This window comes from Streptomyces albiaxialis (assembly GCF_039530985.1).
Lineage (GTDB): Bacteria > Actinomycetota > Actinomycetes > Streptomycetales > Streptomycetaceae > Streptomyces > Streptomyces albiaxialis.
This window is the reverse complement of sequence record NZ_BAAAPE010000015.1, coordinates 218,832-274,439: the sequence shown is the minus strand read 5'-3', so window position 1 is coordinate 274,439 and position 55,608 is coordinate 218,832. Positions and strand designations below refer to the sequence as shown.

The 55,608-nt window shown below is 73.7% G+C and carries 53 protein-coding genes (1 of these 53 cut by a window edge); 24 read left to right on the top strand and 29 right to left on the bottom strand.

The features are described from left to right. Positions 1-1,460, top strand: partial view of an amino acid permease gene (locus ABD343_RS30420; protein ID WP_425578322.1) — the 3' portion only. It extends 1 nt beyond the left edge of the window; 1,460 of the gene's 1,461 nt are visible here — the last part of the coding sequence; its start codon straddles the left edge of the window (only 2 of its three bases are visible, at positions 1-2); it ends in the stop codon at positions 1,458-1,460. Here ABD343_RS30420 and ABD343_RS30415 read toward each other — a convergent pair. After that, a complete protein-coding gene (locus tag ABD343_RS30415; protein WP_344532744.1) occupies positions 1,450-2,100 on the bottom strand; it encodes a nucleoside/nucleotide kinase family protein in 651 nt (216 codons plus the stop codon). The two genes, ABD343_RS30420 and ABD343_RS30415, sit on opposite strands and share 11 nt — an antisense overlap. A gap of 117 nt (positions 2,101-2,217) precedes the next feature. On the opposite strand from ABD343_RS30415, the gene ABD343_RS30410 reads away from it, so the two are divergent. Further along, entirely contained in the window at positions 2,218-3,471 is a 1,254-nt protein-coding gene (locus ABD343_RS30410) for an alpha/beta hydrolase family protein (protein WP_344532743.1), read from the top strand. Here ABD343_RS30410 and ABD343_RS30405 read toward each other — a convergent pair. Together ABD343_RS30405 and ABD343_RS30400 are read right to left on the bottom strand one after the other, a co-directional pair. Beyond that, positions 3,468-4,355 (bottom strand): aminoglycoside phosphotransferase family protein, encoded by an 888-nt coding sequence (locus ABD343_RS30405; protein WP_344532741.1) that lies wholly within the window; start codon positions 4,353-4,355, stop codon positions 3,468-3,470. The genes ABD343_RS30410 and ABD343_RS30405 overlap by 4 nt on opposite strands. A gap of 27 nt (positions 4,356-4,382) precedes the next feature. After that, positions 4,383-6,446 carry a glycoside hydrolase family 84 protein gene (locus tag ABD343_RS30400; RefSeq protein ID WP_344532739.1) on the bottom strand — a complete coding sequence of 688 codons (2,064 nt, stop codon included), beginning with the start codon at positions 6,444-6,446 and terminating at the stop codon, positions 4,383-4,385. Positions 6,447-6,622: 176 nt separating this feature from the next. Here ABD343_RS30400 and ABD343_RS30395 point away from each other — a divergent pair, with 176 nt between their 5' ends. Further along, complete coding sequence (locus tag ABD343_RS30395) at positions 6,623-7,279, top strand: HAD family hydrolase (protein ID WP_344532737.1); 657 nt, start codon at positions 6,623-6,625, stop codon at positions 7,277-7,279. Positions 7,280-7,399: 120 nt separating this feature from the next. Further along, positions 7,400-7,942, top strand: coding sequence for a GNAT family N-acetyltransferase (locus ABD343_RS30390; RefSeq protein WP_344532735.1), 543 nt, complete (start codon positions 7,400-7,402; stop codon positions 7,940-7,942). Between the two features lie 41 nt (positions 7,943-7,983). Here the strand turns inward: ABD343_RS30390 and ABD343_RS30385 are convergent, their stop codons facing one another. Continuing rightward, positions 7,984-8,778, bottom strand: coding sequence for a class I SAM-dependent methyltransferase (locus ABD343_RS30385; RefSeq protein WP_344532733.1), 795 nt, complete (start codon positions 8,776-8,778; stop codon positions 7,984-7,986). 455 nt (positions 8,779-9,233) lie between these two features. On the opposite strand from ABD343_RS30385, the gene ABD343_RS30380 reads away from it, so the two are divergent. Together ABD343_RS30380 and ABD343_RS30375 are read left to right on the top strand one after the other, a co-directional pair. Next, positions 9,234-10,409, top strand: a complete 1,176-nt coding sequence (locus tag ABD343_RS30380) for a sensor histidine kinase (protein WP_344533106.1) — start codon at positions 9,234-9,236, stop codon at positions 10,407-10,409. Continuing rightward, positions 10,406-11,074, top strand: coding sequence for a response regulator (locus ABD343_RS30375; protein WP_344532731.1), 669 nt, complete (start codon positions 10,406-10,408; stop codon positions 11,072-11,074). Before ABD343_RS30380 ends, ABD343_RS30375 begins: the two co-directional genes overlap by 4 nt. Positions 11,075-11,083: 9 nt before the next feature. Here ABD343_RS30375 and ABD343_RS30370 read toward each other — a convergent pair whose 3' ends face one another. Next, positions 11,084-11,665: a TetR/AcrR family transcriptional regulator gene (locus ABD343_RS30370; RefSeq protein ID WP_344532730.1), complete on the bottom strand. Its 582-nt coding sequence runs from the start codon at positions 11,663-11,665 to the stop codon at positions 11,084-11,086. Positions 11,666-11,768: 103 nt separating this feature from the next. On the opposite strand from ABD343_RS30370, the gene ABD343_RS30365 reads away from it, so the two are divergent. Further along, complete coding sequence (locus tag ABD343_RS30365) at positions 11,769-12,986, top strand: MFS transporter (protein ID WP_344532728.1); 1,218 nt, start codon at positions 11,769-11,771, stop codon at positions 12,984-12,986. Between the two features lie 20 nt (positions 12,987-13,006). Continuing rightward, positions 13,007-13,801 (top strand): alpha/beta fold hydrolase, encoded by a 795-nt coding sequence (locus ABD343_RS30360; RefSeq protein WP_344532726.1) that lies wholly within the window; start codon positions 13,007-13,009, stop codon positions 13,799-13,801. 9 nt (positions 13,802-13,810) lie between these two features. On the opposite strand, the gene ABD343_RS30355 is transcribed toward ABD343_RS30360, so the two are convergent. Next, the gene (locus tag ABD343_RS30355) at positions 13,811-14,608 is read right to left on the bottom strand and encodes a FadR/GntR family transcriptional regulator (protein WP_344532725.1); all 798 of its coding nucleotides are present in this window, start codon (positions 14,606-14,608) and stop codon (positions 13,811-13,813) included. Positions 14,609-14,772: 164 nt separating this feature from the next. On the opposite strand from ABD343_RS30355, the gene ABD343_RS30350 reads away from it, so the two are divergent. The 6 genes from ABD343_RS30350 (at position 14,773) to ABD343_RS30325 (ending at position 22,823) form a co-directional block, all read left to right on the top strand. Beyond that, positions 14,773-15,999, top strand: coding sequence for a M20 family metallopeptidase (locus tag ABD343_RS30350; RefSeq protein WP_344532724.1), 1,227 nt, complete (start codon positions 14,773-14,775; stop codon positions 15,997-15,999). After that, the gene (locus tag ABD343_RS30345) at positions 15,996-17,438 is read left to right on the top strand and encodes an aldehyde dehydrogenase family protein (protein ID WP_344532723.1); all 1,443 of its coding nucleotides are present in this window, start codon (positions 15,996-15,998) and stop codon (positions 17,436-17,438) included. Before ABD343_RS30350 ends, ABD343_RS30345 begins: the two co-directional genes overlap by 4 nt. 385 nt (positions 17,439-17,823) lie before the next feature. Continuing rightward, positions 17,824-18,624 (top strand): SDR family NAD(P)-dependent oxidoreductase, encoded by an 801-nt coding sequence (locus ABD343_RS30340; RefSeq protein ID WP_344532721.1) that lies wholly within the window; start codon positions 17,824-17,826, stop codon positions 18,622-18,624. Positions 18,625-18,664: 40 nt separating this feature from the next. Then, positions 18,665-18,952, top strand: a complete 288-nt coding sequence (locus ABD343_RS30335; RefSeq protein ID WP_344532719.1) for a DUF3311 domain-containing protein — start codon at positions 18,665-18,667, stop codon at positions 18,950-18,952. Then, complete coding sequence (locus ABD343_RS30330) at positions 18,949-20,460, top strand: sodium:solute symporter family protein (protein ID WP_344532717.1); 1,512 nt, start codon at positions 18,949-18,951, stop codon at positions 20,458-20,460. The genes ABD343_RS30335 and ABD343_RS30330 overlap by 4 nt, the downstream gene beginning before the upstream one ends. Continuing rightward, a complete protein-coding gene (locus ABD343_RS30325) occupies positions 20,457-22,823 on the top strand; it encodes a penicillin acylase family protein (protein WP_344532715.1) in 2,367 nt (788 codons plus the stop codon). The genes ABD343_RS30330 and ABD343_RS30325 overlap by 4 nt, the downstream gene beginning before the upstream one ends. A gap of 180 nt (positions 22,824-23,003) precedes the next feature. On the opposite strand, the gene ABD343_RS30320 is transcribed toward ABD343_RS30325, so the two are convergent. From ABD343_RS30320 to ABD343_RS30305, 4 genes are read right to left on the bottom strand one after another with little or no spacing between them, the layout of a single operon-like run. After that, positions 23,004-23,465, bottom strand: a complete 462-nt coding sequence (locus tag ABD343_RS30320) for a DoxX family protein (RefSeq protein WP_344532713.1) — start codon at positions 23,463-23,465, stop codon at positions 23,004-23,006. 45 nt (positions 23,466-23,510) lie between these two features. Beyond that, a complete protein-coding gene (locus ABD343_RS30315; protein ID WP_344532712.1) occupies positions 23,511-24,692 on the bottom strand; it encodes a damage-control phosphatase ARMT1 family protein in 1,182 nt (393 codons plus the stop codon). 44 nt (positions 24,693-24,736) lie between these two features. After that, entirely contained in the window at positions 24,737-25,771 is a 1,035-nt protein-coding gene (locus ABD343_RS30310) for a hypothetical protein (RefSeq protein WP_344532710.1), read from the bottom strand. 49 nt (positions 25,772-25,820) lie between these two features. Then, on the bottom strand, positions 25,821-27,260 hold the full coding sequence (locus tag ABD343_RS30305; RefSeq protein WP_344532708.1) for a M20/M25/M40 family metallo-hydrolase: 1,440 nt from the start codon (positions 27,258-27,260) through the stop codon (positions 25,821-25,823). Between the two features lie 179 nt (positions 27,261-27,439). On the opposite strand from ABD343_RS30305, the gene ABD343_RS30300 reads away from it, so the two are divergent. Beyond that, positions 27,440-28,195, top strand: a complete 756-nt coding sequence (locus tag ABD343_RS30300; protein WP_344532706.1) for an SDR family NAD(P)-dependent oxidoreductase — start codon at positions 27,440-27,442, stop codon at positions 28,193-28,195. A gap of 65 nt (positions 28,196-28,260) precedes the next feature. Next, positions 28,261-28,530, top strand: a complete 270-nt coding sequence (locus ABD343_RS30295) for a DUF1905 domain-containing protein (RefSeq protein WP_344532704.1) — start codon at positions 28,261-28,263, stop codon at positions 28,528-28,530. Between the two features lie 39 nt (positions 28,531-28,569). Here the strand turns inward: ABD343_RS30295 and ABD343_RS30290 are convergent, their stop codons facing one another. Further along, entirely contained in the window at positions 28,570-28,977 is a 408-nt protein-coding gene (locus ABD343_RS30290) for a VOC family protein (protein ID WP_344532703.1), read from the bottom strand. Positions 28,978-29,070: 93 nt separating this feature from the next. Here ABD343_RS30290 and ABD343_RS30285 point away from each other — a divergent pair, with 93 nt between their 5' ends. Beyond that, a complete protein-coding gene (locus ABD343_RS30285) occupies positions 29,071-30,045 on the top strand; it encodes a helix-turn-helix transcriptional regulator (RefSeq protein WP_344532701.1) in 975 nt (324 codons plus the stop codon). A 107-nt stretch (positions 30,046-30,152) separates the two neighbouring features. Here ABD343_RS30285 and ABD343_RS30280 read toward each other — a convergent pair whose 3' ends face one another. From ABD343_RS30280 to ABD343_RS30235, 10 genes are all read right to left on the bottom strand, one after another. After that, a complete protein-coding gene (locus tag ABD343_RS30280) occupies positions 30,153-31,166 on the bottom strand; it encodes a hydroxyacid dehydrogenase (RefSeq protein ID WP_344532699.1) in 1,014 nt (337 codons plus the stop codon). After that, positions 31,150-32,181 carry a dihydrodipicolinate synthase family protein gene (locus tag ABD343_RS30275; protein ID WP_344532697.1) on the bottom strand — a complete coding sequence of 344 codons (1,032 nt, stop codon included), beginning with the start codon at positions 32,179-32,181 and terminating at the stop codon, positions 31,150-31,152. Before ABD343_RS30275 ends, ABD343_RS30280 begins: the two co-directional genes overlap by 17 nt. Positions 32,182-32,189: 8 nt before the next feature. Continuing rightward, the gene (locus ABD343_RS30270) at positions 32,190-33,230 is read right to left on the bottom strand and encodes an NAD-dependent epimerase/dehydratase family protein (protein WP_344532696.1); all 1,041 of its coding nucleotides are present in this window, start codon (positions 33,228-33,230) and stop codon (positions 32,190-32,192) included. Then, on the bottom strand, positions 33,227-34,159 hold the full coding sequence (locus tag ABD343_RS30265) for a carbohydrate ABC transporter permease (protein ID WP_425578321.1): 933 nt from the start codon (positions 34,157-34,159) through the stop codon (positions 33,227-33,229). Before ABD343_RS30265 ends, ABD343_RS30270 begins: the two co-directional genes overlap by 4 nt. Before the next feature lie 25 nt (positions 34,160-34,184). Continuing rightward, positions 34,185-35,093, bottom strand: a complete 909-nt coding sequence (locus tag ABD343_RS30260; protein ID WP_344532694.1) for a carbohydrate ABC transporter permease — start codon at positions 35,091-35,093, stop codon at positions 34,185-34,187. A 21-nt stretch (positions 35,094-35,114) separates the two neighbouring features. Next, positions 35,115-36,362 carry an ABC transporter substrate-binding protein gene (locus tag ABD343_RS30255; protein ID WP_344532692.1) on the bottom strand — a complete coding sequence of 416 codons (1,248 nt, stop codon included), beginning with the start codon at positions 36,360-36,362 and terminating at the stop codon, positions 35,115-35,117. Between the two features lie 38 nt (positions 36,363-36,400). After that, a complete protein-coding gene (locus ABD343_RS30250) occupies positions 36,401-37,660 on the bottom strand; it encodes a Gfo/Idh/MocA family protein (RefSeq protein ID WP_344532690.1) in 1,260 nt (419 codons plus the stop codon). An 85-nt stretch (positions 37,661-37,745) separates the two neighbouring features. After that, on the bottom strand, positions 37,746-39,893 hold the full coding sequence (locus tag ABD343_RS30245) for a peptidase C14 (protein WP_344532688.1): 2,148 nt from the start codon (positions 39,891-39,893) through the stop codon (positions 37,746-37,748). Positions 39,894-40,404: 511 nt separating this feature from the next. Then, positions 40,405-40,899: a GNAT family N-acetyltransferase gene (locus tag ABD343_RS30240; RefSeq protein WP_344532686.1), complete on the bottom strand. Its 495-nt coding sequence runs from the start codon at positions 40,897-40,899 to the stop codon at positions 40,405-40,407. After that, positions 40,896-41,708 (bottom strand): IclR family transcriptional regulator, encoded by an 813-nt coding sequence (locus ABD343_RS30235; protein WP_344532684.1) that lies wholly within the window; start codon positions 41,706-41,708, stop codon positions 40,896-40,898. The genes ABD343_RS30240 and ABD343_RS30235 overlap by 4 nt, the downstream gene beginning before the upstream one ends. Positions 41,709-41,950: 242 nt before the next feature. On the opposite strand from ABD343_RS30235, the gene ABD343_RS30230 reads away from it, so the two are divergent. From ABD343_RS30230 to ABD343_RS30210, 5 genes are read left to right on the top strand one after another with little or no spacing between them, the layout of a single operon-like run. Then, positions 41,951-43,318 carry an aspartate aminotransferase family protein gene (locus tag ABD343_RS30230; RefSeq protein ID WP_344532682.1) on the top strand — a complete coding sequence of 456 codons (1,368 nt, stop codon included), beginning with the start codon at positions 41,951-41,953 and terminating at the stop codon, positions 43,316-43,318. After that, positions 43,318-44,508, top strand: coding sequence for a mandelate racemase/muconate lactonizing enzyme family protein (locus ABD343_RS30225; RefSeq protein ID WP_344532680.1), 1,191 nt, complete (start codon positions 43,318-43,320; stop codon positions 44,506-44,508). Before ABD343_RS30230 ends, ABD343_RS30225 begins: the two co-directional genes overlap by 1 nt. Next, positions 44,505-45,347, top strand: a complete 843-nt coding sequence (locus tag ABD343_RS30220) for an amidohydrolase family protein (protein WP_344532678.1) — start codon at positions 44,505-44,507, stop codon at positions 45,345-45,347. Before ABD343_RS30225 ends, ABD343_RS30220 begins: the two co-directional genes overlap by 4 nt. Next, positions 45,344-46,195, top strand: a complete 852-nt coding sequence (locus tag ABD343_RS30215; RefSeq protein WP_344532676.1) for an SDR family NAD(P)-dependent oxidoreductase — start codon at positions 45,344-45,346, stop codon at positions 46,193-46,195. Before ABD343_RS30220 ends, ABD343_RS30215 begins: the two co-directional genes overlap by 4 nt. After that, positions 46,192-47,106 carry a GNAT family N-acetyltransferase gene (locus ABD343_RS30210; RefSeq protein WP_344532674.1) on the top strand — a complete coding sequence of 305 codons (915 nt, stop codon included), beginning with the start codon at positions 46,192-46,194 and terminating at the stop codon, positions 47,104-47,106. Before ABD343_RS30215 ends, ABD343_RS30210 begins: the two co-directional genes overlap by 4 nt. Before the next feature lie 18 nt (positions 47,107-47,124). Here the strand turns inward: ABD343_RS30210 and ABD343_RS30205 are convergent, their stop codons facing one another. From ABD343_RS30205 to ABD343_RS30175, 7 genes are all read right to left on the bottom strand, one after another. After that, a complete protein-coding gene (locus ABD343_RS30205) occupies positions 47,125-47,631 on the bottom strand; it encodes a nitroreductase/quinone reductase family protein (RefSeq protein ID WP_344532672.1) in 507 nt (168 codons plus the stop codon). Further along, positions 47,628-48,605, bottom strand: coding sequence for an SDR family NAD(P)-dependent oxidoreductase (locus ABD343_RS30200; protein WP_344532671.1), 978 nt, complete (start codon positions 48,603-48,605; stop codon positions 47,628-47,630). The genes ABD343_RS30205 and ABD343_RS30200 overlap by 4 nt, the downstream gene beginning before the upstream one ends. 42 nt (positions 48,606-48,647) lie before the next feature. Beyond that, positions 48,648-49,421, bottom strand: coding sequence for a hypothetical protein (locus tag ABD343_RS30195; protein WP_344532669.1), 774 nt, complete (start codon positions 49,419-49,421; stop codon positions 48,648-48,650). Then, positions 49,418-50,071 (bottom strand): ATP-binding cassette domain-containing protein, encoded by a 654-nt coding sequence (locus ABD343_RS30190; protein WP_344532667.1) that lies wholly within the window; start codon positions 50,069-50,071, stop codon positions 49,418-49,420. The genes ABD343_RS30195 and ABD343_RS30190 overlap by 4 nt, the downstream gene beginning before the upstream one ends. Before the next feature lie 95 nt (positions 50,072-50,166). Next, complete coding sequence (locus tag ABD343_RS30185; protein WP_344532665.1) at positions 50,167-51,705, bottom strand: DUF4874 domain-containing protein; 1,539 nt, start codon at positions 51,703-51,705, stop codon at positions 50,167-50,169. Between the two features lie 78 nt (positions 51,706-51,783). Then, positions 51,784-52,239 (bottom strand): DUF5709 domain-containing protein, encoded by a 456-nt coding sequence (locus ABD343_RS30180; protein WP_344532663.1) that lies wholly within the window; start codon positions 52,237-52,239, stop codon positions 51,784-51,786. Between the two features lie 13 nt (positions 52,240-52,252). Further along, positions 52,253-53,395 (bottom strand): baeRF3 domain-containing protein, encoded by a 1,143-nt coding sequence (locus ABD343_RS30175; RefSeq protein WP_344532661.1) that lies wholly within the window; start codon positions 53,393-53,395, stop codon positions 52,253-52,255. 140 nt (positions 53,396-53,535) lie between these two features. Between ABD343_RS30175 and ABD343_RS30170 the strand changes: the two genes are divergently transcribed. After that, positions 53,536-53,733: a hypothetical protein gene (locus ABD343_RS30170; protein ID WP_344532660.1), complete on the top strand. Its 198-nt coding sequence runs from the start codon at positions 53,536-53,538 to the stop codon at positions 53,731-53,733. Between the two features lie 24 nt (positions 53,734-53,757). On the opposite strand, the gene ABD343_RS30165 is transcribed toward ABD343_RS30170, so the two are convergent. Continuing rightward, positions 53,758-54,417 (bottom strand): NAD(P)-dependent oxidoreductase, encoded by a 660-nt coding sequence (locus tag ABD343_RS30165; protein ID WP_344532658.1) that lies wholly within the window; start codon positions 54,415-54,417, stop codon positions 53,758-53,760. Positions 54,418-54,555: 138 nt separating this feature from the next. Between ABD343_RS30165 and ABD343_RS30160 the strand changes: the two genes are divergently transcribed. Then, the gene (locus ABD343_RS30160) at positions 54,556-55,464 is read left to right on the top strand and encodes an AraC family transcriptional regulator (protein WP_344532656.1); all 909 of its coding nucleotides are present in this window, start codon (positions 54,556-54,558) and stop codon (positions 55,462-55,464) included. Positions 55,465-55,608: the final 144 nt, after the last annotated feature.

Genomic DNA, 55,608 nt, shown 5'->3' with positions numbered 1-55,608 from the left:
TGGCCGAGACCGCGCCCGCTCCTCCGTCCGCCCCCGGGGGCCCGGGCCCCGACGGGGCGGTTCCCGACGGGCCGGGTCCCGGAGAACCGGGCGCGTCCGGTGACCCCGGCGGCAACGCGGGGCTGCGGGTCGGCCTCAAGCAGCGCCACATGACGCTCATCGCGCTGGGCGGGGTGATCGGGGCCGGGCTGTTCGTCGGCAGTGGCGTCGTCATCAGCGAGACGGGGCCCGCGTCCATCGTCTCGTTCCTGCTGGCGGGCGGCCTCGCCATCCTCGTGATGCGGATGCTCGGCGAGATGGCGGTGGCCCGCCCGGCGGTGGGCTCCTTCTACTCCTACGCGCGCCTCGCCCTCGGCTCCTGGGGCGGCTTCACCATCGGCTGGCTCTACTGGTACTTCTGGGTCAACGTGGTCGCGCTGGAGGCCGTGACCGGGGCGACGATCATCCACGCCTGGCTGCCGGGCATCGACCTGTGGGTCATCAGCCTGTGCCTGATGGTGCTGCTGACGGCGGTCAACCTCTTCTCGGTGAAGTCCTTCGGCGAGTTCGAGTACTGGTTCGCCTCGCTGAAGATCGCGGCGATCACCGTCTTCCTCGTCCTCGGGCTCGTCTTCGTCGTCGGCCTGTGGCCGGGCGCCCACGCCGACGTGGGGAACCTGACGGGGCACGGCGGCTTCGCGCCCATGGGCATCGGACCGGTCCTGACCTCCGTCATCCCCGCCGTCGGCTTCTTCACCGGCGCGGAGATCGCCGCGCTCGCGGCGGCCGAGTCGACCGAGCCGCGCCGCGCGGTCGCCCGCGCCACCCACTCCGTGGTGCTGCGGGTGCTGCTCTTCTACGTCGGCTCGATCTTCCTCATCGTGGCGATCGTGCCGTGGAACTCCCAGAGCATGGCCGAGGGCCCGTACGTCGCGGCGCTCCAGCACATCGGGATCCCGGCCGCCGACGACGTGATGCGGGTGATCATCCTCGTCGCCGTGCTCTCCGCGCTCAACGCCGGGCTCTACAGCGCCTCCCGGATCGTCTTCGCGCTCACCCGCAACGGGGACGCGCCGCGCGGCCTCACCAAGCTCAGCGCCAACGGGGTGCCGCGCCGCGCGATCCTGCTGGCGACCGTCCTCGGCTACGTCTCGGTCGTCTTCGCCTACGTCTCCCCCGACACCGTCTTCTCCTTCATCGTCCACTCGTACGGCGCCGTGGCGCTCTTCGTCTATCTGCTGGTCGCCCTCTCCCAGGTGCGGCTGCGCCGCCGCCTCGAACGGGAGGACCCGGGCGCCCTGACGCTGAAGATGTGGGGCTATCCGTATCTGAGCTGGTTCACGGTCGGCGCGATGGGCGTCGTCATCCTCGCGATGGCGTTCCTGCCGGACACCCGCATGGACTTCGCGGCCAGCGCCCTCACCCTCGTGGTGATCCTGGGGGCGTACGCGGTACGGCGACGACGGAGCCCTATGAGCTAGGGGCCAGCCGTACCCGCAGGTCGGCGGCCTCGCGGGTGCGGGCGACGATCTCGGCGTTGGCCTGGTCGGAGCCATGGGACCAGGCGTGGGCCTCCTCCGGCGTCTTGCCGTACGCGTGATGGCGTGCGGTGAGGCGCCGGAGGCGCTCGTCCTCGTCCAGGTCGACGTACCAGGACTCGTCCAGCAGCGGGAGCACGGCGGCCCAGGGGCCGTCGGAGAGCAGCAGATAGTTCCCCTCCGTGACGACGAGGCCGACCCCGGGGCCGAACGACAGCTCCGCGGCGACCGATTCCTCGAACTCCCGGTGGAAGCGCGGCGCGTACACGGTCTCGTCGGTGCCGTCGGCGGCGCGCAGCCGGGCGAGGAGCGCCGCGTACCCGGCGGCGTCGAAGGTGTCGGGGGCGCCCTTGCGGTCGCGGCGGCCGAGCGCGGTGAGGACCGCGTTCGACAGGTGGTAGCCGTCCATCGGCAGCAGGCCCGCGCGCGGACCGAGCCCGTCGGCGAGCGCGGCGGCCAGCGTGCTCTTGCCCGCCCCCGGCGGCCCGGCGATCCCGAGGACGGCACGGCCGGGACGGTCGAGGAGGGCACGGGCGCGGTCGAGAAGCGCGTTCAGGGGCAGGGCGGTCGTCGTGTGAAGCACTGACCAAGGTTCCGCCGAGTCCGGCCCGGGGGCAAGCCGTCCTGGGGGATATCCCGTACGCGACTTCTGGTGCTGGCCCACATGGACCCCGGCCGGGGCGCTGAGCAGCATGGACGCATGACTTCGCACCGCTCTCAACGGCCCGTCTCCCGCCGCGCCTTCGCCCTCTCCGGGCTCGCCGCGGCGGCGGCCGTCACGTTCTCCGCCGCCGCGTGGCCCTCCGGCGCGGCCACGACCGCCGGACGCGGCACGGGGGTCCGCGTCCGGCTGCCCGCGCCCACGGGCCCGCACCCGGTCGGCACCGCCGAGGTCCGGCTCGTGGACCGCGCGCGCCGCGACCCGTGGGTGCCCTCGCGCCCGTACCGCGAGCTGATGGTGAGCGTCTGGTACCCGGCGCGGCGCACCGCCGGGCATCCGCGCGCCCCGCACATGCGCCCGAAGGCCGCGGCGCGCTTCTCCGCCGACCGGGCCCCGGGCTTCGGCATCCCGGACGGCACCGTGGACTGGGCGGCCACGCGCACCCACGCGTACGAGGACGCGCGGCCGGACGCCCGCGACGGGCGGCTCCCGGTGCTGGTCTACGCGGCGGGCGCGGGCGACCCGCGCACCTGGGGCACGGTCCTGGTCGAGGAGATGGCGAGCCGCGGCTATCTGGTGATCACGGTGGACCACACCTACGAGTCGCCCGCCGTCGAGTTCCCCGACGGCCGCGTGCTGGACAACGCGCCCCTGATGAAGGCCATGGAGGAGGCGCAGAAGGACGGCACGTTCGTGGAGCTGCTGGGCCGCATGCTGCGCGCCCGGGTCGCCGACACCCGCTTCGTGCTGGACTCGCTCGGCGCGCTGCCGCACGGCCTGTCGCGGCGGGCCGACCCGCGCCGCGTCGGGGCGTTCGGCCAGTCGGCGGGCGGCGTGGCCGCCGCGCAGAGCATGTACGAGGACAAGCGGATCGCCGCCGGTGTCGACCTGGACGGCACGCTGGAGCTGAACCAGAAGCCCCAGGGCACGAACCTGCTGCCCGTCGCGGAGCACGGCCTGGACCGTCCGCTGCTGCTGATGGGCAGGGAGGGCAGCGACCGGCGGACCGAGCCCTCGTGGCGCGCGTTCTGGTCGCACACCGAGGGCTGGCACCGCAACCTGACGCTCCGGGGGTCCAAGCACCAGTCGTACACCGACCTCCAGTCGCTGATGCCACAGGCCGGGCTGCCGGAGAAGACGGTGCGCAAGGCGCTGGGGACCGTGGACCCGGACCGGGCGAGGGCCGCCGAGCGGGCGTACGTCGCCTCCTTCTTCGACCGCTGGCTGCGCGACCACGACGACCGCCTCCTCGACGGCCCGTCACCGCGCTTCCCGGAGATCGACTTCGTCTAGACCCCGGTCAGGGCGGAGGTGATCTGACGTGAGGTCTGCGCCGCGACGCGGGGGCTGACGGCGGCGTACGTGGTGTACGCGTTGAGCCCGGTGGCCAGCGCCCAGCCGCGGCCCCGCAGCCAGGTCGCGTCGTCGACGCCCAGCGCCGCACGGAAGACGTCCCTGGTGCCGGCCGAGAGCAGGGTGAAGGCGATCATCAGGTCGATCGCCGGGTCGCCGACGCCGAGTTCGCCGAAGTCGATGACCGCGCTGAGGCGGCCGTCACGGGTCAGCAGGTTGCCGGTGTGGAAGTCGCCGTGGAACCAGACCGCCGGTCGGTCCCAGCCCGGGGCGGCCAGCGCCGCGTCCCACAGCGCGGTCATCGCCTCCGCGTCGAACACGGCAGCCGTCGCGGCGATGGCCTCCCGGACCCCGGCGTCCCGCGCGGCCAGCGCCTCCCCGGCCAGGCCGGGTCCCTCCCCCGGGGTGCGGCTCTGGAGCGCGGCGAGGAACTCGGCGAGCCGGACCGCGGCCTCCGGCGAGCCGGCGAGCTTCCCGGCGCTCGCGGCCTCGCCGTCCAGCCAGCGCGTCACCGCCCACGGCCACGGGCAGCCGAAGCCGGGCTCCCCGACCTCGACCGGCACGGGCACGGCGAGCGGCAGGTGCGGAGCGAGCCGGGGCAGCCACTCGGCCTCCTTCCTCGCCTGCCCGGCCGCCCCGGCGTGCCGGGGCAGCCGCACGGACAGTTCCTCGCCGAGGCGGTGGATCACATGGTCCGAGCCCGCCGGCTCCAGCAACGTCAACGGCAGCCCGGCCCAGCGCGGGAACTGCGCGTCGACCAGGCGCCTGACGAGCGCGGTGTCGATGGCGACGCCGTCGACGGCGTCAATGGCGGTGTCGGACAAGTGTGCTCCCGTGGTCGGCCGACCCGATCAGCCCTGGTCCCGCTGCGTGCCCTCGCCGTCCGTCTCCTGGCGGACCTTCTCGACGAAGTCCTCCAGGAACGGGTCGCCGAGCTTCACCGGGCCCACCTGGTGGTGCTCCTCCGGGTCGACGGTGATCTCCGAGGCGGCCTTGGCGGCCTCGTCCATCGCCGCGCGTTCCTTCGCCGCGCCCGCCTCGTCGCCGTCACGCTGGGCGGCCAGCGCCCGCAGGCCGTGGCGCAGCGCGCCGCCCCACAGCTCCGTCGCGTCGAGCCAGCGGTCGGCGTCGGCGAGGAAGAAGCGGTCGGCGACGCCCTCGCGGAGCGTCGCGGGGGCGCGTACGAGGGCGTCCACGACGGGGCGCAGCTCGCGCAGCGCGCCCTCGGGATCGGTCGCGTACCGCTTCCAGAAGGACTCCAACCGGCCGCTCAGCACCGGCGACTGCGGCTGCCAGGGCGTGTCGCCGAAGGTGGGTGCGGCGTGGTTGAGGTCGACGAAGAGGCGCAGCGCCTCGGTGGTACGCGCGTCGCCGCCCGCGAGATAGCTCGCGGCCTGCTCGCCGGAGCGCTCGCGGTCGTAACCCTCGTCGTTCCAGGCGAAGTCGGCGATGGTGAAGACGCCGAGCTTGCTGGCGGCGGCCTGGTTCATGGGGTTGGAGACGAGCCCGCTGACGTGCCCGGACAGGCCCCGCTCCCGCTTGTCGTAGGGGGCGAGGAGCAGCCGTCCGCGGGTGTTCGCGAAGTCGTTCACCGGATAGTTGTCCCAGACGAACACGTCCCGGCCGAACAGTTCGGAGGCGCGGGCCGCCTGCGCGTTGGTGATCTCGGGCGGGACGACGTCGGTGCCGGTCCACATGATCTCGATGCCCTCGTCGAGCTTCTCCCGCAGCACCTTCTTGTACGCGCTCTCGGCCAGGTCGCCGTACTCGGTGGGGACGGTCTGGAGCGGGTGGGTGCCGGGGTGGGTGGCGACGAACTCGCGCTGCACGGCGTTGAGGAGGCTCACCTGCGCCTCGGCGGCGGGGCCCTTGCCGGGCTCGCCGAACGCCTCGCGGTCCGCGTCGCAGTTCCACTTGGTGTAGCTGATGTCGTCCAGCGGGACGGAGAACGCGCGTACGCCCAGGTCGTAGACCGACTGGAGCTTGGCGACGAGCGCCTTCACATCGTCCGGGTCGGAGTAGCAGATCGAGGTGCCGGGCGAGAGCGCGAAGGTGAAGCGCACATGGTTGGCGCGGGCGCGGTCGACGAGCTGGCCCAGCTCGGCGAGCTTGTCCTCGGGGTAGGGCTCGCGCCACTTCTCGCGGTGGTACGGGTCGTCCTTGGGCGCGTACACATAGGTGTTGGACTTGACGTCGCCGAGGAAGTCCATGTGGTCGAGGCGCTCGGCGGCCGTCCACGGCGGGCCGTAGAAGCCCTCGATGGTGCCGCGCAGCGGCATGGCCGGGCGGTCGCTGACGGAGGCGCCCGCGATGACGCGCCGCGCCGCCCGCTCGCCGCTGTCGCGAGGGCCGGGGCGGCCGGCGTGGTGGCCGCCTCCCGCGATGAGCTGACGGAACGTCTGCACCGCGTAGAACTGCCCGGCCGCGTCCGTGCCGCCCAGCGCCACGGTGCCGCGCCGCGCGTCGTCGCGCCGCACCCGCAGCCCGTACGCCTCGGCGCCGTCCGGGACCTCGGTGCCGCGCAGGGCCCGTGCGATGTCCTCGCGCCCGGCCTCGCCCAGCAGGACGGTGAGCGCGGCGCGGCCGGAGGGGCGGGTGCGGATCTCGGGGTCGCGCACGCCGTGCGTGTGCAGCACGTCGGTCAGCAGCCGCCGCGCCGCCTCGTCCGTCTTCCGGCCGACGACGATCTCGGTGTCGACGGCGAGCGGCACGTCGGCGCCCGCGCGGCTCATCTTCCGCGGCGCGGGCGAGACGACGGGCAGCGGGTCCTCGGAGCGGGACTCCTCGGTGCGCGCGTCCTCGGACGAGCGGGACGACGAGGAGGACGCGGCGGAGGGGACGGCGACCGCGGGCGCCGCGGCGGCGAGAAGCGCGAGCGCTATGAGCGCCGCGTACGGTCTGGCGACTGCTGACATGCGGACTCTCCCGAGAGCGCCGGTGGGTGCAGCGAGCACCCTTCAGCGTCTGTGCCACCTCCGGGCTCGTCAAGGCCCATGCGGCCCCCTCGTCTCCCTGGTCACCGACGGCGTCCCGGGCCCGGGTAGGGTCACGGGCGGTTCCGCGACGTACGGGTGTGCGAGGGGTTGAGAGAGTGAGCAGGGGTCTGCTGGACGGTGTCGGACTGGTCGTCTTCGACTGCGACGGTGTCCTGGTGGACACGGAGACCATCGGTCCACGGGTCCTCTCCGCGATGACGACGGAGCTGGGCTGGCCGCTCGGTCCGGACGACATCCGCCGCCTCTTCCTGGGCACCTCGGAGCCGTACCTGCTGGCGGAGGTCCGCGCCCACGCGACGGAGCCGGTCCCGGAGGGCTGGCTCGCCGAGTACCGGGCACGGCTGCGCGCCGGGTTCGACGAGGCCCCGCACACGATGCCGTACGTACGGGAGATGCTGGACACGCTCGAAGCGCGGGGCCTCCCGTACTGCGTGGCCTCCAGCGGGGCGCACGAGAGGATCCGGCACTCGCTGACGGCGACGGGCCTGTGGGACCGGTTCGCGGGGCGGGTCTTCAGCGCGGAGGACGTCGCGCACGGCAAGCCGGAGCCGGACCTGTTCCTGTACGCGGCGGAGAAGTCGGCGGCCGAGCCGGGCGACTGCCTGGTCGTCGAGGACAGCCCGGCGGGCGTCACCGCGGCGCTGGCCGCCGGGATGCCGGTCGTGGGGTACGCCGGGGGCCCGACCCCGGCGGAGTGGCTCGGGGAGGCGACGCGCGGCGTGCTCACCGACCTCCGGGACCTGACGCGCTGACGCACTGATGCGCTGAAGCGTTGATGCGCTGACGCACCGCCCCGCCGTCCCGCCGTCCCGCCGCCTCCCGTACCGGGCGCCGTTGATCGCCCCCCGCGCGCGGCACTAGCGTGTGCGCGCATGACAACGGAAGACGAGGTGCGGCTGCGCCCCTTCGCCGAGGACGATCTCGACGTGCTGGACCGGTTCCGTACCGACCCGGAGGTGCCCGGCCCCTTCCAGTGGTTCGGCTGGGCCGACCCGGAGGCGTGGCGCCGGCAGTGGGCGGAGGACCGGCTGCTCGGCGGGGAACAGGGCAAGTTGCTGGTGGTCCGGGGCGAGGAGCGGCTCGGCTTCGTCTCCTGGCGGAGGATCGACGGCGGCCCCGTGACGCACTCGTTCTTCTGGAACATCGGGATAGTGCTGATGCCGGAGGCGCGCGGGCGGGGAGCGGGCGCCGTGGCCCAGCGGCTGCTGGCCCGGTATCTGTTCGCCCACTCCCCCGCCGCGCGGGTCGAGGCCGACACGGAGGTGGACAACACCGCGGAGCGGCGTTCCCTGGAGAGGGCGGGCTTCACCCAGGAGGGGGTGCTGCGCCGCTCGTTCTTCCGCGACGGACGCTGGCGGGACGCGGTCGTCTACAGCATCCTGCGCGAGGAGCTGGACGGCGACTCCGAGAGCTGACGGGCCCGCCCGGGGGTCCCGGGGCCCTGGCGGTCGACCGTTCAGGCCGGGTGCGGCTCCCGGACGCCGTGGGTGACGCGGATCTTGGACTGCCCGTGCGGCAGCTTCTCCCAGTCGTCCATGAACCGCGCCGTGAGGCCGTACTTCTCGGCCAGGGCGACGAGCGTCTCGGTGCGGTAGTAGAAGTCCTCCCGCAGCACATGGTGCTCCTCGCCCTCCGTACGGTCGAACGTGAAGTCGAACCAGCCGCCGGGGGCGAGGATCCGGCCGACGTGCGCGAAGCACTCCTCGATCACCGGGAGCGGCGAGTGCGAGAAGACGCTGTGCGCGTGCACCACGTCGAAGTGGGCCTCGGGCAGGAAGCGCAGGGTCAGGTCGCCGACCGGCGTCAGCGTGGGGAGCTTCCGCTGCAGCTCCATGTTCACGACCGTCTCCTGCGCGGCGACGAGGATGTCGGGCGAGATGTCCACGCCGTAGTAGTGCCCGGGCTCCAGGTGCCGGATGAAGCGCCAGCCCGCCCGCAGGTTGCCGCACCCGATCTCCAGCATCCGGTGTTCGGGGAGCAGCCCGTGGCCGAGCAGGTAGTCGAACTGCATCTCCCCCAGCGCCAGCCACCGCTCGCGGGTGGAGCTGCCGACCGCCGCGTTCGGGTCGGCCCGGGTGTCGGAGCGCATCACCGCGCGGTAGTACGCGACGTGGTCCGGCGAGCGGTACCGCAGCCAGGCGTCCCGCGCGGTGCGGACCACGTGGCGCGGCACCCGCTCGGGGTGCCGCAGGGCGTAGGCGAGGCGATGTCCGAGGGCTGCGCGGTTGACCGTCACGTTCTTGGCTGGCACGGGTGTTCCCTTCTCGACGGATGGTGCGGAACGCGATACCAGCGTGTACGCGAGAACGCCGCATACCCGGGACCGTCGGGCTCCGGCGGGGCGGCGGTTCGACGCACGGGATTCAACCGGTTGGGTGTTGCGCAAACGCGTCTGGGACGCTAGGCAGCCCGGACCGTCCGGAACGGAAGCGAGAGGCTGGTCGAGGCCGTATGAGGACGCCGTCGACGACGGCGGGAACGGATCCCGCGAGGACCGCCGACGGCGGCGGCACGGGCCCCGACGGTACGGCGGGCCCCGATGACGTGACGGGCCCCGACGCCAACAGCGCTGCCGATTCCGGCAGTTACGGCAGTTACGGCAGTTCCGGCGAGGGCGGCGGTCCCGGCGGCGCCGGAGGCTTCGCGCGTCTCGCCGGGTCCGGGGAGGGCGGGCGCGACCCCGACGGGCGGTGGCTCCGGGCCGTCATGGACGTCGCGTTCTTCCTGCTGCTGGGCTCGTCCCTCGTCCGGTACCTCTCGCACGACCGGGACGGCGCGCGCACGGCGTGGACCGTGGCGCTGTTCGCCGTCTTCGGGCTGCTCTACGTCCTCGGGCGGTTGCTGGCGCCCGCGCCGCGCGCCGGTGCCCGGCCGACGGCGCGTCATCTCGCCTGGCTGGGCTGCGTATCGGCGGTCTGGATCGTCCTGCTGGCCCTCGCGCCGAGCGCGACGTGGTGCGCGATGCCGCTGCTCTTCGCCGGGCTGCACGCGCTGCCCGCGCGCATCGCCGTACCGGTGGCCGCCGGGCTCACCGCGCTGGTCGTCGCCTCCCAGATGCGGGTGTCCTCCGGAGGGATCAATCCGAACATGGTGGTGGCGCCCCCGGCGATGGCCGCCGTCGCCACCGCCGTCCTCGTCCATCTGCAGCGGCAGACCGCCCGGCAGCGCGCACTGATCACCGATCTGGTCCGCACCCGTGCGGACCTCGCCGCCACCGGAAGGCGGGCCGGTGTCCTGGCGGAGCGGCAGCGGCTGTCCTCGGAGATCCACGACACCCTCGCCCAGAGCCTCTCCAGCCAGCAGATGCTGCTCCAGGCCGCGGAGCGCGTCTGGCGTTCGGATCCCGGCGCGGCCCTGGAGCACGTACGGAGCGCGGCCGGTGTCGCCTCCCGCGGCCTCGTCGAGGCCCGCCGGTTCGTGCAGGACCTTGGCCCGGCCGACCTCGCGGAGGGCTCTCTGACCGAGGCCCTGGGCGCGCTCGCCGAGCGCGAGAGCCGCGCGGGCGGCGGGCTGACGGTGGCCTTCCGGCCCGACGGCGTCCCGGACCCGGCGCTGCCCGAGCGGATCGAGGCGGCGCTGCTGCGCATCGCGCAGGGCGCGCTGGCCAACGTGCGCGAACACGCCCGCGCGACACGGGTCGTCATGACCCTGACCGTCCTGGACGACGAGATCTCGCTCGACATCGCCGACAACGGCCGCGGCTTCAGGGCGGAGGACCCGCAGGACATCGGCGCGGACCGGGCGCGCGGGCACGGGCTGCCCGCCATGCGCATCCGGGCGGGGCAGGTGGGCGGCGCCCTCACCGTGGAGTCCGCGCGGGGCGAGGGCACCGTGGTGTCCGTCGCCGTACCGCTCACCCACACGAAGGAGCACACCCCGTGACCCCGACCGCGCCGATACGGCTGCTGCTGTGCGACGACCACGCGGTCGTACGTGCCGGGCTGCGCGCCCTCCTCTCCAGCGCCGAGGGCATCGAGGTCGCCGGGGAGGCGGGCAGCGGCGAGGAGGCGCTGGCGATGGTGGCCCGCGTCCGGCCCGACGTGGTGCTGATGGACCTTCAGCTCGGCGACGGCATGGACGGGGTGACGGCCACCCGGCGCCTCGTGGCCGGGGGCGGGGAGGCCGAGGGCGGGGAGGGCACCGACGGGCCCGCTCCGCGCGTGCTCGTCCTCACGATGTTCGACACCGACGCCGACATCACCCGCGCCATCGAGGCGGGGGCCACCGGCTATCTCCTCAAGGCCGAACGGCCGGAGGAGCTGTTCGCCGCGATCCGGGACGCCGCCTCGGGCCGTACCGCGCTGTCGGCCCCGGTCGCCGACCGCGTGCTGGCCCGGATGCGCAGCCCGCGCCCCGACCTGTCCGAGCGGGAACGGGAGATCCTCGGGCAGTTGGCACGCGGCCTGGCCAACCGCGAGATCGCCCGCGCCCTCTTCCTCAGCGAAGCCACGGTCAAGAGCCGCCTGCGCCGCATCTACGACAAGCTCGGCGTGGACACCCGTACGGCGGCCGTCGCGGTCGCCAAGGAGCAGCGCCTGCTTCCCTGAGGCCCCCGCTCAGTCCCCGAGGAGGCGGGAGACCAGGGAGCGGGTCCACTCCGGGGTGAGGGGGAGGTCGGTGAAGACGGCGCGGTAGTAGAGGGGGGCGAGCACCGCGTCCGTGGTGCGTTCGAGGGTGGGGGGCTCGCCGTCGCGCGCCTGCTCCCGTTCGAGGATCGCTTCGAGCTGTCGCTGGCGCTCCCCGCGGCAGGCCGCCGCGCCCTGCTCGCCGCCCGTGCCGATGGTGGCGCGGACCAGGGCGAGGGTGTCCGGGTCGCCGAGGTCCTTGGCGAGGTCCGCCGCGTACCGCTCCAGGTCGCCGCGGAGGCTGCCGGTGTCCGGGACCACGATGTCGCCGGTGAAGCGGCTGGTGGTGACGTCGGCGAGCAGCTCGCCGACGGAGCCCCAGCGCCGGTAGACCGTCGTGGCGTGCACGCCCGCGCGGGCGGCCACGACCGGGATCGTCAGCGCGTCACCGCCCTCGTCGGCCACCAGCTCCTCGACGGCGCGGTGGACCGCCGCGCGGACCCGTGCCGACCGGCCGCCGGGCCGGCTGCCGGACGAGAGGGCTGGGGAAGGGGCGGGGCTCGGAGTGGGCATGGGACCAGTATCGCACTGATCGCTGCTTTTAAATCGCAGTGATCGCTGCGTTTGTGGTACGTTCGCGACGAGCCGTTAACGCAACGATCACTGCGAGGTCGCCATGCCCACCCCCCGTCGCGCACCGTGGAAGGGCGCCTTCCCCTCCGTGGCCGCGGTCCTCGTCCTCTTCCTGGCCGCGTCCAGCGCGCCGTCCCCGCTCTACGCGCTGTACCAGCAGCAGTGGGGCTTCGCGGCGTGGACGCTCACCGTCGTCTTCGCCCTGTACGTGGTCGGCCTGCTCGGCTCGCTGCTCGTCGTCGGCGCGCTCTCCGACCACCTCGGCCGCCGCCCGGTGCTCGCCGCCGCGATCGGCCTGGAGCTGGTCTCGCTCGGCCTCTTCCTCACCGCGGAGAACGTGGTCGTCCTGTCCGTGGCGCGGGTGCTCCAGGGCATCGCGACGGGGGCCGCGACGACGACCGTGAGCGCCACGCTCGTCGATCTCGAACCGTCGCACGCCCGCGGCCGCGCGGGCGTCCTCACCTCGGTGTCGCCCCTGTCCGGGCTCGCGCTCGGCGCCCTCGGCTCCGGCGTGCTGGTCGAATTCGCGCCCGCGCCGACCCGGCTGGTCTACGCGCTGCTGGCCGTCGGCATGGTGCTGGCGGCCGTGGTCGTCGCGCTCCTGCCGGAGACCTCGCGGCGGCGGCCGGGCGCCCTCGCCTCGCTGCGTCCCCGCGTCGCGATGCCCGCGCGGCTGCGCGCGGACATCGTGCCGGTGGTCCCCGCGATGATCGCGAGCTGGGCGCTGGCCGGGATGTACCTCTCGCTCGGGCCGTCCGTCGCGGCCGAGCTGCTGGGCCTGCACAGCAGGCTGGTCGGCGGCGTCGTCGTGACCCTCCTGGCGGGCACCGGAGCACTCACGGTCGCCCTGCTCCGCTCCCGTTCCGCCGCCTCGCTGCTGGCCCCCGCCTCCGCGCTGCTCGGGCTCGGCACCCTGGTCTCGCTCGCCGGTACGGCCGGGCACCTCGCCTGGCTCGCGGCGCTCGGCACCGTCGTCGCGGGGGTCGGCTTCGGGGCCTCGGTCCTCGCGACGTTCGGCACCTTCGCGCGGATCGCGGAGCCGCACGAGCGCAGTGCCGTCTTCGCCCTGGCGAACATCATCAGCTATCTCGGCAACAGCGTGCCCGCCGTCCTCGGCGGCATCGCCGTCACCGCCATGGGCCTGCGGACCGCCACCGAGGTCTACGCGTTGGTGATCGCACTGATCGCCTTCTCCGCCCTCGCCCTGCGCCTGAACCAGATGCGGGCGCGGCGCCACACCACCCCCGCCACGTGCGAGTGAAACCCCTCCGAGGAGACACCGTGACCAAGACCGGCACAGCAGCGCAGGACCGCGAGACGCGGCGCGCGGACCACACGACGATCCGGTACACGGCCAGCGGCCCCGCCGAAGGCCCGGCCCTGGTCCTCGTCCACGGCTGGGGGTGCGACCGTACGGACTTCGACGCGGTGACCGCACATCTGCCCGCGCACCGCCGCGTCCTCGCCGTCGATCTCGCCGAGCACGGGGCGTCCCGCTCGACGCGGGACGTGTGGACCATCGAGGAGTTCGCACACGACGTCGCGGCCGTCCTGGAGGCCGAATCCGTGGACAGCGCCGTCGTCGCCGGGCACTCGCTCGGCGGTGCCGTCGCCGTCGAGGTCGCCCGGCAGCTCCCCCGTACGGTCACGCGGGTCGTCGCCCTCGACGCGCTGATCTACCTGGCGCTGTTCCCGGCGCAGGACGAGGAGCGCGCGGCCACGGTCGTACGCGCGTTCCGCGAGGACTTCGCCGGAGCGGTGCGAGGCCTGGTCGAGGGCGGCTCACCGGCCGGGTTCGACCCCGCCCTCAAGGAGGCGTACACCGCGCGGATGTCCGCCGTACGGCAGCCCGCGGGCACCCGGGCCATCGAGGGCCTGGTGCGCTGGGACATGGACGCGGCGCTGCGCGCGACGGAGCAGCCGGTCACCGTGTTCGCCGTACGGGAGCTGCTGGCGCCCGAGGCGGTCGAACGGTACGGGGACCGCCTCGACATCGTCCCCGTCGACCTGGGCAGCCACCACTTCCCGGCGGAGGCGCCCCGGGCCACGGCGGACCTGCTCGCCGCGCTCCTCTGACGCTCCGTCTCAGTCGTCCAGCGCCGCCCTCAGCAGCTCCCGTTCCTCGGGGGCGACGAACTCCGCGTAGTGCTCGTACAGCGCCCGGCGGCCCAGGTGTGCCGCGCGGTGGGCGTCGCCCGTCCGCAGGGCCGCGAGGACCTGGCGGTGGTGGGCGACCGAGCGGCGCATCCACTCCCCCGCGTCGCCCCCGGAACCGGTCAGCTTGCCCTCGATGACGCCGACCACCGCGTCGTGCACGGCGCGGGCGCACAGCGCCAGCAGCGCGTTGCCGCTCGCCTCGGCGACGGCGCGGTGGAAGTCGGCGTCGGCCTCGCTGAAGGCGCGCGGCCGGGCGGGAGCCGCCTCCTCCATGAGGTCCACGAGGGCCGTCATCCGGGCCAGGTCGTCCTCGGAGCGCAGCCGGGCCGCGAGACGGTAGCTCTCGGCCTCCAGGACCATCCGGAACTGCACGAGTTCGCCGAGCCCCGACAGCGACGAGCGGGCGAGCCGGGCCAGGGCCTGGCTGAGATTGTCGGGCGAGACCCCCAGCACCTCGGCGCCCTGCGGATCGCCCGGGCGGGAGCGGATGAGGCCGGAGGACTGGAGGACGCGCAGCGCCTCCCGGATCGTGGAGCGGCCGACGGCGAACTGCTTGACCAGCTCCCGCTCGGCGGGCAGCCGGGAGCCCGGCGGGAGTTCGCCGCCGAGGATGCGCTCCTCGATCTGCTCGGCCACGCGCTGGTAGGCGCGCACCGGCTGGATCGGCTCGAACGGCACGCGGTCCGCGCCGCCGCTATCCGTGCCCGTGTCCGTGTCCGTGGACATACGGCCAGTCCCCCTTCTCGTCTCCCGAGACTTCCTCGCGGGCTTCCTCGTGGGCTTCCTCGCGCTGCCCCCTTGACCGACGCCGCAGCGTACGCGCAGAGTACGGAAGATCTTCTGGTCTGACCAGTTGCCTGGCCTTCCGGGGCAGGGGACTTGGAGGTTCTATGCAATCCGCTGTCGACACCGAGGCGGCCGTCTCCCTCACCCAGGCCCTGGTGCGGCTGCGCACCGTGAACGCCGAGGGTGCCGAGGCCGTCGAACTCCCGGCGGCGACGCTGGTGTCCGAGCTGTTCACCCGCTTCGGCTGGGAGCACACGGTCACCGAGGTCGCCCCCGGCCGCCCCAACGTCGTCGCCGTCGTCGAGGGCGGCGGCGGCCCCGGGCCCACGCTGATGTTCGAGGGCCACACCGACGTCGTCACCGAGGGCGATCCGGCCGACTGGACCGTGGACCCGTACGGGGCCGAGATCCGCGACGGGAAGATGTGGGGCCGCGGCACCGCCGACATGAAGTCCGGCGTCGCCGCGATGATCTACGGCGTACGGGCGCTGGAGCAGTCGGGCCCGTTCCCGGGGCGGGTCGTGGTCGGCGTGATGGCGGACGAGGAGGGGATGATGCTCGGCGCCAAGGCGTTCGCCGCCTCCCCGCTGGCCGCCGAGGTGGACGGCGTGATCGTGTGCGAGCCGGAGGGGTACGAGGTGTGCGCCTCGGCGCGCGGCGGCATCCGGCTCCGCCTCGACCTCGCGGGCGTGATGGCGCACGGCGCGATGCCGCAGGAGGGCCGGAACCCGATCACGGCGGGCGCGCGGATCGTCACCGCGCTGGAGTCCGTCCAGGCCTGGGCCGTCGAGCGGTTCGGCACGCATCCGCACGCGGGCTCGGTCACCGTCGCCCCGACCGTGCTGCTGGGCGGCGACCCCGACCAGCTCAACGTGATCCCCGCGCACGGCGTCGTCGGCGTCGACGTCCGTACGATCCCCGGCACCGACCACCCCGAACTCGTCGCGCGCGTCCGGAAGGCCGCGGAGGAGGCCGCGTCCGCGCTCGGCGTCGGCGTGACGCTGACGGTCGTGGACGACCGGCCGTCGATCGAGATCCCCGAGGACCATCCGGTCGTCGCCGGGCTCGTCGCGGCGCACACGGCGGTGCACGGTACGCCGCCCGCGTTCGGCGCGGTGCCGGGCACGACGGACGGCACGATCCTCACGCGCGACGCCGGGCTGCCGACGGTGGTCTACGGGCCGGGCGGCAAATGGATCGCGCACCAGAAGGACGAGTTCGTGGAGGTCCGCGAGATCGGCGAGTACGCGCGGGTGTACGCGGAGGCGGCGCGCCGCTTCCTCACCGGCGGAGGCGGATCGGCGAACCGCCCGGCGGGAGGCGCCCGGTGAGCGGCTTCGACTTCCCCGCCGGGCTGCCCGTCGGCGAGGGCTGGGTGCCCGCGCCGGGCACGGCCACGGTGACGTTCCCGTACGACGGGAGCGCCGTCGCCGAGGCGCCGGTCGGCGACGAGGCCCTCGCCCGGCGCGCGGTCGAGCACGCGGCGTCGCTGCGCCGCACGGTCGCCAAGCTGCCGACGCGCACCCGCCGGGCGGTGCTGACCGGCGTCGCCGACGCGCTCGCCGGAGTGGCCGAGGGCATGGAGGACCTGCTCGTCCTGGAGACGGGCAAGCCGCGCGCCGACTGCCGTACGGAGGTGACGCGCGCCGTCGCCACCTGGCGCGCCGCGGCCGACGAGGTCGTGCACGTCCACGGCGAGACGGTGCCGCTGGACGGGCTGCCGTCCGGGGACGGCATGACGGGCTTCTGGACCCGGCGGCCCGTCGGGGTCGTCGTCGGCATCGCCGGGTTCAACTACCCGATGATGCTGGCCTCCCACAAGATCGCCCCGGCGCTGGCCGCCGGGTGCCCGATCATCGTCAAGCCCGCGCCCGCGACCCCGCTGGCCACGCTGTGGCTCGTCCATCTGGTGCGTGGCGCGCTGGAGGCGGCGGGTGCCCCGGCGGGCACGGCGCAGCTCGTCACGGGGGACGTGGAGGTGGGCCGTACGCTGACGACGCACGAGGCCGTGGCGGCCGTCTCGTTCACCGGCTCCGCCGCCGTCGGCCACCGGATCGCGCGGGACGCCGCGCCCCGCAAGGTCGTCCTCGAACTCGGCTCGAACGCCGCGCTGGTCGTCGCCGCCGACGCCGACCTCGACGCGGCGGCCGACGCCGTCGTGCGCGGCGGCTACTACGCCTCCGGCCAGGCCTGCATCGCCGTGCAGCGCGTCATCGCCGTCGCGGAGGTCGCCGCCGACCTGGAGCGGAGGATCGCCGAACGGCTCCCCGACGTCACGGTCGGCGACCCGCGCGACGAGTCCACGCGGGTCTCCGCGCTCATCGACGAGACCGCCACCGGGCGGGTCCTCACCTGGATCGAGGACGCGAAGGCGGCGGGCGCCCGGGTCGTCGCGGGCGGCACCCGCGAGGGCCGTTGCCTCGCCCCGACACTGCTCGCGGACGTCCCGGACGGGCAGCCCGCCTGGGACGAGGAGATCTTCGGCCCGGTCGTCTGCCTGCGCACGGTCCCGGACCTGGACGCCGCGTTCGACACGGTCAACGCCAGCCGCTACGGCCTCCACGCCGCCGTCTTCACCCGCGCGCTGGGCCCCGCCTTCCGCGCCCTGGACGAACTCGACGTCGGCGGCGTCGTCGTCAACGAGGTCCCGGGCTACCGCTGCGACGTCGCCCCGTACGGCGGCGTCAAGGACTCCGGCATCGGCCGCGAGGGCCCCCGCTTCGCCATCGAGGAACTGACGGTGACGAGGATGGCGGTGATCCGGCCATGACGAGCGCGACCCGCGCGGCGGACACGCCGCACAACGCGGACCCGGCGCCCCCGCCGGACCGGGCGGCCGCGCCGGACCGCACGGGCCCGGCGCGCCACCCGGACCGCACGAACGGGCCGACCACCACGGGCGATCCGGCTCCGGCGCGCCTGCCGGTCCGGACGAGCACAAGCCCGACGGACGCGCCGAACGCCCCTGCCCCGACGGGGCCTACGGGCGCCACGAGGCACACGGACACCGGGGCCCGGACCTCCGCGACCGGCCGAGCGGGAGCCCGCGACGGCGGTGGACGGGCGGCCGCGTCGTCGCGACCGCACAGGCATCGACGACACGTCACGGCGGCACGACAGGCCGCGCACGCCGTGGCGAGGAGAGAGGTGATGAGGTGACCGACGGGAGCGAGGGCCGGTACGCGGGGCTCTTTCGGCTCGACGGGCGGCGGGTGGCCGTCGTCGGCGGGGCGGGCGGCATCGGGCGGGAGGCGGCGCGGGCGTTGGCGGCGCACGGGGCCGAGGTGCTGGTCGTGGACCGCGACGCGGAGGGCGCGGCGGAGACCGCGCGGCTCGCGGACGCGGAGCGGGGAGGCGGAGCCGTCCCGTACGCGCTCGATGTCCTGGACGAGGACGCCGTACGCGCGGCCGCGTCGGAGTGGGGCCCGCTGGACGGACTCGTGGTGACCGTCGGCGTCAACGTCCGCAAGCGGATCGCGGACTACTCGCTGGAGGAGTTCGACAGGGTCGTCGCCCTCAATCTGCGCGCGCACTTCTCGCTCGTACGGGCCGTCGCGCCCGGCATGGCGGAGCGCGGCGGCGGGAGTGTCGTCTCGTTCGCGTCGATGCGCGCCTTCCAGGTCGAGCCGGGCCAGGGCGTGTACGCCGCGTCGAAGGCGGGCCTCGTGCAGCTCCTGCGGACGGCGGCGGCCGAATGGGGGCCGCGTGGCGTGCGGTTCAACGCGGTGGCGCCCGGCGTCGTGCGCACGCCGCTCACCGACCAGATCGCCGCCGACCCTGACTGGTACGACGCGTACGCGCAGGCGTCGGCCCTCAAGCGGTGGGCGCGGGCCGACGAGATCGCGGGCGCCGTCGTGTATCTGCTGTCGGACGCCTCCACCTTCGTCACCGGGTCCGTCCTCACCGTCGACGGCGGCTGGACCGCCGTGGACGGGCGCTACGACCCGTCCGTCTGAGCCACCCGAGCCACCCCGAGCCACCCCGCAAGGAGCCCTCATGCCGCACGACGATCCGCTCGACGGCCTGCCCAGAATCCGCGCGCCGCGCCCGGCCCTCTGGCTGCTGCTCGTCCCCGCGGTGCTCTACTGCGCCGCGCCGCTCGTCGCCAACCGGGTCGAACCCCGCATCCTCGGCGTGCCGTTCCTCCTCGCGTGGGTGATCGGCGCGACGGTCGTCAGCCCGCTCGTGATCTGGCTCGTGGCCCGGCTCGACCCGGCGTACGCGAAGGGCTCCGTGGAGCCCCTGCCGGTCGACGACGACGCGCACGCGGAGGGTGAGCGATGAGCGGGTCCGCGGCGATCGCCACGACCATCTTCGGGCTGGCGATGGTCGCCACGCTCGTCATCGGCGTGCTCAGCGCGCGCGGCCGGGACAAGGGCATGGCCGAGTGGTCGGTCTCCAGCCGGGGCCTGGGCGTGCTGTTCATCTGGCTGCTGATGGCCGGTGAGGCGTACACGAGCTTCTCGTTCCTGGGCACGGCGGGCTGGTCGTACTCGTACGGCGTGCCGATCCTCTACCTCGTCGCCTACCTCACCGTGGGCTACGCGGTGGCGTACGTCGTGGGCCCGGCCCTGTGGACGTACGCGAGCCGGCACAAGCTGCTGTCCATCGCGGACATGGCCGAACACCGGTTCCGTTCCCGGCCCGTGGGCATCCTGGTGGCGGTCTGCGCGACCGTCTTCCTCGTGCCCTACATCCAGCTCCAGATCCAGGGCATGGGCGTCGTCGTCAACGCGATGACGTACGACGCCGTGGACCTGAAGGTCGCCGCGATCGTGTCGTTCGTCGTGGCGGAGGCGTTCGTGCTGGTCTCGGGGCTGCGCGGGTCGGCGTGGGTGAGCGTGCTGAAGGACTTGCTGGTGATCTCGGCGGTGGCGTTCCTCGCGGTGTGGATCCCGCTGCACTACCTCGACGGGCCCGGCGAGCTGCTGGACCGGATGGTGACGGAGAAGCCCGAGTGGCTGACGTTCCCCGGACACGCCTCGGGCGGGCTGAACGGCACATGGTTCGTGAGCACGCTGCTGCTGAACGCCGTGACGATCTCCATCTTCCCGACCACCGTGGCCGGTTACCTCTCGGCACGCGACCCGAACGCGCTGCGCCGCAACGCCGTGCTGCTGCCCTGGTACCAGCTCCTCCTCTTCATCCCGATGATGGTCGGCGCCGTCGCGCTGTTCGTGGTGCCCGCGCTGGGCAACCCGGACCTGGCGCTGTTCCGGCTGGTGACGGACTCGCTGCCGTCCCCGGTCGTCGCGGTGATCGGCGTCGCGGGCGCGCTGTCGGCGATCGTGCCGATGAGCGTGTTCATGCTGGCCATCGGCACGCTGTGCGGGCGCACCCTGCTCGGCGGCGGCAACGGCGCGGATCCGCGCAGTCCCGCGCGCGAGCCCGTACGGCCGGGCGACGCGCGGGACATGCGGGTCAAGCGCATGTCGCAGCTCGTCTGCTTCCTCGCCGGTCTCCTCGCCCTCGGCGGCGCGCTGTTCTACCCGAACACGCTGGTCGAGCTGTCGGTCCTGTCGTACGAGGGGCTGGCGCAGCTCGTGCCGCTGGTGCTGCTGTCGCTGTTCTGGCGGCGGATGACGGCGGTGGCGGGCGTGGCGGGAATGCTGACGGGCCTCGCGGTCGTCTTCCTGCTGTGGGGCACGGACAACGACCCGTACCACGGCGTCAACGGCGGCGTGATCGCCCTCGCCGCGAACCTCGCGGTGGCGGCGGCCCTCACGTACGTACGCCCGTCCGCCCCCGCGACGCCGCGCGAGGCGGCGCCCCTGACGAAGGAGTCCGCGTGACCGAGACGCCGGCGCCCCACGAGACCCGCTACGAGGTCCCCGGCCTGGAGGCCCCCGTCGAGATCCTGGTCGATCGCTGGGGCGTGCCGCATCTGTACGCGGCGTCGCGCCACGACCTCTTCCTCGCCCAGGGCTTCAACGCGGCCCGTGACCGGCTCTTCCAGCTCGACCTGTGGCGGCGGCGCGGACTGGGGCTGCTGGCCGAGGTGTTCGGCGCGGAGTACGTCGAGCACGACCGCGCCGCACGCCTCTTCCTCTACCGGGGCGACATGGCCGAGGAGTGGGCGGCGTACGGCCCCGGCACCGAGGAGATGACGCGCGCGTTCGTGGCGGGGATCAACGCGTACGTGGCCCTGTGCGAGGCCGAACCGGGCCTGGCGCCGCCCGAGTTCGGGCTGCTCGGCTACGCCCCGGCGCGCTGGTCCGCCGAGGACGTCCCCCGCATCCGCAGCCACGGCCTCTCCTACAACCTCCAGGACGAGGTGGCCCGGGCCCGTACCCTGCGCGACTTCGGGCCGGAGGCCGAGGAGCTGCGCAAGGTACGGGAGCCGGGGCCGCACGCGCTGCGCGTACCGGAGGGCCTGGACCTGTCGCTGATCCCGGACGACGTGCTGCGGGTGTACGAGCTGGCGACCGTCGCCCCCTGGGCCGCGGGGTCGGCGGGCCCGGCGCCGCGCCAGGGCCTCGACGGCAGCAACAACTGGGTGCTGGCCCCGTCCCGTACGGCCACGGGCCGCCCCCTTCTCGCCAACGATCCGCACCGCCCCGTCTCGCTCCCCTCCCTGCGCTACCTCGCGCACCTCTCGGCGCCGGGCCTCGACGTGATCGGCGCGGGCGAACCGGCGCTGCCCGGCATCTCGATCGGGCACAACGGGCGGGTCGCGTTCGGCCTGACGATCTTCCCGGTCGACCAGGAGGACCTGTACGTCTACCGCACCCGGCCTGACGCGCCCCGCGCGTACGCGTACGGCGACGGCTGGGAGGAGATGGAGACGGTCACCGAGTCGATCCCGGTGCGCGGCGGCCCGCCCGCCGAGGCCGAGCTGTGCTTCACCCGGCACGGGCCGGTCGTCCGCGAACTCCCGGAGAAGCGGGCCGCGTTCGCCGTCCGCGCGGCGTGGCTCGGCCCCGGCATGGCCCCGTACCTGGGCAGCGCGGGCTACATGGGCGCGGAGAGCGCCGACGCCTTCACGGACGCGATGCGGCGGTGGGGCGCTCCGGGCGAGAACCAGATCTACGCCACGCCCGACGGCACCATCGGATGGCGCCCGGCGGGCCGCGTCCCCGTGCGCCCGAACTGGGACGGGACGCTGCCCGTGCCCGGCGACGGGCGGTACGAGTGGGCGGGCTTCCACGGCCCGGACGCGCTGCCCGCCGAGCGCGCCCCGGAGCGGGGCTGGATCGCGACCGCGAACGAGATGAACCTGCCGCCCGGCTACCCGAACGACACGCGCACGGTCACGTACGACTGGTACGCGCCGACCCGGTACGACCGCGTCGCGGAGGTCCTGTCGGCGCGCGACGACTGGACGGCCGAGGGCTGCGTGCGCCTCCAGAGCGACTACGTGAGCCTCCCGGCGCGGGCCGCGCTGCCGCTGCTGGCGGGCCTGACGAGCGACGACCCGCGCGTCCTTACGGCCCTCGGGCTGCTCCGCGACGGAGGCTGGGACGCCTCGCTCGACGCGGACTCGGCGGCGGCCGCGCTCTTCGAGGTCTGGTACCGGGGCCATCTGCGGCCCGCGCTGCTGCGCGAGGCGCTGCGCCCGCTGGTGCCGGGCGACCGGCTGGCGGAGGCGGTCGCCCGCGTGCTGCCGCCGGAGGCGGCGTCGGCGGACGCGCGGGTGGACCTGAGGCTCTTCCCGCTGGCGACGCCGGAGCTGCTGGCGGCGACGCTGGGCGAGGCCGTCGCCGCCGTCGAGCGGCTGCTCGGGCCCGACCCGGCGGCGTGGGCCTGGGGCACGCTGCACCGTGCCCACCTGCGGCACCCGCTCGCCGACAAGCTCGCCGAGGCGGGCGACGTGCCGTGGACGGCCCTCGGCCCGGTGCCGCGCGGCGGCAGCGGCGACACGGTCGGCGCCACGCCGTATCTGCCGGACCCGGACTTCCGGCAGACGGGCGGCGCGAGCTTCCGCATGGTCGTGGACGTGGGCGCGTGGGACTCCTCGCTGGTCATGAACTCCCCCGGCCAGTCGGGCGACCCCCGCTCCCCGCACCACGCCGACCACTTCGCGGACTGGGCGGCCGACCGCGCCTTCCCCCTCGCCTACACCCGGGAGCGGGTGGAACGGGAGACGACGGCCCGCCTCCTGCTCGCTCCTGCGGAGGGCCAGGACCGTGGCGGCCCGGCGCGTCGGAGAACGTGACCGGTCCCGGAGACCTCCGTCCGAGCGCCTGACGATGCTCCGGTCCGCGCTCCGGTGCCGGGCAGGGGTTGCCCCTTCCCGTGCGCCGCGGACCGCGCGTGCGCTGCGGTTGCCCGCTCCGTTCCCCGCGCCCCTGAAGCAGCCCCTTCGGGGCGCTTCGGGGCGCCTCCGGGCGCCCCGTCAGGGGCGCGGGGAACTGCGCGCCCAGGGGCACCGGCGCGACGGGCCCTTGCGGTCCCGCTTCCGGCGCCCGGCCGACCCCGCGACGGCCAGCAGCCCGCCCATGACCGAGGCGTTCTTCAGGAACTGGACCTGCTGTGCGGACCGTGCCTGCCCCTCCTCGTGCTCCCAGAACGCGTGGGCCGACAGGGTGGTCGGCACCAGCGAGCCCGCCAGCGCCAGGGCCGCCAGCCGGGGGGTCTTGCCCAGCGCCAGGAGGGCGCCCGCGCCGACCTGGACGGCGGCGTTCACCCGTACGAGCTGCACGTCGTCGTCCGGCAGCGCCGGGAGCGTCGCGCGCAGGCGGTCCAGGAAGGGCCCCGCCATCTCGGCCTTCGGGCCGGGGTCGCGCAACGAGTCCAGCCCGGAGCCGACGAACAGCGAGCTGAGGAGAGGGCGGGCGACGAGATGGAGCAGGGGCATGGCGGGACCTCTGTGGACGGGGGCGAAGGCGTGCCTCCCGCCATGTCACGCGCCGCCGGGCGCCCCCGCAACCGGAGCCCGCACCTGGATGAGCGCGTGCGCCCCGTTCGTACGCCATTCGGGGTCGGCGGCGTCCAGCGCGGCGACGGTGCTCGCCGTCAGGCCCGTCGCGACGTCCGACTTGAGGGTCCGCAGCGCGGCGACCGGCCCCGGGAAATGGGCGGTGACCTCGGCGAACGGCACCGTCGCCGGCCAGTGCCGGTCGCCCACCAGGCGGCGGTAGTTGAGGTCGCCCTTCATGAGGGTGAGCGCCGAGGAGGCGAAGTCGGCGCGCAGGTCGTCGGGCATCTCGGCGTAGCCGAGCGGGGCGCAGAAGAACGGGTGCGCGTCGAGGGTGAGCCGCCCGTCCTCCAGGGCCCGCCACAGCAGGTGCCCGGCCCGGCCCGCGGCGCCCGGCGCGGCGGCGGTCCGGCGCAGCGCGGCGAGGACGTCGGCGGTCGTGGCGTCCGAGACATAGTACGGGTGCGGCTTGATGTGCAGCCGCACCTCCGCGGCCCGGCCCGCGCCCAGCAGATGGGCGGCGAGCAGCAGATCGGGGATCAGCTCGCGGCCCGCGTTGTCGGCGACGAGGGAGACCCGGCCTCCGCCGTCGCGCAGGAGCGCGCGCAGGGCCTCGCGCTCGTCGGCGACGAGCGGGCGGTCCCCGCCCTCCTCCTCCGCGGTCAGCAGGAAGCCGAGGTCGGCCCGGTTGCCCCACAGCGCCGCGAGCAGCAGCGCGTCGGTCTTCTCGTCGACCAGGGCCCGGTCCAGCTCGTCGAGCGAGGCGAGCTGCTCGTCGACGGCGTCCCCGGCCAGCTCGGCGTCCTTGAACGGCCCGAACGGGTCGATGCCGCGCCAGGCCCCCTCCGGCGCGTGGTACCCGACGGCACCGCGGAGCCGCCGGTAGAAGTAGCTCTCCGCCCAGAGGAACGGCGCGTCCGTCCACCGCTTCCCGTAGTGCCCCCGGTCCCAGGCGCCGTTCCACAGCGCGGCGCCGGGCGCGTCGTCGGGCAGCGGCTCCATGGAACCGTGCCGGGTCTCTTCGAGGAGCGCGTCGAGGGCGGCCCGCTGCGCGGAGCTGAACGGGAAGGCGCCCTTCAGCCTCTCGAACAGTGCGGGATGCCGCTCGTGCCACACCCCGTACGGAAAGCCGTCGGGGTCACTGCTCGTGATCTCCGGTGCCGCCATCTCTCCCTCTCACCGCGCCGTTCCTCCGTTCGACCCTACGTGGGCTACTGCATCAATTCGATGTGGGGATGTCCGGGCTCCGCCGGGCAGACGTAGAGCTGCTGCTTGTAACCGCTGCCGATCTGGACCTCGGTGGGCCGCCCGGGGCCGAAGCGGCCCCCGCCGGGGGACGGTTCGGTGCCCGGGGCCTCGTACGGGGACCAGCTCCGCCCCTTGTCGTCCCCTTCCTCGAACGTGGCGATCGTCAGCAGGGCCTCCATCCCGGTGCCGCAGGCGGGGCAGGGCCGCGGGGCGGGGTCGGTGGGGCCCCAGGCGGGCCAGCCGCCGACCTTCCAGCCGGGCGCGGTGGACAGCACACAGTCGTAGTACGTGCGCGGGTCCATGTCCTCCTCGTCCGCCTGCGGCACGCTCCACTCACCGAGCCGCTCCCGCAGTTCCGCGCTCAGCTCCAGGTGGTCCGGGTACTCGGTGACCTGCTCCGGGGTGAGCAGGCACGGCTCGGGCAGATAGCCGTCGAACTGCGTCGCGGGCGGTTCGGGGGGCGTGCCGAGGACGTCGGTGACGGTGGCCGCCGAGCGCCAGAACAGCGCGGTCCTGGGCATGATCGGATGGTCGAAGGGGCACCACAGCACCTGCAGCAGGTCCGCTCCGTCAGGCGTAGGCAGATCGGGCACGTCCCGTGCGTAGAGCTGCGCGACGGGCAGCATCGCGAGGGAGCCTTCGTACGGCTGGACATCCACCCGCAGCGGGTACTCCTGAGGGGGCCGGATCCGCTCAAGGGCCGCCCGCTCCTGCGGGGTCAGGCTCCTGCCGTGCGAGGCGGCGCGGATCCGTCGCTCCAGCCGGATGTCCGCCGGGGAGAGGGCCGGGTTCATCCCGTCCACCACATGGGGCCCGTCGCAGTGGGGCCACGGCTCGTCGGCGGGCCACAGGAGCGGCCCGCCGATCGAGCTGTCGCGCCACGTCGGAGCGCCGGGGCGGGGGTGCAGCCGGGTCGCCGTGCGTGCCAGCGGGGCCAACTCGGGGAAGACCGCGGTGACATCGAGCGGCCGTGGCGGAGTGACGAGAGCGGTGTTCATGGCCACGATCCTGCCAACCGCCTCTGACAATCGCCCTCTCGGCCGGCCGCTACCTCTGAGGGGACGGGAACGCGACCGGACTGCGGTAGCCGTCGGGGCCCACCGCGCGGACGCCGAAGAAGACGTTGTCCTTGGAGAGGTCGACGCCGTGGCGCAGGGCGTCACCGGCGTCCTCGGCGTGCGTCCACCCGGCGGATGTCGTCTCGCGCCACACCACCTCGTACCGCACCGGACGGGGCCCGCCGGGCGGCCGTTTCCACACCAGTTCCGTCTCGTTCGTGAGGGCCGAGGTGACGATCCTGGCCTCGGCCGGGACCGCCGGAGCCTGGGCGAGCGACCAGAGCGTGGCGGCGTTCACGCGGGCGACCCGCGCGATGAACGGGAAGTCGCAGAACTCGGGCAGGTCCCCGTACTGCTTGCCGTCCTCCACCCGTACGTCCTGGTGCTGGTGCGCGTAGTCCTCGGCGGGCTCGGTGAACCGGGCCGCGGGGAAGCCCCGTTCGAGGAACGGGATGTGGTCGCCGCCCCGCAGATAACGGTCGCGGCGGTAGACGACCCGGACGCGCATGCCCGTCGCGTCGTTCTCGGCGACGTCCCGCACGAAGCGGGCGAGCTGGCGGGACGGCGAGTCGTTCTCGCCGCCGACGGAGCGCCGGACCTCGGCCTCCTCCTCCGTCTCGGCGGTCGGCACACCCTCCGCGAAGAGCCGGATCGTACGGGGGTCGCGGGTGCCGTCGTCGGCGGTCGAGCTGCCGACGATGTCGTTGGTGAACATCGCGGCGACCCGCGCCCCGGACTCCTTGAACCGCCCCGCCAGGTGCGCGGCCCCGTACAGCCCCTGCTCCTCCCCCGCGACGGCGGCGAAGACGAGCGTCGCGGCGGGCTTCCGCTTCGCCATCACCCGTGCCAGCTCCATGATCACGGCGACTCCGGAGGCGTCGTCGTCCGCACCGGGCGCGTCGCTCTCGGCGTCCATGGGGTCGGAGCAGCGCGAGTCGTAGTGCCCGGAGACGACGTGCACCCGGTCGGGGTCCTCGCTGCCGCGCAGGGTCGCGACGACGTTGGTGATACGGGTCGGTTCGGGGATCCGCTCGGCCGGTTCCTGGACGTACGACTGGAGTTCGACGGTCATCCGGCCGCCGGACGCCTTCGCGTACTCGGTGAGGGTGGCGCGGATCCAGTCGCGCGCGGCGCCGATGCCGCGCTTCCGGCCGGTCTGCGACGAGAGGGTGTGGCGCGTGCCGAACGAGGCGAGCTTGCGGACGGTGGCCTCGATCCGCTCGTGGTCGATCTCCTTGAGCAGGGCGCGCAGCTCGCGGCTCGGCGGCCGGCCGCCCGGCGCGGGCGCGTCGTCCGGCTCCGCCGCGTGCGCGGCTCCCTGACCGCCGAGCGCGGCGCCGATCCCTCCTCCCGCGGCGGTGGCGAGGACGGTTCTCCGGGTCGTACCGCTGATTCCGCTGGTACCGCTGATTCCTCCTCGGTCGGACACTGCTGATCCCTTCTGCGGAGGTGCCGGACAGGGCTACGGGACAGGGGCAGATTGTCTGCCCACGGACACGCGTGGGCAAGGTGGTGCCCGGCCACTCGAATGGGCCAGTCGGTGCTGCGTGCGGCCGACGGGGCACGGACCGTGTCGGGGAGGGGGCCGTCTCCGGAAGGACGTACGCCATGGAGTTCCAGGAGTTCCGGGAGAAGACGGCGCTGGTGACCGGCGCGGCCTCCGGCATCGGGCTGGCCGTCGCACGCCGCCTGGCCGACGAGGGCGCGACCGTCGTCGTCGCCGACTACGACGAGGACGGCGCCCAGCTCGCCGCGGGCGAGCTGGAGACCGCGGGGGCGCGTACGGCCGCCGTCGCCATGGACGTGACGAACCCGGCCTCGGTGGAGGCCGGGGTGAAGTTCGCCGTCGACACGTACGGCGGGCTCGACCTCGCGGTGAACAACGCGGGGATCAGCGGGCCCTCGGCGCCCACGGGCGAGTACGAACTCTCCGCGTGGAACCGGGTGATCGCCACCAACCTCACCGGCGTCTTCCACTGCCTGCGCTACGAGCTGCCGGTGATGGCCGCCGCCGGGCGCGGCGCGATCGTCAACATGTCCTCGATCCTGGGCACCAACGGCTTCGCGGGCTCGCCCGCGTACGTCGCCGCGAAGCACGGCCTGGTGGGGCTGACGAAGACGACGGCGCTGGAGTACGCCGACAAGGGCGTACGGATCAACGCCGTCGGCCCCGGCTTCATCGACACGCCGCTGCTGCGCGAGACCGACAACCCGATGCGCGAGCGGCTCGTCTCCCTCCACCCCCAGGGCCGCCTGGGCACCGCGGACGAGGTCGCCGGGCTGACCCTCTTCCTCCTCTCCGACAGCGCCGCCTTCGTCCAGGGCAGCTACCACCTGGTGGACGGCGGATATTCGGCCCAGTGACGATGAGTTCCGCCGCCGCCCCCGGTCCAAGTGGGGGACCACGAAGAATCCGAGGAGGCGGCATCATGCTGGACAAGGAATTCACCGCGACCCTGCGCAAGAGCCCGGGCAAGGGCGGCTGGACCTACGTCGTGTGGCCCGAGTCGGCCGAGTTCTTCGGGACCCGCGGCCTGGTGAAGGTGCGGGGCACGATCGACGGCCACCCCTTCCGCAGCTCGTTCATGGCCCTGGGCGACGGCACGCACAAGCTGCCGGTCAAGGCGGACGTACGGAAGGCGATCGGCAAGGACGAGGGCGACACCGTGACGGTCCGCCTGGAGGAACGGGTGGGCTGACCGTCACGCGGAGGCGGGCGCGAGCGCGTCCCCCGGCGGTCAGCCGCGCGTGCCGGCGAACTTCTCGACGGCCGCCGGGGTGACGGGGGTGAAGAAGTTCACGAGGTTGCCGTCGGGGTCGCGGAACAGCAGCGACCGGTTGCCCCAGGGCATCGTGGTGGGCTCGTTGACGAAGTCGGTGACGAAATCGGTCAGGTTCCGGTGGACGCGGTCCACGTCGTCGACGAGGAACTCGGTGATCACGCTGCGGTTCTCCGCCGGGCGGGCGGAGTCCGGGGCGAACACCGCGACGGTGCCGGTCCCGGCGATCGCGAGGGTGGCGCCCGGGGTCCTGATCTCGGCGAACTCGTCGGTGGCCCACACCGCCGACGCCCCGGTGGCGCGCTCGTAGAACGCGACGAGGCGTGCCACGTCGCCGGTGATGATGCGGATCGAGACGAACTGCATGGGAATCTCCTTGGCTGTTCTGGAGGCGTGCACGTCGCAGCGTAGGAGAAATAGGGGACAGAATCGGTCCTCTATTCGCGTTAGGCTGCGGGCATGCCCCGACCCACCGCCCGCGTGCTGACGCTCCTGGAGCTGCTGCAGTCCGGCGGCACCCGCACCGTGGCCGAACTGGCCGACCGGCTCGGCGTCGAAGGCCGCACCGTGCGGCGCTACGTGGACCAGCTCCTCGACCTGGACGTGCCGGTGGAGTCGGTGCGCGGCCGCTACGGCGGGTATCGGCTCGCTCCCGGCCACCGGCTCCCTCCGCTCATGCTCAGCGACGACGAGGCGCTGGCCGTGCTGCTCGGGCTGGTCGCGGGCCGCCGGTCGGGCCTGGCGACGGCGCGGCACACGGCGAGCGAGACGGCGACGGCGAAGATCCGGCGGGTGCTCCCCCGGCACGTCGCCCGCCGCCTCGACGCGCTCCTGGAGTCCCTCGCCTTCACGGAACACCCCGGAGAGTCCGACACCCCGGACGCCGGGGTCCTGCTCACCCTCGCCGACGCGGTGCGCCACCGCCGCCCGGTCTCGCTCCGCTACACCGACCGCGACGGGCGGCGCAGCGAACGCACACTCCACGCGTACGGGATCGTCGCCCACGCGGGCCGGTGGTACGTCACGGGCGAGGACGCCGGGATCGGCGAGGACCGGACCCTCCGGCTCGACCGCATCGCGGACGCGCGGGCCCTGCCCGGCTCGTTCGAGGCGCCCGAGGGCCCCGATCCGGCACAGCGCGTGCTGTCGGGCTTCGCCACCGCCGAGTACCGGCACGAGGTGACCCTGCGGATCCACGGGACGCCCGCACAGATCCGCGCCCGCCTCCCGGCGAGCGTCGCGAGCCTGGAGGCGGACGAGGACGATACGACCGAGCGCTGGCTCCGCGTCGAACTGCGGGCCGAACGGCTCGACTGGCTCCCCCCGCTGCTCGCCGCGCTCGACCGCCCCTTCGCCATCGAACGCCCCGACGAACTCCGCACCCTGGTCACCGCCCTGGCCACCCGCCTCACCACCTCCGCCCACCGAACCTGATACGCCCCGCCAGGGGCGCGGGGAACTGCGCGACCGAGCACGACGCACCCGCAGCCCGCGACGCACCGCAAGAGGCACCCCCTCCCCGGCGGAAACCACCGGCACGGCTAGTGAAGGCGTGCCAGGGCCTCCGGGCCGACCGGATGGAGCGGCGGCTCGCCGCGCAGGGCACGCAGGACCTCGGTCACCGCGAACGCGCCCAGGCGGAGGCGGCACTCCACCGTGCCCGCCGCCTGGTGCGGGGTCAGCAGAACATTCGGCAGGGTACGGAAGGGGTGCCCCACCGGCAGCGGCTCGGCGTCGAAGACGTCGATCGCGGCGTCCAGGCGCCCCGAAGCCAGCTCGGCGGCCAGGGCGTCCTCGTCCACGAGCCAGGAGCGGGCCGTGTTCACGAGGCCCGCTCCGTCCGGCATCAGGGCGAGTTGCGGGGCACCGATGAGGTGCCGGGTCTCGGCGGTCGCGGGGGCGTGGACGGCCACGACACGGCTGGCGGCGAGGAGTTCGGGCAGGGGCACCGCCCGTACGCCCAGGGCGCGGGCCTCCTCGGCGCCGAGGTACGGATCGGTGACCGCGACCTCCGCGCCGAGCGCCCGTACGAGCGAGGCGTAGGCACGGCCCGTACGGGAGGCGCCGATGACGCCGATGCGGCTGCCGCGGATCTCGTGGCGGGGCGGCGCCGCGCTCGCGGTCTCCCAGTCGGCGCCGGTGCGCAGCGCGTGGTCGAAGCGGTGGACGCGGTGCAGCAGCGCGAGGGTGAAGGCGAGAGCGACCTCCGCGACGGGCCCCGCCATGGCGTCCCCGGCCTGGGTGACGGCGATGCCGCGCCGGAAGACGTCCTCGCCGACGTACGGCGCGACGGCCGAGCCGGTGTGGGCGACCAGCTCCAAGGCATCGGCGGCGTCGAGGATTTCGCCCTCCAGCCGGGGCGTGCCCCAGGAGGTGATGAGCGCGCGGGCGCCGGGGAGCGCCCGCGCGAGCGCGCCCCGGTCGGTGTGCGCGTCGAGGACGGTGAGGTCGGCCCCGGAGGCGAGCCGCGCCCACTCCTCCGGCGCGAAGAACTGGGCGCGGAGGTCCGGCGGGACCGCGACCACGACGCGCGGAAGGTCAGCGGAGCCAGTCATCGGCGTGCTCCGCGACGAAGGCGTCGTCCGTCAGCCACGGGTAGTCCGCGGCGACCCGGGTGATCTCCTCCGCCTGCCCGGGGGACAGGGTCTCGGCGGGATCCAGGCACCAGATCCCCTCCAGCAGCCCCTGGCGGCGCAGCACCTCGTGGACTCCCGCGATGCAGCCCCGGAAGCCGCCGAGGACGTCGAAGACGGCGCTGTTGAGGTCGGTCAGCTCCGGGCCGCGCGCGAGGCAGCGGACCATGGCGGCGTGGTCGCCCGCACGGGCGCTCCGCACGTCCTCCAGCAGCTCGACGGCCGCGCGCGTGCCGACCGCCCACTGACCGAGGAGCCCGCCCGCGAACCAGCGGCGGTCGTCGACCGGGCCGTACGGGGTGAGCAGGTCGCCGACGATGTTGTCGTCGTTGCCGGTGTAGAGCGCGACCTCGTCGGCGCGGTCGGCGGCGGCGACGGCGCGGAGGACGTCGGCCGTGCGGTAGCGGTCGAAGGGCGCGATCTTGATCGCGGCCGTGGACGGCAGATCCGCGAACGCCGTCCAGAAGGCGGGCGAGAGGTAGCGCCCGCCCACTGCCTCCTGGAGGTAGAAGCCGATGACGGGGAGCACCTCACCGACCGCGCGGGCCCGTTCGAGGAGCCCCTTCTCGTCGGCGCCGGGCACGGCGGGGCTGAGGAGGACGGCGTCGTAGCCGAGGGAGGCGGCGAGTTCGGCCTCGGCGACGGCCTGCTGGACGTAGCCGCACGCGCCCGCGATCCGTACGACGGGGCGGTCGGCCTCCTTCTCGACGGTCTCGGAGGCGAGTTCGAGGACGGGCCGCAGCAGCCCGACGTTCGGCTCGCGGATCTCGAACTGGGTGGTGTGGACGCCGACGGCGAGCCCGCCCGCGCCGGAGGCGAGGTAGTAGCGGGTCAGCGCGCGCTGGCGGCGCTCGTCCAGGGTCCGTTCGGCGGTCAGGGCGAGGGGGTGGGCGGGGACGACGGTGCCGTGGGACAGCGTGTCGAGGGGGGTGTGCATGGAGGGGCTCAGAACCTTCCGTCGCGGACCTGGAACTTGGTGGGCTTGCCGGAGAGCGGCAGTCCGCGCCGCAGCCAGTCGGCCTGCCAGGCGACGAGCGTGCGCAGCGGGACGTCCGGATAGCCGAAGAGGGCATGGCAGCGGCCCGCGTCGGAGAGCAGCGCGGTCGGCGCCTCCTCCCCCACGGTCGTCGCCTCGGTGCCGAACTCCTCGCCGAACCACGCCGCGAGGCGCCGTACGGACGCGGTCTCGGGCCCGGTGAGATTGAGCGTGAACACGTGCTCGCCGCTCGTGGCGTGCAGGAGGGAGCGCAGCGCGACCTCGTTGGCGTAGCCCTGCCAGACGACATTGGCGTGTCCGGTCGTCACGTCGACGGGCTCGCCCGCCTGGACGCGGGCGGCGATGTCGGCGAGGACGCCGTAGCGCAGGTCGACGGCGTAGTTGAGGCGGATGTTCGCGACGCGGGTGCCCCGGGTGAGAGCGGCGTGCGCGAAGATCCGTTCGCGGCCGAGGCACGACATCGCGTACTCGCCGACCGGTCCCACCGGGTCGTCCTCGGCGCAGCCGCCGGAGGCGACGGGGACGAGGGGGTAGACGTTGCCGGTGGAGAACGCGGCGATACGGGCGTCGGACCAGCGGTCGGCGACGCGCGCGGGCATCGCGGCGTTGACGGCCCAGGCCTGCGAGGGCGCCCCGGCGGAGCCGAACTTGGCGCCGACCATGAAGACCACGTTGCCCGCGTCGGGCAGCGCCCCGAAGTCGGCCCCGGGGTCCATCAGGTCGAACGGAACGGTGCGTACGCCCGCGCCCTCCAGCGCCCGTGCTGCGGCCGGGTCGGACCAGCGGGAGACGGCCCGTACGGCGACATCCGTACGACCGGCGGCGTCCAGCGCGCGGCGGGCGAGGCGGCACAGGCTGGGGCCCATCTTGCCGCCGGCGCCGAGCACGAGCAGGTCGCCGTCGAGCCGGGACAGGTCCTCGGCGAGCGCGGGCGAGGGGGTGGCGAGGCGCTCTTCGAGGGCGCTCTCATCGTGGAACACGTGGTTCATCCCTTGATTCCGGACGCGGTGACGCCCTCGGTGAAGTAGCGCTGGCCCACCAGATAGGCGGCGAAGATGGGCACGAACGCGATGACGGAGCCGGACAGCACGACGTTCAGCGGCACGTTCTGCTGCTGGAGCGAAGCAATGCCGACGGTGAGCGTGCGCATGTCGGTGGACTGGCCGACGACGAGCGGCCACAGGAAGTCGTTCCAGTGCCACAGGAAGACGAAGACGCCGAGCGTGGCGAGGATCGGCTTCAGCAGCGGCAGCACGATCCGCGCGAAGATCTGCCACTCGCTGCACCCGTCGAGCCGCGCCGCCTCGAACAGCTCGTCGGGCAGGCCCATGATGAACTGCCGCATCAGGAACACGGCCTGGGCGTTGGCGAGCGTCGGCACGATCAGGCCCCAGTAGGTGTCGATGCCGCCGAGCTTCGCGATCATCGCGAACGTCGGGATCATCGTCACGTGGTACGGGACCATCACCATCGACAGGAACGACCAGAACATCGCGTTCCGTCCCGGGAACCGCTTCTTCGCGAACGCGTATCCGGCGAGCGAGGAGAGCAGCAGCACGCCCACGACGGAGACGACCGAGTACAGCACGGTGTTGAGCAGCCAGCGCGGCACGTCCTGCGTGTTGAGCATCGAGTCGTACGCCTCGCCGGTCAGCGGCCAGGGCACCAGGCTGCCGGGGAACTCGACGGCCGCGGACGGCTTCAGGGAGAGCACGACCATCGCGTAGAACGGGAAGATCGTCGCGAGCGCGGCGAGGGTCAGCAGCACGATCCGTACGGCCTTGCCCGCCGGTGTCCCGCGCAGCCCGGCCGGGACGACGTCGCGTTCGGCGTCCCGCCTGCGGCGGCGATCGCGGCGGCGCCCGGCCCTCGGGGAATCCTTCTTCGGGAACGGCTCCGGGGCGCGCGGCCGTTCCACCGTGGGTGCGTTCGTGGTCACTGCGTCACTGGTCCTTCCCGATCACGAGCCGCTGGACCACGGCGACCACGAGGGTCAGCGCGAACAGCGCCACGCCGATCGCGGCGGCGTAGCCCAGCTCGAAGTACTTGAAGCCCGCGTCGTAGAGCTGGAAGACGAGCGTGTAGCTGGCGTTGGCGGGGCCGCCGCCCGTCATGGTGTAGACGGCGTCGAAGACCTGGAACGAGGCCGTCGTCTCGATCACCGCGAGGAAGAACACGGCGGGCTTGAGCTGCGGCAGCACGATGTGCCGGAACCGCTGCCAGGGGCCCGCCCCGTCGGTGACGGCAGCCTCCTCCAGCTCGCGCGGGATGTCCTGCATGCGGGCGAGCAGGATCAGCATCCCGTAGCCGAAGCGGGACCAGATCCCGACGACGGCGAGCGCGGGCAGGACGAGGAAGTCGTCGGTCAGCCAGGAGTCCTCCGACATCCCGAACCAGCTCACCACCGTCGCCCATGGGCCACCGGTGGAGAAGATCCACACGAAGACGGTGGCCGCGAGGACGAGCGAGGTGACGACCGGCAGGAAGAAGACGGACCGGAAGAGCTTCGAGCCCCGGAAGGCGCGGCGCGTCAGCAGCGCCAGCCCCGTCGAGAGCACGAGGGTGCCGGGCACGGCGATCACGACGTAGACCGCGGTGACCTTCAGGGCCTGCCAGAAGACGGGGTCGTCCCACAGCCGGGTGAAGTTGTCCAGCCCGGTGAAGCGCCCGCCGCCGGTGAGCGTGTAGTCGGTGAAGCTCATCAGGACACCGGCGATGCCGGGGCCGAAGCGGAACGCCACGAAGAGCAGGAAGCAGGGCAGGACGAAGAGGAGCCCTGCTCTGGCCTCACGCCTCGTCAGAGGCCCACCTTTGCGCCTCCGGCGCGGTGGGTCCCCCACAGTGGTGGTCACGGGGTCTCTCCTTCGTGCGCGTCAGCGGCGGGCGAGCTGGGCCTCGGCTGCCTTGGCCGCGTCGTCCAGGGCCTTCTTCGGGGACTTCTTGCCGAGGAGGGCGTGCTGGATCTCGGGGGCGAGGACGCCCATCGCCTCGCGGGCCTTGTCCTTGACGGGACCGGCGTTCATCTTCGGAAGGGTGTCGCCCACGGCGGACTGGACCTCGTCGTCGCCGTACAGCTCCTTCGCGGACTTGCGGGCGGGGAAGTTCGAGGACTGCTTCTCCAGGCCCGCGGCGTTCTCCGGCTCGGCGACGAAGTTGATCCAGTCGCCCGCGGCCTCGGTGTTGGCGCCCTTGAGCATGGAGAGCGCGCCGACCGTGCCGTAGCCGATGGACTTCGCGTCCTTCAGCGGCGGCCGTACGACGGTGTTCTTCTTGCCCCAGAACGGCTCGACGTCTGCCGGGGTGTTCTGCCAGGTGCAGGCGACCTTGCCCTTGGCGACGGGCGTCTGCTCCAGCTTCGGCGTGGTGGTGACGAGGTCCTTGTCGGTCATCCCGCCGTCGACCAGCTTCTTGAGGTACGTCAGCGCGCGGACGCCCTCCTTGCCGTTGAAGGCGACCTTCTTGCCGTCCTTGGAGAAGACGTCGCCGCCCGCCTGCCAGAGCAGCGGGTAGAAGGTGAGGTTCAGGGTCTGCTGGGTGTCGCCGCTGTAGCTGGTGGCGTAGTAGCCCTTCTTCTTCAGCTTCGGGCCGAGCTTCTCCAGGTCCTCCCAGGTCGAGGGGTACTCCTTCTCGCCGATCTTCTCGAAGACGCGCTTGTCGCAGATCAGCGGGTTGGCGCTGGTCAGCACGGGGGTGCCGAGCAGCTTGCCGTCCTGGGCCGTCACCGACTTCAGGGCGAAGCCGGTGTAGTCGGCGCGTGCCTTCTCCGGCATGTAGTCGTCGGCGGGGACGATGTTCCGCGCGTACTTGGGCAGTTGGTCGGGGACGAGGTAGACCACGTCGGGGCCCTTGCCGGAGCCGATGGCGGTGGCCAGCGAGGTGTCGCGGTTGGCCCAGGGGAAGGTCTCGACCTTGACCTCGATGCCCTTGTGCTTCTTCTCGAACTTCTTGACGAGACCGTCCCAGTACTCCTTGTTCTTGGCCTCGTCGAAGATCACGGGGTACGTCCACATGGTGACGGTGTTGCCGCCGCCCCCGCTGCCGCTTCCGCCGCAGCCGGCGAGCGCGGTCGCGGCGAGGGCCGTGGCGAGGACGGGCAGGGCCACGTTTCTCAGTCTGGGCATGGTGTTCTCCGGGGTGTGGTGGGAGGGGAAGTCGGGGGTCAGCTCACGGGGACGGGCTGGACGGTGCGGGTGTGCCGGGCGCGCTCGGCGGCGAACGCGGCGAGGTGGCTGCCGAGCGAGGCGGCGGTCCCGGAGCGCACGGCCCCGGGGTCGCCCTCGGCGACGGCGCGGACGAAGGCCTCGACGAGCGCGGTGTCGCCGCCCCCGTGCCCGTCGGCCGCGTTGGAGCCGCTGGCGCCGAGGTCGTGGACGCTCTCCTCGCCGGTGCGGAAGTCCTGGACGGTGACGCGCTCGCCGTCGCCGCGCAGCCAGCCGTGGGAGCCGAAGATCCGGGTCTGGCGGTGCGTCTGCGCGGTGAACGCGACCATCTGGAACGTGGCGGTGATCCCGCCCGCGAGCCGCATGGCGAGCACCTGGTGGTCGACCACGTCGTTGTCGGAGCGGTACGCGCAGCGCCCGTAAGGACCCTCGCGCAGCGCGGTCAGCAGCCCGGCCTCGTCGGTGGCCTCGGTGACATGGGTGACGGGCCAGACGGCGCCCTGCTCGCGCAGGATGGGGAGGTAGAGCTTGAGCGCGCTGTACGGGCACTCGCGTTCGACGGCGCAGTCGAGGCAGCGCTCGGCGGAGCCCTCGGGCGCGTTCTCGGGGCGGAAATGCGCGAGGCCGCCGAAGCTGGAGACCTCCTCGACGCGGGCGCCCATCACGTACGCGAGCCAGTCCAGGTCGTGGCAGGACTTGGCGAGCAGCATCGGCGAGGAGTCCCGCTCGCTGCGCCAGGGGCCGCGCACGTAGCTGTGCGCGAAGTGCCACCAGCCCACGGGCTCCAGGTGGTCGACGGAGACGAGCTGGCCGAGGACGCCCGAGTCCACGACGCGCTTCACCAGGTCGGTGTACGGCGTGTACCGCATGACGTGGCAGACGGCGAAGAGCACGCCCGCCTGCTCGACGGCCCGGACGAGCGCGCGGGTCTCCTCCTCGGTCGGGGCCAGGGGCTTCTCCGCGAGGATCGCGTACCCGGCCCCGGCCAGGGCCCGTACGGGCTCCAGATGGTCCCGGTCCTGCGTCGCGACGATCACGGCGTCGGCCCTCCGCTCCCCCGCGACGAGATCACGCCAGTCCTCGTACTCGACGGCGGCGCCGGACGCGGCACGGGCGGCGGGGCGCGGATCGGCGACGGCGACGAGTTCGGCGCGCTCGGGGTGGGCCTTGATCCATTCGGCGTAGGTGAGGCCGCGGTTGCCCGCGCCGACGAGCGCGACGCGCACGGGGCGGCCGGTCACCTTCGGGTGTGAGGACACGGGGAATCTCTTTCAGGAGGCGTGCGGAGGCGTGCGGAGGCTGCGGAGAGGGGGGAGGGCTGCGGGCGGAGGGCCGCGGGCCGGTCTAGAAGCGGACGTTGCCGCTCTTGTGGGCGACGCGTTCGCCCTCGTCGGGCATCGCGGCGCGCTCGGTGCCGTCCTCGACGCACCCGGTGTGCAGGAGGTACGAGCCGTCGCCGCCGAACGCGGCGGGCCGCAGGTCGAGCCGGCCGCCGTGGAAGGCGGTGCCGGTGGCGCGGTAGCGGTTGGGGCCCTCGGCGAGGGACAGATGCGCGGTCTTTCCGCCGGTGGTGGAGTCGGCGCCGTCGAGGTGCCAGGTGACGGTGCGCGCGTCGGCGGTACGGGAGAGCAGCGCTCCGGCGGCGTTGGTGCCGGTCAGTCGCGTGCCGGTGAGGCGGACGCGCTGGTCCTTGGCGCCGGTCAGCTTGAGACCCGTGTCGCGGAGCGCGCCGCCGTCGAGGGCGACGTCGGGGTGGGCGACGGTGACGGGGTCCGCGTCCGCCGCCCCGTTCAGGGAGCACCGCTCCAGGACGAGAGCGCCGGTCCCCTTGAACGCGGTGCCGTCGAGCCCGTCCAGTGTGGTCCGGAGGAGGGTGACATCGGCGCGGACGTCGTCCTTGGTGACCTCGGCGCCCTTCGCGTACGTGAAGGCGGAGTCGGCGACGACGTTGGGCCGCTCCGAGAGCGCCGACGCCTGCGAGAGGATCAGCGGACCGCTGGCGGTGCAGCCGCGTATCTGGAGCCCGTCGGCGTTGGCCCAGAGCATCCCGGAGTCCTTCAGCGACTTCTTGCCGACGACCGTGACGTCCTCCAGCGTCAGCTCGGTGACCTTCACCCGTGCGACGAACCACGAGCAGGAGTGCCGCCGCACGGTGATCCGCTTGGCCGCCCCGCCCCACGCGGGGCCGGAGTTGGCGAAGGTCATCAGCCCGGAGTTGCCGGTGTAGACGAGGTCGTGCTCGAACTGGCCGTGGGTGACGAAGGGCCCCTGGTCGTCGCCGTCGCCGTGGCAGTTCGTCACGTACGACCAGGCGGAGGCGGTGAAGTCGTTGAGGTGGCGGGCGTTGGAGGTGTGGCAGTCCTCGACGTGCCCGTAGAGGCAGTAGATCTGCTGCGTGAGATAGCCCGCGCCGCCGTACGTCACGGACTTCGGGTTGGCGAGCGAGCAGCGGTCGGTGCGGTAGTGGGTGCACCAGCGGCGCATCACCACGGGCCAGAACGTGCCGGTGGCCTCGATGCCGCTGACGTCGCAGCGCACGGCGTACTCGTAGGCGACGGGGTGCGAGCCCGTGTACTGGTCGTCGCCCGCGCCCTCGAACACCATGTTCCGTACGTGCGCCCGCTCGACGGGCTTCACCCGCGTCCAGGTCAGAGTGCGGCCCTCGGCCAGCTCCCAGCCGGTCTTGTAGTTGATCCGCACGTGGGAGCCGTCGGGGACATCCGTGATCTGGACGAGCCGCTGGATCTCCTTCTCGTACTTGCCGCCGCCCCGCGCGTCCGACTCCAGGGCCCACCACTGGCCCGCGGCGAAGCCGCCCGAGTCGCCGACCTCGATCAGGTCGGACAGGTCGGGGAGTCGGGCGCCGAGCGTGTGCTTGTGCGTGGTGTCGGTGCGGGTGCCCTCGAAGAAGAGGACGGCGCCGAAGGGGTTGTCGTGGCTGTTCTTCTCGATGCCGTCCGTGCGTACGCGGTGGCCGCCGAAGTCCAGCTCGATCCGGGAGCGGTGGGTGCGGTGCCGTTTGCGGAAGAGCAGGTCGTTGCGGGCCTGCACCCGGTGCACGTCCTCGTCGGCGAGCAGCGCGTCCAGCGCGTCGTCGGCGGGGTCCTCCGCGTCGAGGTGCCCGAACGTACGGAAGTCGACGGTGCCGTCGTGGAGCTGGAGCCAGCGGCCCTTGCCCTTCCCTTTCGCGGGCGCGATCACGGTGCCGCCGTTGTGCGGCTTGCCGCTGCCCGCGTCCCACCGCAGCGCCATACCGCCCCCGTCGCCGGGGGTGCGGTACCCGGCGACGAGCGCGACCGCGCCGTCGTCCAGGGACTTCGGGTCGAGGGCGCGCAGGGCGCGCACGGTGTCGACGTGCCGTATGTCTTTGCTTCTGGGCGCGGCGTGTGCGGGGGCGGCTGTCGCCGCCGTACCGGCCAGCACGAGGCCGGCCAGCCCGGAGGCGCGGAGCACGCGTCTGCGGGCAGGATCTTGCTGTTGCGGAACGCTCATGACGGACTTCGCCTTCCAGGAAGTGCCGGTGATCGGGGAGCGTTCCCGCGACGTCGCCATAAGGGCGGATGGCTGAAATGAACCGGGCGAGGCCGATGGGCAGGGCCGTTCGCGGACCGGATTGGCTGGAACCTACGCTCGCCCCCCGAAAAGGTCAAGGGTCCCCCCTCCTCCTCCCGCCCCCTGACGGGGCGAATCCCGCTTCCCCCTCCCGCGAACTCGGGAGGCTTGCGCGCGCGCAAGAGCCGGGTTCGGGGTGCCCCGGGCTGTGCTTCGCAGGCTGCGGCTGCGCCGTGGCTGGGCGCGCAGTTCCCCGCGCCCCTGAGGGGCAAGCCCCGACGTGTCGTGACCGGGCGCGCCCACGCGGCGGAGCCGCAAAACAAACACAGCCCCGCGCCCCTTAACGGGCAAGCCCCGAGGTGTCGTGACCGGTCGCGCCCGCGCGGCGGAGCCGCACATCAAACACAGCCCCGCGCCCCTGGAGGGGCAAGCCCAGAAGCCGTGGAGCCGGTCACGTCTCCGCGAGGTCGCGGCGCCAGTCGTGGGAGATGATCGGGTGGCCCGGCGGGTACTCGAAGTCGACCGTGCCCAGAAGTTCGAAGCCCGCCTTCCGGCAGACCGCGTTCGACGCGACATGCTCCGGCTTCGGGAACGCGTGCAGATACCGGTGCCGCCCCTCGCCCCGCGCCCGCGAGGCGACGGCGCGCGCGGCCCGTACGGCCACGCCGAGGCCTTGGCACTCGGGCAGCACCGCCCAGCCCGTCTCCCAGACGAGGCCGCCGCGCCAGGCCCGCTCCCAGTAGCCGATGAGACCGGCCACCGTGCCGTCCAACTCGACGCGGAACATCTGCCCCTGACCTCGGGGGTCGAGATACCGCCGGTGCCTGGCGAGGAGCTTCTCCTCGGGTTCGGGGCCGCCGAGATACGCCGTCATCTCCGGCTCGTTGGACCTCCGCAGCAGCCAGAGATCGTCCTCGCTCCAGGGTTCGAGCCGCAGCCCGTTCACTCCCGCTCCTCCCCGATCCAGCCCAGCTCGTGGCTTATGCGGGCCGCCGCGTCGCGGACCTGGCCCCCCAGCTCCTGGTAGCGCCACGCCGGAAGCCCCAGCTTCAGCCCCGTGATGCTGATCGCGCCGACGCAGGTGCCCGCGTCGTCCCGTACGGGCGCGCCGATGCAGAGGATGCCCTCGGCGTCCTCCTCGTCGTCGAGGGCGAAGCCGACGCGTTCGATGTCGCGCAGGTGGGCGAGGAACGTGGCGGCGTCGGTGATCGTACGGGCGGTGCGGCGCGGCAGGCCGTGGCGCTCGATGACGGCTGCGGCCTCCCGCACGGGGACGGCGGAGAGCAGCGCCTTGCCGAGGCCGGTGCAGTGCGGCAGCTCCCGCTCGCCCATGCGCAGGTCGAGCCGGACGCGCTGGTCGACCTCGACCTGGTCGACGACGACGGCGTGCCCGTCCTGGGGGACGGCGAGGCGCGAGGCCATGCCGGTCTCGGAGGTCAGCCGGCCGAGGACGGGGCGGGCGACGCCGCGCAGGGAGACCTGGGAGCGGGCGCGGTCGCCGAGCCGGGCGAGGCCCATGCCGAGCCGGTAGCGGCGGCTCATGCCCTCGCCGTCGTCGGAGACGAACCCGTAGGCCCGCAGCGTCTGGAGCATGCCGAAGGCGGCGCTCTTGGAGATGCCGCAGCGGTGCGCGACCTCCGTGACGCTCAGTCCGTCCCCGGGCGCGGGGTCCGCGAGGGCCTCCAGGATGTCGGCCGCTCGGGCCACGCTCCGCACCCAGTATTTCGACGTCTCAGGAACAGCACTGTTCGTCATAGCAGAACAGTTTAGCCACATCCTCGCGAGCGGACTCCAACTCGGGGCTTGACCGCCTCACTTCGCGCTCTTAATATCCAAGATCTGTTCTGTTATACAGAACGCTGTTTGGAAAACGCGAAGCATCAAGCGAAGCACCGCCACGCAACACCTTCCTGCGACGAACGCCGGGCGGATGGCGCCAGCGTCCCCAGGGCCGGGCAGGGCCCGGGGACCGACGACTCGACGCAAGGAGCAGCAGCATGAGTTCTGGCCCCGTCCCCCTCGCCGAACGCGCCCGTACGGTCGTGCCCGGCGGGGTCAACAGCGGCCAGCGCAACGTCCCGGGGCTCGGCGATCTCGTGATCACCGGCACCGGCGGCGCCCGTTTCCGCACGGCCGACGGGCGGGAGTTCACCGACTTCCACGCGGCCTTCGGCCCCCCGCTCCTCGGGCACAACGACCCCGACGTGGCTCGCGCCGCCGCCGAGACCGGCGCGACGCTCGGCCACATGGGCGTGGGCGTCACCGAGGGCGAGGTCCTCCTCGCCGAGCAGCTCGTCGAGCTGCTCCCCTCCGTCGAGAAGGTGCTGCTCACCAGCACCGGCAGCGAGGCGACGTTCCACGCGCTGCGCGTGGCACGGGCGGCGACGGGCCGCCGTCTCGTCGTGAAGTTCCAGGGCTGCTACCACGGCTGGCACGACTCCGTGAGCCTCAATGTGATCTCCGAGCCCGCCAAGGTCGGCGGCCACGACCCGATCTCGACCGGCATCCTCACCGAGGTGCTGGACTCCACCCTCGTGCTGCCCTTCAACGACAGCGCGGCCGTGCGCCACGCCTTCGCCGAGCTGGGCTCCGACATCGCTGCGGTGATCGTCGAGCCGGTGCCGCACAACGTGGGCGCGCTGCTGCCGTACGAGGAGTTCCTCACCACCCTGCGCGAGGAGACCCGCAGGGCGGGGAGCGTGCTCGTCTTCGACGAGGTCATCACCGGTTTCCGGCACGACCTCGGCGGCTGGCAGCGGATCAGCGGCGTCACTCCCGACCTGACGACGCTGGGCAAGGCCATCGCCAACGGCGCGCCCGTCGGCGCCATCGGCGGCCGGGCCGACCTGATGGACCTCTTCTCCACCCGCCCCGGCGCCCCGGCCTTCTTCGCGGGCACGTACAACGGGCACCCCGGCGTCGTCGCCGCCGCGCTCGCCACGCTGCGCAAGCTGCGCGAGGAGCCGGTGCACGAGCATGTCTTCCGGCTCGGCGAGCGTGCCCGCACGGAGCTGCGCGAGCTGTACGCCCGCCTCGGCGTCCCGGTCACCGTCGCCGGGTACGGCTCGGTGTTCGTCACGTACTTCATGGACGGCACGGCGCTCGACGGCGGCGTCCCGCGCACGTACGAGGACCTGCTGGCGAACGACGCGGCGCGGTTCGTCGGCTACCGGCGCCGCCTCCTCGACCACGGGCTCTTCGAGCTGCCGCTCAACCTCAAGCGCAGCCATATCAGTTACGCGCACACCGACGAGGACGTGGACCGGCTGCTGGAGGGCACCGAGGCGGCCGTGAAGGCCGTGCTCGCGGAGGGCGGCGCGGACGACCTCGCGCACGCCTCGACCATGGGAGGGGCGGAACACTGATGCTCACCGTCGACACCACGCGGCCCGCCGGCCCCGCCGGACGGATCAGCCGCGTCGAGACGCTCCAGCTCGGCACGGCCTGGCGCGACTTCGGGTACGTCCGCGTCCACACCGACGAGGGCCTCAGCGGCATCGGCGAGATCACCCACCCGTACCGGGTCGCCGAGGTCTGCGCGCTCACCGAGTCCCTCGCCGGGCGCCATCTGCTGGGCGCCGACCCCTTCGACACCGAGGAGATCTGGCTCCGCCTCTACCAGGGCGACTTCCTGCGCGGCGGCGACATGGGCGGCGTCGCCCTCTCCGGCCTCGACCAGGCGATGCACGACCTGATGGGCAAGGCCCTCGGCGTCCCCGTCTACCGGCTCACCGGCGGCGCCTGCCGCGACCGCGTCCGGGTCTACGCCAACGGCTGGTACAACGGCGAGCGCGACCCCGACGTCTTCGCCGCGAAGGCCAGGGAGACCGTCGCCAAGGGCTACTCCGCGCTGAAGTTCGACCCCTTCGGCCCCGGACTGCACGAGCTGGAGCGGGCCGAGCTGCGCCGCTCCGTCGAGCTGGTCGCCGCCGTGCGCGAGGCGATCGGCCCCGACATCGACCTGTTCATCGAGGGCCACGCCCGCTTCGCCATGCCCACGGCCGTACGGCTGTTGCGCGAGCTGGAGCCGTTCGACATCGGCTGGTTCGAGGAGCCGCTGCCGTGGACGCACATCGAGCGCTACGCCGAGCTGCGCCGACGGGCCGCGTTCCCGATCTCCGGCGGCGAGCACTTCCACAACCGCTACGAGTACAAGCAGCTCTTCGCGACCGAGGCCGTCGACATCATCCAGCCCGACCTGTCGATGGCCGGGGGCTTCACCGAGGTCCGCAAGCTCGCCGCGATCGCCGACACGCACGGCATGCTCGTAGCCCCGCACAACTCCAACTCCCCGCTGTGCACCACCGTCTCCGTCCACGCCGGGCTCGGCATCCCGAACCTGAAGATCCTGGAGACCTTCGACGGGCTGCTGGAGCCGTACGTGTTCGACGCGCTGCCCGGCGTGCTGCCCGTGTCGGACGACGGCCATGTGGGCCTGCCGACCGCGCCCGGCCTCGGCGTCGAACTGGCCGACGAGGTCTTCGCGGAGCATCCGCCGACGCACCGCTTCTGGAACATGTTCGAGGACGGCTGGGAGAAGAGGGACAGAAAATGATCACAGATGTGCACTCCCATCTCTTCCGGCACAGCCACGACTTCGACGAGACCTTCAGGGCCGAGTCCGCGCGCGCCCACGCGGGCGAGGTCGATCTCACCGTGACCTGGGAGGAGTACGCGGCGAGCGCCCCCGAGGGCACCCGCACGATCGTCGTCGGCGGCAAGGCGCGCCGCAGCGGCCTGTGGGTCGAGGACAAGGCGGTCGCCGCGTACGTCGCCGAGCGCCCCGACCGGCTCATCGGCTACCTCTCCCTCGACCCCACCCAGCCCGGCTGGCAGGACGAACTGCGGTACGGCCACGAGGAGCTGGGCCTGCGCGGCATCAAGCTGATGCCGATGTACGCGGGGTTCGACCCGGCCGACGAGCGGTACGAGGAGCTGTACGCGTACGCCGAGCGGCACGGCCTGCCACTGCTCGTCCACACGGGCACGACGTTCGTCTCGGCGGCGCCCCTCGCATACGCGATGCCGCGCCACCTGGACGCGGTCGCGATCCGCCACCCCGAACTGCGGATGGTCCTGGCGCATCTCTCGCACCCGTTCGAGGGCGAGTGCATCGCCGTCATCCGCAAGCATCCGCACGTCTACGCCGATGTGAGCGCCCTGCACTACCGCCCGTTCCAGCTCTGGCACAGCCTGCGGCTCGTGCAGGACTACGGGGTGTGGGACAAGCTGCTGTTCGGCAGCGACTATCCGTTCACGACGGTGGACGACTCGGTCGAGGGCCTGCGCCGCATCGCCCGTATCCCCGGCATCCCGGGGCTCGACCCGCTCGACGCCGACAAGGTGGAAGAGGTCATCCACCGCGAGGCCCTGCCGCTGCTGGGGCTCGCATGAGCGACTTCTCCCTCGACGGCCGTACGGCCCTGGTCACCGGCGCGGCCGGTGGCCTGGGCCGCGCGTACGCGACGGCCCTCGCCCGGGCGGGCGCCGACGTCGTCCTCACCGACCTGCCGGGCGCCGAGGGCCTCGCGGAGACGGCACGCGCCGTCGCCGCCACCGGGCGCCGCGCGTACGTCCACGCCCAGGACCTCTCCCGTACGGAGGAGATCGCGCCCTTCGCCGACCGGGTCCGCAAGGCGGCGGGCCCGGTGCACATCCTGGTCAACAACGCGGGAACGGCCGCGCTGGAGCGGTTCAACGAGATCACGCCCGCGAGCTGGTCGGCGGTGCTGCGCGTCAACGTCGACGCCGTCTTCTTCCTCTCCCAGCGACTCGCCGAGCACATGATCGCCGACGGGGTGCGGGGCGGCCGGATCATCACCGTCACCTCGAAGAACGCGCTGGTCGCGGAGGCGGGCCTGGCCCACTACAACGCGTCCAAGGCCGCCGCCCAGCTCCTCACCGAGACGCTCGCCGTCGAGCTGGCCCCGCACGGCATCACCGCGAACACCCTCGCGCCCGGCATGGTCGAGACCCCCATCGACGGCGGCTTCCCCTTCGACCGCGAGGCGTTCGAGGCGGCCTACCGCGAGCGCATCCCGCTCGGGCGCTACTCCCGGCCCGACGAGCAGGCGGGCGCCCTCGTCTTCCTCGCCTCGGACGCGGGCGCGTACGTCACGGGCGCCCGGCTCGTGGTGGACGGCGGCGTGCTCGCCGACCAGATGCCGCGCACGCGCTTCATGCCGCCGTACCGCAACACGGTGGACGCGCTGGACACGGCGGACACGGCGGACGGCGCGTGAGCCACGTCCTGCGCACGGCGGTGCCGGGCGACGAACCGGCCCTCCACGCGCTCTGGGCCACCTGCTTCGGCCCGTCCGCCGCCCACCTCCCCGCGCTCCACGCCCTCGACCCGGACCGCCACCGCCGTACGTTCGTCGCGGCGCGGCCGGGCGACGGGGCGCCCGAGGCTGTGGTCGTCGTCGTGCCCCGCCTCGTACGGGACGCCGACGGCGCCCCGCAACGGGTCGGCGGCATCGGCAGTGTGGCCACGCTCCCGGCGGCGCGGGGCCGGGGCCTGGTCCGGGGCCTGCTCGGCGAGGCCGTGCACGCGATGCGGGCCGAGGGCTTCGCCTGGTCGCTCCTGTTCACCGGCACGCCGGGGGTGTACGAGGGCGCGGGCTGGCGCACGTTCGCCCGTATGTACGCGGAGGGCGAGCCCACGCGCAGGGCCCCCTCCCGTACGGGGCACCGCGTCCGGGAGGCGGCCCCGTCCGAACTCCCCCGCCTCCACACGGCCCGCCCCCTCACGGCGGTCCGCACACCGGACGACTGGCGCGTCCGCGTACCGGCCTGGTACGGGCCCGGCGCGCTCTGGCTCGTCGCGGAACACCCGGCGGCCCGTACGCCCGTGGGCTACGCGGTCTCCCACCGGACGGGCGGACAGGCCCTGGCCCTGGCCGAGTTCGGGTCCCTCCCCGGCGCCGAGGACTGCCTCCCGGACCTCTTCGCCGCGCACGCCGCGCACGCGTGCCGCGAGGGGGTGGAGCGGGTCCGCGTCCCCCTCACCCCCGACGCCCGGCCCGCGCTCCCCCACCTCGTCCAGAACCCCACCTGGCACACGGACCGCACGGGAATGGTCCGCGACCTCCGCTCCCCCGCGACGGCGCCGGAGGCACGGGGCGCGGCGTACTGGTCCGGGGACGCGTTCTGAGTGCCCGTTCCTCCGCGCCTACGACGGGGTGAGGGAGAAGACCCGGATGTCTCTCCCGCTGCTGCGGGCGTAGTCGTGGAAGCAGGGCATCCAGCCCAGGAGCTGTTCCTCCATCGCCCGCTGCTCCTCGTGGCTCAGCAGGCGCGCCCGCACGGCGAGAAGGTCGCCGTGCCAGTCGACGAGGGCATGGGGGTCGCGGAGGAGGTGGAAGGACCAGGCCGGATGCCGGGGGCGGCCGAAATTGGTCGCCATGACGAGGAAAGTGCCCGCTTCGGTCCGGCCGGCCAGAAGAGGGGTCCGGCAGGGCGTGCCGTCGCGGCGCGCGGTGTGCAGGATCAGGACGGGGACCAGGAGGCGGCTGGGCATCCAGCGCCCCCCGGTCCAGCGATGGAACCGCCGGTCCAGGCGGGGCAGCACGGAGGGCCCCCACCGGCGCAGCAGCCGGGAGTTGCCCACCGCGCGCAGGAACCGGCGCCGTCGGCCGGAGGCGGGGGCGGGGGCGGCGCTCGGCCCGCGCGTCGTCACCGTGCGCCGGCCCGTGGCGTCGGCCGCTCCGGTGCCGAGGGGAAGGGGTACGCCGTGATCCGCTGGGACAGGCGCCACAGCCGCTCCGCGGCCCGGGGGTCGCAGGCCCGCCGCGCCGCCCGTACGCGCACGGGGGACCCGGACCACTCCCACCGGCCGCCGGGGCCGAAGAACTCTCCGCCGGTGACGTCCGGGTCGGTCGCGGCCCGCACCAGCGTCCAGGCCGCTCGGGCGGGGGTGTGCCATCGGGCCTGCGCCCACTCCAGCAGCCGGGCCTGGGCGTGGTGGCCGTCCGCGCGCAGGGCGCCGGAGCCCAGGGTGGTGTTGACCAGGCCGGGGTGCGCGGCGACCGCGCGCAGGGGCAGCCCATGGGCGTGTGCCCAGTCCAAGAGCCCCCGGGTGAACAGCAGGTTCGCCAGCTTGGAGTCGCAGTAGGCGGGCCAGCGCAGCCGTCCGCCGGGCGCGTGCGCCCGACGGGCGGGGTCCCGGCCCAGCCGGTGCAGGAGGGAGGAGACGTTGACCACCCGCGGCTCGGGGGCGTTCAGGAGCGCGGGCAGCAGATGGCCGGTCAGGGCGAAGTGGCCGAGGTGGTTCACGGCGAAGTGCATGTCGTGGCCGTCCGGTGAGGGGGCAGGGCCCGCGGCGGCCACTCCCGCGTTGTTGACCAGGACGTCCAGTCGTCCCGCGGCGAGACCGGTGATCCGTTCGGCGGCGGCACGGACCTGGTCGGGACGGGCCAGGTCGCACTCGACGTGGTCCACGCGTCCCGCGTCGGCGGCGCGGGCCGCCGCCGTACGCGCTTCCGTGCGCGAAGGGCAGGGCGGGCCGAGGGCGATGACGTGGGCGCCGTGGCGGGCGAGGTGCTCGGCCGTCGCGGCGCCGATGCCGCGGGACGCGCCGGTGACGGCCACGGTACGGCCGCTGAGGTCGGGCACCTCCGCCGGTGTCCATACGTGCGGTTCGTTGTCCCTCACGTCCGATGCAACGACCCCCGGGCGGCCGGGCAACGGCTCCGCTCACGGGTGCCGCTGCCGGTGGTAGTGGCGGGTACGGAGGCAGAAGAGGAGCAGGGCCATCAGGGTGGTGGCCACGAACCACGGCAGCGCCCGGGCCGCGCATCCGGCGGAGGCCGCGTGGGTGAACGAGGCGGCCAGGGCCGCCTGCGCCGGCCCGTACAGCGGAAGGGCGCTCAGCCACGCCTGGTCCGCGGCCGGATTGGAGACCGGGCTCTGCATGCCGACGTCGATCAGCGTGGCCATCACCACGACGAAGAAGCCCTCCAGTTCGTTGCGCAGGAGGTAACCGGCCATGATGCCCAGTCCCCCGTAGGCGAGGATCGCCGTGGCCAGGGCGGTGGCGACGCCGAGCGGCTGCGTCAGCGGCCAGGACAGCCACAGCAGGGCGAGGGTGTAGCCGGTGAGCAGGGCGGTGACGACGAACAGGGCGACGACCTTGGCGCTCAGGAGCTGTAGCCGGGGGTAGCCGGCGAGCACCAGGCGCAGGTCCATCTCCCGGGCGCTGAAGGTGGCCATGAACATCATGAACCCGGCGATGACCGTGACGGCGTGCAGGGCGCTGGAGACCTGGATGGTGCGGTTCATCGACGCGACCACGTCGATGTCCAGGGCGCTGGCCTGGAACGAGATGTTCTTGGAGAGCGCGGTGGCACGGACCAGGTAGATCCATGTCGGGATGAAGAAGGCGATCATGCTCATGGCCAGCCGGTTGCGCAGATGGCCGGTCAGCGTGAAGCCGAGGGCCACGGTGAACGCCGTCCACTGGTGCCTCATTCCGGCGCCCCCTCTCCGTGCCCCGTCTCTCCGTGCTCCGCGTGCTCCTCGTGCAGGCGGCCGTCGCGCAGGTGGTGGACGGTGTCGAAGTGCCGCAGGTCGTGCAGGAGGTGGGAGACGACCACCACGGAGCGTCCCCGGGCGCGCAGCCGGCCCGCCAGGTGCCAGAAGCGCTGGTGGGTGTCCCAGTCGAAGCCCTGGTAGGGCTCGTCGAGCACCAGCAGCGGCGGATCGTGCATCAGCGCCAGGGTCAGGTTGAGTTTCTGCCGGGTGCCGCCGCTCAGCTCACCGGCCCGGGTGCCGCGGTCGGCGCCGAAGCCGAGCAGGTCCACCAGTTCCCAGGCGTGGTCCAGCCGGGGGAGCCGGTAGGCGACCTGGAACAGGCGCAGGTGCTGGGCGACCGTGAGCGTGTCGTTGACCACCGCCTGCTGGGGGCAGTAGCCCAGTGCGCTGAAGCGCCGCACGGTTCCGCTGTCCGGGCGGAGCTGTCCCACCGCGATCCGCAGCAGGGTGCTCTTCCCCGAGCCGTTCTCGCCCACCACCCCCGCGAGCATGCCCGCCGACACCGACAGGTCGGCTCCGCGCAGCACCGCCCGGGCGCCGTACGCCTTCCAGACGGCCTGAAGGCACAGCCGCTCGTCTCGTGCCATGACGCAGGGTCCCTCGTCTCTCCCGCAGTGCCCCGTCAGTTCAGGCCAACGGGGCACACGCGGAACAGTCACGCCCGGCGGTCAGAGGGCGCCGCTCACCACCGCACGGGGGCCAGCACGTTCACGCCCCGCTCCCATCGCACCGTCGCGTTCGCGCAGCGCACCGCCATCTCCGGGCGCCCGGAGCGGGGGTCGGGCAGGGCGAGACCGAGCCGTCCGCCGCGTACGCCCCGGGGGATCCGTAGTGCCGCCCGTACCGTCGTCACCGGGGCCGCGCCGCCGCCCTCCTCCGCGCGCCCCGAGGGCGCCCAGGTCCGCCAGTCGGCGCCGGTGTCGGCGGCGGAGAGGACCCGCCCTCTCCTGTCCAGGAGCACGAACCGCACCGGCCGTGGGTGCTTCGGCGGTGCGAAGCCCCTGTTCACGACGTCGGCCTCGACCAGGAGCCGGCCGTCCCCGCCGGGGCGCGCCGCGTGCCGGACCTCGCGCAGTTCGGGCCGGTAGCCGAGGTGGTCGCGCAGGTACGCGAAGGGCGTGCGCGGCACGGACGTACCGCCGTGCCCCTCGAAGTACCCGTCCGCGACCGGCAGCCCGGCGTCCCGCACCCGCTCCTCGTGCAGCACGCCCGCCTTCCACGCGGGGAGGGTGACGGTCGCGTTGTGGACGAGGGAGAGGGTGTCCCAGCGGAGCGTCTGGAGCCGCCGGGCGCAGGCGACGGGTTCGATGACGGTGTCCCAGGCGTACGGGTCCTCGCTCTGGCCCTTGTCCCAGGGCATCTCGCCGTCCATGGGGAGCGTGGCGGAGACGTCGAGGTAGTCCCGCCAGTAGGGGTTGCCGGGGACGTAGTAGTCCCACTTGCCGCCGCCGAGGGTGAGGTAGTCGTTGTGGAAGCCGATCGCCGGGCGGACCCGGTCGTCGGTGACGCGCTCGCGCAGTTCGCCGTAGCGGAGCTGGGTGCGGACGCCGTCGGGGAGCGCGTCGGTGAGGGCGCGGGCGAGGGCGGTGACGGCGGCGGGGTCGTCGTTCAGTTCGTGGGACCACTCGCCCCAGTTGCCGAGGAAGCCCGCCTGCCAGACGCTGACCACGTCGCTGTGGCGGGCGACGAGCGGCGCGAGCCGGTCGAGGTGCCGTTCGATGTCGCGCACGCCGTATCCGCGCGCGGGCCGCACCCCGTCGTCGTACGCGAAGCGCAGCACGGCCGTGCAGTTCCGGGCGCGCAGCCCCTCGAAGACGTGCCGCATGTGGTCGAGGGCGGTGTCGGGGAGGGCGGTCGTCGCGTAGTCGTGGAGGTAGAAGTAGAGCTGGGTGACGTGGGCGCCCGTGCCGTACCTGCGGCGCAGGATGTCGAGCGTACGGTCCGCGTCCGCGGGGTGGTCGGCCTCGATGGGCCAGGGGCTGGTGAGGTCCTCGGCGTTGTACGACATCTCGTACCGGAAGCCGCGGTGCGGGTTGGCGAGCCCCTCCTCGCCGCCGGGGTCCGTGGCGCGGATGCCGCGCTGGGGGACGCGGACGAGCCGCTCGCGCGTGCGGGCGGCCGCGGCGGGCGGGGGCGCGAGCACGGCCCCGGCGCTCACGGCCGCGGCGACGCCCGTACCGGCGAGGAACATTCCACGGCGAGTCCACGAGGTGTCAGGCACACGGCAACAATAGGGATGTGCGCTCCTGTTGGGGAGAGTGCGGGAGAGTGCGGAACTGTCGTTCTGCCCCTCCCGGCCTCACATCGCGCCCTCGTCCTCGATCACATGCACCGCCGCCTCCTCCGCGCTCGCCGCTCCCCCGTCGATCCCCTCGTCGTGCGCGAAGAGTTCGGGGTCGCGGACCCGGCCCGTGCCCTCGTCCCCGGCGGTGAGGCGGCCGGTGCGGGGGCCGGGCCCGCCGGACCACTCGTCGGGGACGGGATCCGCGCCGTCCCCGCCTTCCCCGTCCTCCCCGTCGTCCGCGTACGGGGACGGCGGCTCGGGCTCCTCCTCCGCGAGGAGCTGGTCCAGGCTCTCGCCCTCGCGGGCCTCCTCGGCGGTGTTGCCGTAGGACTCCGCGGGGGACCACCGGTCGGCGGGCAGGATGCCGGTGTCCAGCGGGTCGGCGTCCAGCCGGTCCGTCAGCAAGGAGTCGGCGGGCTCCAGCACGCCGTCGTCCTCGGCCGGTTCGATGTCTTCCGTCTCGTCACTCATCAGGCCGGCTCCCCTATGGCGCCCAGGTGTAGCGGACGGTGGCGGCGATACGGCCCTCGTCCGCCAGGGTGCCCTCGGGCACGAAGACGACCTCGGCCTCCGTCGAGAGCGCGGACTCCACGATCTCGTCCACGACGTCCTCCCGGACCTCGCCCGTCGTGTCGCCCTCCGCCGCCCCGTCCTCGACGGGCACGAGGTGCTCCTCCGTGACCCGTACGGTCGCGCGGAACTGCTCCTCGACGACGAGCAGCGCGACCCGCCCCTCGCGCGCCGCGCCCCACACCTCGTCGAGCCCGGCGATGTACTCCTTGCGGCCACGCGCCGCGCCCAGCCGCTCGACCGCGTCGCGGGTGCGCTCGCGCCGCACCTCGGCCCGCGCGGGCGCGATGGCCTCGGCGAGCACGGGCGCGCTCGCGTCCGTCAGGCCGCCCTTGGGGACGGAGGCGAGGGCCGAGCGCGCCACGCGCGTACCGACGTCCTGCAGCGCGCTGAGTCCCGGCGGCAGCGCGACGAGCGCGAGCGGGCGCGGCTCGGTCTCCAGCACCTTGGCCAGCGAGGCGTCGACGGTGCGCAGGTACTTCAGGGTCGTCTCGTCGCGGTAGCGCTTGACGCTGTTGCCGCCGCGGTTCACCCGGGCCTGTGCGGGGTCCTCGTCCACGCGGACCGGCGCGTCCAGCGGGAAGCCCTCGCGCCGCGACTCGGTGAGCTGGTCGCCGGAGCCGCTCCACAGCCGCGCGCGGTCCTCGGCGAAGACCAGCACCCAGTACGGCCGGGCCTGCGCCTTGGCCGCGACGAGGCTGCGGGTCAGGAAGGAGTCGCTGAGGACCACGCGCTCGGCGGCCGTGCGCGGCAGGTACCAGACCTGGTGCTCGTCGGCGGTCGCGAAGAGCACCAGCGTGTGCAGCGTGTACGCGAACTCGACCTCGGCCTCCGCCGCTTCGAGCTGCGCCACGACCGCCTCCCGCGTGCGGTCCGAGACGTCCGGGTCGGCGTGCAGCCGGCGGGCGGCCTCGGCGATGAGGTTGCGCAGCCGCACCGGGTCCTGCTCGTTCGCGGGCCGGGTGCGGTGCGTGGGCACGACGAGGGAGACCGCCGGATACGGACGCCGTTCGCGCAGCGCCGCCAGCACGTCGTCGGTCAGGTCCGTGATGCGCATCCGTACCTCATTCCGTCGGGGACCCGTCAGGGGCGAGGGATGCCCCCAGGATCCCGCCGGACGGGGGTCCCCGCACCTCGGCGGGGATGCCGCGGCGGGCGGGCGGCCGTAGCCTGGCAGGACGGATGAAAGGAGGGGGCATGAGCGAAAGCGCTGCTCAGAACCCGGACGACGAGCCCACCCCGGACGCCGTGCTGCACGCCGCGCCCGACGGGGACCCGACGCCCGAGGACGTCGTCCTCGCCTCCGGCAGGGATCTCACACCCGAGAACCTGGAGTGGGCGCGGCGCAGGCTCGCCGAGCTGGGCCGGTCCGCGCTCGACCGCCAACTGCCGTGAGGCGCGGCCCGGCACCCGGCGGGTTCAGTACGCGACCGTGAAACGCCCGCCCACGTGCCGGGCCTCCTCGATCTCGTCGACGAGCGCCGCGGCGTAGTCCTCCGTGGAGATACGGCTCTCGCCCGCGCCGTCCGTCAGCAGCTCGTCGCCGCCCGTGCGGTAGACGCCCGTACGGGCGCCCGGCGCGATGCTCGCGGCGGGGCTGAAGCTCGTCCAGCGCACATCGGTGACCGTGCGGAGGAAGTCCAGCGCGTCGCCGTGCGCGTGCATGATCTGGAGCAGCCCCTCGGGCAGGCCCTCCGCGTCCCACACCTGCTTGCCGTCGGGCGTGCGCAGCGAGCCCGCGCCGCCGACCGCGATCAGCCGGGGCGCCGCGTCGCCGAGCGCGCGCAGCCCGGTCACCAGGGACCGCACGGACGGCTCGACCGTGGCGACATGGCCGGGCCCGTCGCCGCCGCCGACCGCGCTGACCAGGACGTCCACGCCGCGCGCGACCTCGGTCACCGTCGCGGGCGCGAGCACGTCGCCGGTCACGACCGTCACGCGCGGGTCGGCGTCCTCCAGCTTCTTCGGGTCACGGACCACGGCGGTGACCTCGTGCCCGCGGTCCAGCGCCTCGCGCACGACGCGGCTGCCGATGGTGCCGTTGGCTCCGAAGACCGCGATCCTCGCCTTGGTCGTCATGGGGTGCTCCTCGGTGGTGCGATGGTGGTTTCCGCTAGTTCCTGGCTCGATGTCTCCGACGCTACGCTCCGGAGCTGGGAGCGGCGAGGTACGCTGAGGACTGTCTATGGTGAATAACGGACACACTGCGATTCCCCGATGAGCCCCGACCCCGTGAGCCCCGACCCCGTGATCCCCGATCTTCCGTACGCCCCGCCGCCCGGAGTGTCCGCCGGGGTCGAGGTGATGACACTCGCCGAGCTGCGCACCCGCGCCCGCGCCAAGGGCCAGGTCATGTCCGACCCCCAGCGCCCCGGCTTCCACCAGCTCTTCGCACTGGACGAGGGCACGCTGCGGCAGACGGTCGACTTCGCGGAGTACGAGCTGACGCCGGGCTCCTGGCTCTGGGTCCGGCCGGGCCAGGTGCAGCAGCACGGCGACCTCGCTGCGGGCGAGGGCACGCTCGTCCTCTTCCAGTCCGGCTTCCTCGACCCCGCGACGGCCTCGGCGGCCCGCCTGGACGAGGCGTTCGGCCCCGTCCGGTGGCGCCCGGAAGGGGGCGCGACACGGCTGGCGCTGGAGCATCTCCACCGGGAGTTCGCGGCGTTCACCACGACGGAGGCCCCCGCCGCGGTGGCGCACCGCGCGGTGCTGCGCCACCTGCTGGCGGCACTGCTGCTCCGGATCACCGCCCTCTCGCCTGGCCCGGAGGGCGGCGGCGCCCCGGGCGCCGGTCCGGGCGAGACCTTTCTGCGGTTCCGCGCCGCGGTGGAGCGGGACTTCGCCCGCACCCGCCAGGTCGCCGACTACGCCCGCGCGCTGGGCTACTCGCCCCGTACGCTCTCGCGCGCGGCGCGGGCCGCGGCGGGCGTCGGCGCGAAGGAGTTCGTGGACCGCCGCGTCCTGCTGGAGGCCCAGCGGCTGCTGGCCCACAGCGACGAGCCCGCCGCGGTGATCGCCTCGCGGCTGGGCTTCGCCGACGCCACGAACTTCTCCAAGTTCTTCCACCAGCGCGCGGGCCGCACGCCGGGCGCGTTCCGCGCGTCCGTGCGGGGCGCCGACACCTGAGACCCCGGCACTGTTCCGGGCCCCCCTAGGCTGATCACGGGCTGCCCCGTCCTGTGCGTTGCAGACTGCGGCTGAGTGCCTGGCTGGCCGCGCAGTTCCCCGCGCCCCTGAAGCCGCCCCTCCGGGGCGTGCTTCGGGGCACGA

Bases quoted from the DNA above. Each gene is read 5' to 3' on its own strand.
- ABD343_RS30410 (WP_344532743.1), top strand. From the start codon at position 2,218: ATGACTTCGCACCGCTCTCAACGGCCCGTCTCCCGCCGCGCCTTCGCC.
- ABD343_RS30400 (WP_344532739.1), bottom strand. From the start codon at position 6,446: ATGTCAGCAGTCGCCAGACCGTACGCGGCGCTCATAGCGCTCGCGCTT.
- ABD343_RS30390 (WP_344532735.1), top strand. From the start codon at position 7,400: ATGACAACGGAAGACGAGGTGCGGCTGCGCCCCTTCGCCGAGGACGAT.
- ABD343_RS30380 (WP_344533106.1), top strand. From the start codon at position 9,234: ATGGACGTCGCGTTCTTCCTGCTGCTGGGCTCGTCCCTCGTCCGGTAC.
- ABD343_RS30370 (WP_344532730.1), bottom strand. From the start codon at position 11,665: ATGCCCACTCCGAGCCCCGCCCCTTCCCCAGCCCTCTCGTCCGGCAGC.
- ABD343_RS30365 (WP_344532728.1), top strand. From the start codon at position 11,769: ATGCCCACCCCCCGTCGCGCACCGTGGAAGGGCGCCTTCCCCTCCGTG.
- ABD343_RS30355 (WP_344532725.1), bottom strand. From the start codon at position 14,608: ATGTCCACGGACACGGACACGGGCACGGATAGCGGCGGCGCGGACCGC.
- ABD343_RS30350 (WP_344532724.1), top strand. From the start codon at position 14,773: ATGCAATCCGCTGTCGACACCGAGGCGGCCGTCTCCCTCACCCAGGCC.
- ABD343_RS30335 (WP_344532719.1), top strand. From the start codon at position 18,665: ATGCCGCACGACGATCCGCTCGACGGCCTGCCCAGAATCCGCGCGCCG.
- ABD343_RS30330 (WP_344532717.1), top strand. From the start codon at position 18,949: ATGAGCGGGTCCGCGGCGATCGCCACGACCATCTTCGGGCTGGCGATG.
- ABD343_RS30320 (WP_344532713.1), bottom strand. From the start codon at position 23,465: ATGCCCCTGCTCCATCTCGTCGCCCGCCCTCTCCTCAGCTCGCTGTTC.
- ABD343_RS30315 (WP_344532712.1), bottom strand. From the start codon at position 24,692: ATGGCGGCACCGGAGATCACGAGCAGTGACCCCGACGGCTTTCCGTAC.
- ABD343_RS30310 (WP_344532710.1), bottom strand. From the start codon at position 25,771: ATGAACACCGCTCTCGTCACTCCGCCACGGCCGCTCGATGTCACCGCG.
- ABD343_RS30300 (WP_344532706.1), top strand. From the start codon at position 27,440: ATGGAGTTCCAGGAGTTCCGGGAGAAGACGGCGCTGGTGACCGGCGCG.
- ABD343_RS30295 (WP_344532704.1), top strand. From the start codon at position 28,261: ATGCTGGACAAGGAATTCACCGCGACCCTGCGCAAGAGCCCGGGCAAG.
- ABD343_RS30290 (WP_344532703.1), bottom strand. From the start codon at position 28,977: ATGCAGTTCGTCTCGATCCGCATCATCACCGGCGACGTGGCACGCCTC.
- ABD343_RS30285 (WP_344532701.1), top strand. From the start codon at position 29,071: ATGCCCCGACCCACCGCCCGCGTGCTGACGCTCCTGGAGCTGCTGCAG.
- ABD343_RS30280 (WP_344532699.1), bottom strand. From the start codon at position 31,166: ATGACTGGCTCCGCTGACCTTCCGCGCGTCGTGGTCGCGGTCCCGCCG.
- ABD343_RS30275 (WP_344532697.1), bottom strand. From the start codon at position 32,181: ATGCACACCCCCCTCGACACGCTGTCCCACGGCACCGTCGTCCCCGCC.
- ABD343_RS30270 (WP_344532696.1), bottom strand. From the start codon at position 33,230: ATGAACCACGTGTTCCACGATGAGAGCGCCCTCGAAGAGCGCCTCGCC.
- ABD343_RS30255 (WP_344532692.1), bottom strand. From the start codon at position 36,362: ATGCCCAGACTGAGAAACGTGGCCCTGCCCGTCCTCGCCACGGCCCTC.
- ABD343_RS30245 (WP_344532688.1), bottom strand. From the start codon at position 39,893: ATGAGCGTTCCGCAACAGCAAGATCCTGCCCGCAGACGCGTGCTCCGC.
- ABD343_RS30235 (WP_344532684.1), bottom strand. From the start codon at position 41,708: ATGACGAACAGTGCTGTTCCTGAGACGTCGAAATACTGGGTGCGGAGC.
- ABD343_RS30230 (WP_344532682.1), top strand. From the start codon at position 41,951: ATGAGTTCTGGCCCCGTCCCCCTCGCCGAACGCGCCCGTACGGTCGTG.
- ABD343_RS30225 (WP_344532680.1), top strand. From the start codon at position 43,318: ATGCTCACCGTCGACACCACGCGGCCCGCCGGCCCCGCCGGACGGATC.
- ABD343_RS30220 (WP_344532678.1), top strand. From the start codon at position 44,505: ATGATCACAGATGTGCACTCCCATCTCTTCCGGCACAGCCACGACTTC.
- ABD343_RS30215 (WP_344532676.1), top strand. From the start codon at position 45,344: ATGAGCGACTTCTCCCTCGACGGCCGTACGGCCCTGGTCACCGGCGCG.
- ABD343_RS30195 (WP_344532669.1), bottom strand. From the start codon at position 49,421: ATGAGGCACCAGTGGACGGCGTTCACCGTGGCCCTCGGCTTCACGCTG.
- ABD343_RS30190 (WP_344532667.1), bottom strand. From the start codon at position 50,071: ATGGCACGAGACGAGCGGCTGTGCCTTCAGGCCGTCTGGAAGGCGTAC.
- ABD343_RS30180 (WP_344532663.1), bottom strand. From the start codon at position 52,239: ATGAGTGACGAGACGGAAGACATCGAACCGGCCGAGGACGACGGCGTG.
- ABD343_RS30175 (WP_344532661.1), bottom strand. From the start codon at position 53,395: ATGCGCATCACGGACCTGACCGACGACGTGCTGGCGGCGCTGCGCGAA.
- ABD343_RS30170 (WP_344532660.1), top strand. From the start codon at position 53,536: ATGAGCGAAAGCGCTGCTCAGAACCCGGACGACGAGCCCACCCCGGAC.
- ABD343_RS30165 (WP_344532658.1), bottom strand. From the start codon at position 54,417: ATGACGACCAAGGCGAGGATCGCGGTCTTCGGAGCCAACGGCACCATC.
- ABD343_RS30160 (WP_344532656.1), top strand. From the start codon at position 54,556: ATGAGCCCCGACCCCGTGAGCCCCGACCCCGTGATCCCCGATCTTCCG.